The sequence below is a fragment of the Streptomyces mesophilus genome (assembly GCF_040300965.1).
GTDB lineage: Bacteria > Actinomycetota > Actinomycetes > Streptomycetales > Streptomycetaceae > Streptomyces > Streptomyces mesophilus_A.
On the sequence record NZ_JBEPEW010000054.1, the window covers coordinates 1 to 48839 of the forward strand.

Consider the following 48839-nt stretch of genomic DNA (forward strand, 5'->3'; position numbering starts at 1 on the left):
CCGTATCCGATCCGTCGGCCCTCGCGCCACCGGGGCCGCCGCCGGCGCCCGGTGCGGTCGGCGCGGCCCGCTCCCCGCGCCCAGGCAACTGCCCGCCACCGCCCGGCGCCGGGGGCAGGGCCTGCGAAGCCGGTGCCTCGGGCACCGCTCCGGAAGCCGCGCCACCCGCGGCCCGTCCGTCGAACCCACCGCCGACATCCGGCACCGGGTCGTACCCGCACAGGGCCTCCTCGGCCGCGCCCGCCGCGAGCCCGGTGAGCATCACCCGGCCGTCGTCGCAGACGAGGACGGTGCGCACGGTGATGTTGCGGTGCACCCAGCCGTGCGCATGCAGCGCGCGCAGCGCGGTGAGCACATCGGAGGCCACCTCCGCCGCGCGGTACGGACTCATCGGCCGCTCGGCGAGCAGCGCGGCGAGCGGCCGCGCTGCCACGACCTCGCTGACGATCCACAGCGAGCCGCCCTCGGCGAAGACGTCGAAGACCTGGTCGAGCCGGGGGTGGTCGGGTATCCGCGCCGCCGCCTCGGCGGCCTCGATCGCCCGGCGCACCGCGGGGTCGCTGGGTGCCCTGGTCGTACGGGAGTTGCGAGGGTTGCGGGAGGTGCGCCCCGCGGGCCGCCGCTGCGGCTCGGCAGGTCCCGGTTCGTCGAGCACCTCGGCCTCGACGACCTCGGGCAACGGCACCTGCCGTACGAGCACTTCCTGCCCGCTGTACGTGTCGAAGGCACGCGTCTCCGCGAACTCGTAGGCATCCGACGGCGGCAACGGCAGGCGGTAGCGGTCGGCGAGTACCCGTCCCGCATAGTCGTCCACGTCGCCTCCCCGTCAACGCGCGCACCCCGAATCCCGGTCCCGCGCACCGCCACCAACCCGGCAGAAAACCGTCAAGTCCCGTCGAAACCCGGCACATTGCGGCTGCGTACGGTCCGCGGGCTCTCACGATACGTGGCCGAAGCGGCGTACGCGGCAGGTCTCGCCAACCCGTTCACACGAGGCCCCGGCGCACGCTTTCGCGGGTCCCACCGTTGATCGTTTCCGCTTGACACCGGTCACACGGATCACTTCACTGTCTCCCTCCACCTGAACCAGGCCCTGACCAAGCTCAATTCACATGGAGTGGAACAACTTGATAACTCGTCGTGTGACCACCATCGCCGGCACCACGGGGGCGGCGATCGCCATGACCATGCTGCTCAGCGCGCCCGCGCACGCCTACGCCGGCAACTACGGCTGCTCCACCACCGGAGCGCTGGGCAAGCTGACCGCCCACTACGTGGGTCCGATCGGCAATCCGAGTCCCAATCCGATGAAGGTCATCCTCTCGCTCAAGGACACCAAGGGCGACGACCATCACGCCCGGATCCGGTATCTCTCCAAGGACCGCGACGGTGTCGTCACGAAGTGGAAGTGGCGGGCGAACACGGGGGGCAACGGAAACCTCGAGGTGTGGGAGACCACCGCCTCGTACACGAACAACTACTTCACGGCTTCCGGAGTGGAGGTGGCCCGTTTCGAGGGCGGCACCCTCCTGAACTCCTGCACCGACTGGACCGCCGCCTGACGACGGACCGGACCGCCGCGCAACGGCGAAAGGGGTGGCCGGTCCTCCGGCCACCCCGCACCACCGGGTAGCCGGTCCTCCGGCCACCCCGGCGCCCTCAGTCCTTGGGCTTGAAGGTGTCGAACGCGACGTCCCGCAGGTCCGCGCACTCCTTCGCGTCCCAGTCCTTCGCATTGCACGTGATCATGATCGCGTACCCGTGCGAACCGTCCACGACGAAGCCCCGGTTGAGTATCCGCACCGGCACACCGCTCTGCGTCCTGGTGAACTCCCAGTCGGCCACCGTGCGGTAGTCACGCCACTGGACGTCCTTGAGGCCGATGCGCTGGTAGTCGGCGTAGTTCCGCTTCACCAGCCCCTCCAGGTCGTCCCAGGCCTTGAGCGCGCTGGCGCCCGGTGACCTGGTGAAGTCCACCTGGACCCGCGGATACGTGTCCCGGCCCTCGGCATAGATCGCGCCGGCGCCTCCGGCCGACTCACCGATCTGCTTCCAGCCGTCCGGCAGCGCTATCGAGAAGTGGAACTTGCTGCTGGTCACCTCGGTGTAGCCGTCCGGCAGTCCGCCGGGGTCCGCGCCCTCGCCCTTGCCGGGGTCCTGGCCGCCGTCCTGTCCGGAACCGCCCTCCGGCTCCTTGCTCTTGTCGCCCTGGCCTTCCTTGTCCTGGCCCTTGTCCTTGCCGTCACCGTTCTTGGAGTCGTCCTGTCCGGACCCTCCCTCGGTACCGGCGCTCGCGGAGCTCTCGTCGCGCCCGCCGCCGGTGTCGTCCCCGCCGCTGAGCGCGAAGCCGATGGCGGTGCCGAGCACCGCGAGCGCCACGAGGACGGCCACGATCAGCTGCGTACGCTTCGGGACGCGGTCACCGAGCGGGGTCCGCGGCGCGGGTGGGGTGCCGCCGGACGAACCACCGCCGGGCGCCGAGGCGTTGGCGGCCCCCGGCAACTGGGCACCCGCGGCCACCGCCGCGGCGCCACCGGTCCCCGCCGCCGGACGCTCCGGCTCCCCGGGCAGCGGCACGACCTTGGTCTGCTCGGAGGCGGGCGGCTCCGGCTTCTCGGCCACCGGTTCCGGGGCGTGGACCACATCGAGCAGCAGCGCCCGCGCCCCCGCCTCGTCGAGCCGGTTCTCCGGGTCCTTCTCCAGGAGCCCGTACAGCACCTTGTCGAGGCTGCCGGCATGCTGCGGCGTCTCGAGCGGCTCGGTCATCACCGCGGTGAGCGTGGCGATCGCCGAACCCTTGTCGTACGGCGGGGTGCCCTCGACCGCCGCGTACAACAGACCGCCCAGCGACCAGAGATCGGCCGCGGGCCCCGGCTTGTGGCCACGGGCGCGCTCGGGCGAGATGTACGAGGGCGCGCCGACGAGCATGCCGGTCGAGGTGATGGACGGATCGCCCTCGACCTGCGCGATGCCGAAGTCCGTCAGGACCACCCGGCCGTCGTCCGCGATCAGTACGTTGGACGGCTTCACATCGCGGTGCAGGATGCCCTGGCGGTGCGCGGAGCGCAGCACGTTGAGGACCGCGAGACCGACCTCGGCGGCGCGCTTCGGAGTGAGCCGGCCGTCCTCGCGGATGACCTCGGCGAGGGATTTGCCCTCGATCAGCTCCATGACGATCCACGGCCGGTCGTCCTCGTCGACCACGTCGAAGACGGTGACCGCGCCATGGTCGCGGATCCGGGCGATGGCCTTGGCCTCGCGCAGGGTCCGGGTGATGAGTCTGCGCTTCTCGTCCTCGTCGATGCTGGACGGAAAGCGCAGTTCCTTGACCGCGACGGTACGACCGAGCGTCTCGTCGGTCGCCCGCCAGACGGTGCCCATGCCGCCCTTGCCGAGCACATCGCCGAGCCGGTACCGCCCGGCGATCAGCCGCGCCTCCTGCTCGTGGCGGGCTTCCTCGTCCCGGCCGGACTGCTGGTCGCGGCGAGGTGCCTCGTCCCGACGAGCCTGCTCCGGCCGCTCAGCCTCCGACATGCGTCCCCTCTGCAATCAACCCGCCCTGGCAGAGCGTCCATTGTCTCTCATGCCGGCCACCGCGGAAGTCCCGGGTCCGCCCCGCGCCTGGAGGAACGCCCGGCTCCGGGCCACCATGTCAGTACGGGACGGGGGACCGCCATGACCGACGACGACGCGAGCTCAGCAGCCGCGGCCACTGACCCCCGTACGGCACCGGCGGCCCTCGACGCCCGTACGGTACCGGCCGATGCCCCACCACCCCGTGCGAGTACCCGGAGGAGGGGGACGACACCGAGGCCGGCGGTCTTTGCGGCCCTCGGGGCCCTCCTTGCCGCCACCCTCACGGGCTGCGACGCAGCCGACCGGCCGACGGTTCCCTCACCCGCCCCGTCCGTCACATCCGACGGCTCGACGAGCTCCCCCGCGCCCACCGGTGCCCCCGCCCCTTCGTCTCCGCTCGACGGAATGGTCACGCAGAGCCGGGCCACGGGCGCCGCCGTCCTCGTCTCCCGTGACGGCTCCAGCCGGTTCGGCTCGGCCGGCCGCATCGCGCTCGGCAGCACGCGGCCGCCGCTGCGCGTCGATCACTTCCGCGCCGGTGAGATCACCGAGACCTTCATCGCGGTGGTGATCCTGCAGCTGGCGGCCGAAGGCCGGCTCGGACTCGACGACCCCGTGGAGCGCCATCTGCCCGGCCTGATCCGCGGCAACGGCCACGACGGACGCCGGATGACCCTGCTCCATCTCCTCGTCCACACCGCCGGGTTGTTCCCCCACCTCGAGGACCGCGCCGGCCCGCACCACGCCTTCGACCGCCGCTACACCCCCGCGCAGCTGGTCCGCCTCGGCCTCTCCCACCCCTCGGAGCTGCCGCCCGGCAGCTCCTACCGCCACGCCCATGTCCATTACGTCGTCCTCGGCATGGTGATCGAGAAGCTCACCGGCCGCTCGTACGCCACCGAGGTACGCCGCCGCATCCTCGACCCGCTGCAACTGACCGGCACGTCGTTCCCCGGCCTGCGCCGCGGGCTGCCCTCCCCGCACGGCGCCGCCTACTCGGGCCCGGAGGGCAGCCTGGTGGACCGCACCGAGATCGACCCCTCGGGTCTCGGCGCCGGCGGGGAACTGATCAGCACGCTCGACGATCTCAACCGCTTCCTCAAGGCAATCCTGAGCGGCGCCCTCCTGCCCCGGCCCCAACTGGCCCGGATGCTCGACACCTCGGACGGCATGGGCCACGAGGGCGTCGGCCTCTTCCCGTACGAACTGTCCTGCACGACCCTGTGGGGCAGACGCGGCAGGATCGCCGGCTCCCATGTCCTCATGCTCGCGGCCAGGAACGGCAAGCATGCGCTGACCGTGCACGCCAACACCGACGACCCGCTCCCGGACTGGCCCGAGGAGGAACTCCTGGAGACGGAATTCTGCGGACGGTCCGACGCGGACCGCCCGTCCGAATCCTGAACTCCCGCCGAGGGCTCGCTCCTAAAGGGGCGCGATGTCCGGCGCCCCCAACCGCGCCGCGTCCGCCGTCAGATCGTCCGGCTGCAGCTGCGACTCCCGCTCCGCCTCCACCCGCTTCTCGTAGTGCTCGACCTCGCGCTCGATCTGGTCCTTGTCCCAGCCGAGGACCTTGGCCATCAGCTCCGCGCACTCCCGCGCGCTGCGCGTGCCCCGGTCGAAGGTCTCGATCGAGATCCGCGTACGCCGCGTCAGGACGTCGTCGAGATGCCGCGCCCCCTCGTGCGAGGCCGCGTACACCACCTCGGCGCGCAGATAGTCGTCCGCACCCGTGAGCGGCTCGGCCAGCGAGGGATCGCGCGCGATGAGGTCCAGGAGCTCCTCGGTGAGCGCCCCGTACCGGTTCAGCAGGTGCTCCACGCGCACCACATGGAGCCCGGTCCGCTGCGCGATCCGCGCCCGCGCGTTCCACAGCGCCTTGTACCCCTCGGCGCCGAGCAGCGGAATGTCCTCGGTGACGCATTCGGCCACCCGCTGGTCGAGCGCGTGCACCGCCTCGTCCACGGCATCCTTCGCCATCACGCGGTACGTCGTGTACTTGCCGCCCGCGACGACCACGAGGCCCGGCACCGGATGCGCCACGGTGTGCTCGCGCGACAGCTTGCTGGTCGCGTCCGACTCCCCGGCGAGCAGCGGCCGCAGACCCGCGTACACGCCCTGCACGTCATCCCTCGTCAGGGGCACACCGAGCACCGAGTTCACATGCTCGAGCAGATAGTCGATATCCGCGCTGGACGCCGCCGGATGCGCCTTGTCCAGATCCCACTTGGTGTCGGTGGTCCCGACGATCCAGTGCCGCCCCCAGGGGATCACGAACAGCACACTCTTCTCGGTACGCAGGATCAGCCCCGTGGTGGAGTTGATCCGGTCCTTGGGCACGACCAGGTGGATGCCCTTGGACGCCCGCACATGGAACTGCCCGCGCTCTCCGACCATGGCCTGGGTGTCGTCCGTCCACACCCCGGTGGCGTTGACGACCTGCCGCGCCCTGATCTCGTACTCGCCACCGCCCTCGACGTCCTGCACCCGCGCCCCGACGACCCGCTCGCCCTCGCGCAGGAACCCGGTCACCCGCGCGCGGTTGGCGGCCAGCGCGCCGTACGAGGCGGCGGTCCGCACGAGCGTGGCCACATACCGGGCGTCATCCATCTGCGCGTCGTAGTACTGCAACGCGCCCACCAGCGCGTCCTTCTTCAAGCAGGGCGCGACGCGCAGCGCATGACGCCGCGACAGATGCCGGTGCATCGGCAGCCCCCGGCCATGTCCCTTCGCCATCGACATCGCGTCGTACAGCGCCACCCCCGACCCCGCGTACAGCCGCTCCCAGCCCTTGCCCTGGAGCGGATAGAGGAACGGCACCGGCTTCACCAGGTGCGGCGCGAGCCGTTCGAGCAGCAGTCCGCGCTCCTTGAGCGCCTCCCGTACGAGCGCGAAGTCCAGCATCTCCAGATAGCGCAGGCCTCCGTGGATCAGTTTGCTGGAGCGGCTCGACGTGCCCGAGGCCCAGTCGCGCGCCTCCACGAGCCCTGTCGACAGGCCCCGGGTGACGGCGTCGAGCGCCGTCCCCGCGCCGACCACGCCGGCGCCCACCACCAGTACGTCCAGTTCCCGCTCGGCCATCGCCGCGAGGGCCTCGGCCCGCTCGGCCGGTCCCAGTGTCGCTGTCCTCACTGCTGCCTCCCGTCGCCCCCGTGTGGTCGGGCTCACACGGTCGATTCTGTCCGCAGTCCAGGTCTTCAGCCACCACGCGTCGCGCGACTTTCCGGGCGAGCCGCCCTGAGAGCCGACACTCGGGACATAGCCGACCCGCAATGCGTCATATCGGTCATATTTACCCCTAACCTGACATTGCGCTCAGCCGTTTTGTCCACCCGGCTTGCGCGTCCCGCCCGTCCCGGTTAAGACCGACCGGCCATGGGAGGGCGGGAGAAGGAGCGGGGTCTGGTGCGTGCAGCTGCAAGGCGGAGGAGGGAGTGATGGCGGAGCCATCGCGACCGACGACAACGCAGCAGATGTGCGTGCCAGACCCCGCGACGCCGCCCTCCCATGGCCGGTCGGTCTCAAGGGAAGGTTTTCGCCATGCCCGCGGATCTCGCCGTAGTAGGACTCGGCCATCTCGGCCTTCCGCTCGCCCAGGCCGCCGTCTCGGCAGGCATCGAGACCGTCGCCTACGACCCGCGTCACACCACGGAGCTCGCCGCGGGGCGGCTGCCCGCCGACGAGGGCGCCCTGACCACCGCCGATCTGCGCCGGATGCTCTCGGGGGGCTTCCGGACCACCACCAACCCGGTCGAACTCGGCCGGGTCCGCACCGCCGTCATCTGCGCCCCCACCCCGCTGGGCGCCGACCGCACACCCGACCTCACCCAGGTCGCCGAGGCTGCCCAGGCCCTGGCGGCCCGACTGCGCCCGCACACCACGGTGATCCTCGAATCCCCCGCCTACCCGGGCACGACCGAGGAATTCCTGCGCCCCCTCCTGGAGGAGGGCTCGGGCCTGACCGCCGGCCGCGACTTCCACCTCGCGTACTCCCCCGGCCGCTTCGACCCCGGCAACCGCACGCACGGTTACGGCAATACGCCGAAGGTCATCGGCGGCCTGACCCCCGCCTGCACGGAGTCGGCCGCGGCCTTCTACGGCCGCCTCACCGACAAGGTCGTACGAGCACGAGGACCGCGCGAGGCCGAGACGACCCACCTCCTGGAAACCAATTTCCGGCACGTCAACATCGCCCTGATGAACGAAATGGCCGTGCTCTGCCACGACTTGGGCGTGGACCTGTGGGACGTCATCCGCTGCGCCGAGACCAAGCCCTTCGGCTTCCAGGCCTTCCGCCCCGGACCCGGAGTCGGCGGCCACGCGGTCGCCCTCGACCCCGCGTACCTCCCGCACACCGCCCGCACCCCGGGCCACCCGCTCCGCATGACCGGCCTCGCGCAGGAGATCAACAGCCGCATGCCGCAGTACGTCATCCAACGCGCGGCCACGCTCCTCAACGAACACGGCAAGTCGGTCCGCGGCGCCCGCGTCCTGCTCCTCGGCGTGACCTACAAGCCCGACATCGCGGACCAACAGGGCACCCCCGCCGAGGAGATCGCCACCCGCCTCATGCAGATGGGCGCCTCGATCAGCTACCACGACCCGCACATCCCGCACTGGCGCATCCTCGGCCGCCCCGTCCCCCGCGCCGACTCCCTCTACGAGGCCGCCGCCGACGCCGACCTGACCCTTCTGCTCCAGCCCCACCGCACGTACGACCTCCAAGGCCTCGCGGTGAAAGCCCAGTTGCTCCTGGATACGCGTGGTGCGACTCCGGTGGGGGCCGCGCACCGGCTGTGAAGCCTTTGAAACGGGCTGGGTGACTGTCGCCGCGGGCTGCTAGCCTGCGGCGTCATTCATCGCACAAGCGTGCGCCGCTCTCGCATGCGTGTGCGCACCGTTCCCATGGGGGGATCACTCGTATGTCCCAGGCTTTTCCGCCGCCGCAGCAGCCCGCCGGCCAGAACCCCTTCGGCCAGCAGCCCGCCGGTGACGGCGCGTTCGCGCCTCAGCCCGCGCCGGCCCGGAGCGGCAATGTCGCGCTCGGTGTCGCCGTAGGCATCGTGGCCATGATCGCCGGTGCCGCCGCGTACGGCGGTCTGATGCGCGCCTTCGGCAAGGAGGACGGCACCTACACCGAGATCGGCTACATCGCCGTCGGTGTCGGTGCGCTCATCGGCTTCGTCGTCGGCAAGCTCGGCGGCCGCAACCCCGCGCTCCCGATCGTCAGCGCCGTGCTCGGCGTCATCGGTGTCGTGCTCGGCCAGATCTTCGGCATGGCGCTGCTCGCCAGCTGGTGGTTCGAGATCCAGCTCGGCCAGGAGATCTCGGTCATCGACCTCCTCACCGAGAACCCGGGCGACACCTTCAAGGCCTGGCGCGAAGAGGCCGACGTCATGACGTGGCTCTTCCTCGCCATCGGCGGCATCGTAGGCTTCACGTCCGCCAAGAAGGCCGGCAACTGACGCTTCCCGCGCAGTAGTCACGCAGACGAAGAGGGCCCGCACCAACCGGTGCGGGCCCTCTTCGCGTACGTACGAGACGAACCTCAGCGCTGGTGCTGCGCGTTCGCCACCGTGACCTCGACCCGCTGGAACTCCTTGAGCTCGCTGTAGCCGGTCGTGGCCATCGAGCGGCGCAGGGCGCCGAAGAAGTTCATCGAGCCGTCGGGGGTGTGCGAGGGACCCGTGAGGATCTCCTCCGTCGTGCCCACCGTGCCCAGGTCGACCTTCTTGCCGCGCGGCACGTCCTCGTGGACGGCCTCCATGCCCCAGTGGTGCCCCTTGCCGGGCGCGTCCGTGGCGCGGGCCAGCGGGGAGCCGATCATCACGGAGTCGGCGCCGCACGCGATGGCCTTGGGCAGGTCGCCGGACCAGCCCACGCCGCCGTCGGCGATGACGTGCACATAGCGGCCGCCGGACTCGTCCATGTAGTCGCGGCGGGCCGCGGCCACATCGGCGACGGCGGTGGCCATCGGGACCTGGATGCCCAGGACGTTACGGGTGGTGTGCGCCGCGCCGCCGCCGAAGCCGACGAGCACGCCCGCCGCGCCCGTGCGCATCAGGTGCAGGGCCGCGGTGTACGTGGCGCAGCCGCCGACGATCACCGGGACGTCCAGCTCGTAGATGAACTGCTTCAGGTTCAGAGGCTCGGCAGCGCCGGAGACGTGCTCGGCCGAGACCGTCGTACCGCGGATGACGAAGATGTCCACGCCGGCGTCCACGACGGCCTTCGAGAACTGCGCGGTGCGCTGCGGCGAGAGCGCGGCGGCGGTGACGACACCGGAGTCGCGCACCTCCTTGATGCGCTGCCCGATCAGCTCTTCCTTGATCGGAGCGGCGTAGATCTCCTGGAGGCGACGCGTCGCGGCCTCGGAGTCGAGCTCGGCGATCTCGTCGAGCAGCGGCTGCGGGTCCTCGTAACGGGTCCACAGGCCCTCGAGGTTGAGCACCCCGAGGCCGCCCATCTCACCGATGCGGATCGCGGTCTGCGGGGAGACCACGGAGTCCATGGGAGCGGCCAGGAACGGCAGCTCGAAGCGGTAGGCGTCGATCTGCCAGGCGATCGAGACCTCCTTCGGGTCCCGCGTACGACGGCTCGGGACGATGGCGATGTCGTCGAACGCGTACGCGCGGCGGCCGCGCTTGCCGCGCCCGATCTCGATCTCAGTCACTTTGGGAGGTGCCTTTCCCTCTGGGTCCTACTGGGTCCTTCTCGGCCTGCCCGTCCAGTATCCCTGACGCACGGAGCAGGGGCGGCCCCGGGAATCCGGGACCGCCCCTGACCTCGACGTCTGTGCGGAACAGGCGGCTACTTACGGCTGTAGTTCGGCGCCTCGACCGTCATCTGGATGTCGTGCGGGTGGCTCTCCTTGAGGCCCGCGGACGTGATCCGTACGAAGCGGCCCTTGGTCTCCATCTCCTCGATGGTGGCGGCGCCCACGTACCCCATCGTCTGGCGCAGACCGCCGACGAGCTGGTGCAGCACGTTGGCCAGCGGGCCACGGTAGGGCACCTGGCCCTCGATGCCCTCGGGCACGAGCTTGTCGTCCGAGGCGATGTCCGCCTGGAAGTAACGGTCCTTCGAGTACGAGCGGCCCTGGCCGCGCGACTGCATGGCGCCGAGCGAACCCATGCCGCGGTACGACTTGAACTGCTTGCCGTTGATGAAGAGCAGCTCGCCGGGCGACTCCTCACAGCCCGCGAGCAGGCTGCCCAGCATGACCGTGGAGGCACCGGCGGCGAGCGCCTTGCCGATGTCGCCCGAGTACTGCAGACCGCCGTCGCCGATGACCGGCACGCCGGCCGCCTGGGCCGCGAGCGCCGCCTCGTAGATGGCGGTGACCTGCGGGACACCGATGCCGGCGACCACGCGGGTGGTGCAGATGGAGCCGGGGCCGACACCGACCTTGACGCCGTCGACACCGGCGTCGATCAGGGCCTGGGCGCCGTCGCGCGTGGCGACGTTGCCGCCGATCACGTCCACGTTCACCGCGGACTTGATCTTCGACATCCAGCTCAGGGCGTTGCTGTTGTGGCCGTGCGAGGTGTCGACGACCAGGAAGTCCACGCCCGCGGCGGCCAGCGCCTGGGCACGCTCGAGTGCCTCGGGGCTTGCGCCGACGGCGGCACCGACGAGCAGGCGGCCCTCGCCGTCCTTGGCCGCGTTCGGGTACTGCTCGGCCTTCACGAAGTCCTTGACCGTGATGAGGCCCTTGAGCACACCGGAGTCGTCGACGAGCGGCAGCTTCTCGATCTTGTGGCGGCGAAGCAGCTCCATGGCGTCCACGCCGGAGATGCCGACCTTGCCGGTGACCAGCGGCATCGGCGTCATGACCTCGCGCACCTGACGGGTGCGGTCGGTCTCGAAGGCCATGTCACGGTTGGTGACGATGCCCAGCAGCTTGCCGTTGCCGTCCGTCACGGGGACGCCGGAGATACGGAACTTCGCACACAGCGCGTCCGCCTCGGCCAGGGTCGCGTCCGGGTTCACGGTGATGGGGTCCGTCACCATGCCGGACTCGGACCGCTTCACGAGGTCGACCTGGTTGACCTGGTCCTCGACGGACAGGTTGCGGTGCAGCACACCGACACCGCCCTGACGCGCCATGGCGATGGCCATCCGCGACTCGGTGACCTTGTCCATCGCGGCGGAGAGCAGCGGGATGTTCACGCGTACGTTCCGCGAGATGCGGGACGAGGTGTCGACCGCGTTCGGAAGGACCTCCGACGCGCCCGGCAACAGCAGCACGTCGTCGTAGGTCAGCCCGAGTGTCGCGAATTTCTCGGGCACTCCGTCGACGTTTGCAGTCATGACACCTTCCCCAAATGGCCTTGATCGGTGCGGATGTCCATGCTAACGGCCTGGAGAGGTGTCTCATTCCAAGGGCAAGATCATTGACCTTCTTTGTACGTTCGCACGTACGTGACCTTCGTCGTGTGCTAGCGGCCCTCTGGGGGCTGCCGCCCCCATACCCCTGCCCGGATCCGTTGGCCGATGTGGCCGCCGCATGGGCTCTGATCTCGGCGTGCCCGTGGGGGCTGCGCCCCCACACCCCGCCGACTACTGCTCGGCCAGCGCCCTCAGCCGGCTCAAGGCCCGGTGCTGCGCGACGCGCACAGCGCCCGGGGACATCCCCAGCATCTGCCCGGTCTCCTCCGCGGTGAGACCGACGGCGATCCGCAGCAGCAACAGCTCGCGCTGGGTCTGCGGAAGATTGGCGAGCAGCTTCTTGGCCCACTCGGCGTCACTGCTCAGGAGCGCGCGCTCCTCGGGCCCGAGCGAATCGTCGGGCCGCTCGGGCATCTCGTCGCTCGGCACGGCGGTCGATCCGGGATGGCGCATCGCGGCGCGCTGCAGATCGGCGACCTTGTGCCCTGCGATGGCGAAGACGAAGGCCTCGAAGGGCCGGCCGGTGTCCTTGTAGCGCGGCAGCGCGAGCAGCACCGCGACACAGACCTCCTGCGCCAGGTCCTCGACGAAGTGCCGCGCGTCGCCCGGCAGTCGGGACAGCCGCGTACGGCAGTAGCGCAGCGCCAGCGGGTGCACGCGGGCGAGCAGATCGTGCGTGGCCTGCTGATCGCCTTCGACGGCACGCTGAACGAGGGCACCGACAGTGGTGGTCTCGTCCTCGCGCATCGGTCCATGGTGCCTTGGCGTCGTCCGATCCGTGGCACCGCGTCCATAGTTGTGCACCGAAGCGTTATGAGCAGGTGCGCCGGAACTCATCTCCTGCGCCCTCCCCTCCCGCTCGACCGACTCGTCCCCGAGGAACTCCACACCCTCAAGGATGCGGCATCGCGCGGGAAACAAGGAAAACCGCTCCCGAGCGAGTGGATCCGCCCATCCGCCGGCCCGCCCGCAGCGGCGCGGGCGGGACTCATCGGAGGCTCCCCCGAACTCCTGGACCGCTCCCCCGGCCGCCGGCCGGGAGGTGCTCCCGAAGCGGGGAGGTACCCCGGCTCAGCGAACCAGGCCCCAACGGAAACCGAGCGCCACGGCGTGCGCACGGTCGGAGGCGCCGAGCTTCTTGAACAGGCGACGGGCGTGCGTCTTGACGGTGTCCTCCGAGAGGAACAGCTCACGGCCGATCTCCGCATTGGACCGCCCGTGACTCATGCCCTCGAGCACCTGGATCTCACGCGCGGTGAGCGTGGGCGCCGCGCCCATCTCGGCCGAACGCAGCCGGCGCGGGGCCAGCCGCCAGGTCGGGTCGGCGAGCGCCTGCGTGACGGTCGCGCGCAGCTCGGCGCGCGAGGCGTCCTTGTGCAGATAGCCGCGGGCACCGGCGGCGACCGCGAGCGCGACCCCGTCCAGGTCCTCGGCGACCGTGAGCATGATGATCCGGGCGCCCGGATCGGCCGAGAGCAGCCGGCGCACGGTCTCGACGCCGCCGAGACCGGGCATGCGTACGTCCATCAGAATCAGGTCCGAGCGGTCGGCGCCCCAGCGGCGGAGGACTTCCTCGCCGTTGGCCGCCGTCGTCACACGCTCTACACCGGGCACGGTCGCCACCGCACGGCGGAGCGCTTCGCGGGCAAGCGGGGAGTCGTCGCAGACGAGGACGGATGTCATGACTGTCGTCCTCCGCGGCTCCTGCAGCTGATGCGCGTCACCTTGAGCCTCCAGGCTGAATACGAATCGTCACCTGAGCGGTTGACACCCTCGGACACCTGCCCGAGCGCTTCCTATTTCAACCGCCTCCGCACTCTCAACGACGGTCACTCGAAAGAGTTACGGGTCGGTCGGCCGCCTTCGGCACTCTACGTGATGGGCCGTTCACAGGGTTGTGATCGCGGACATCAGGGCACCCGCGGGCCACCGAGGATTCACCGAAAGCTATGCCCCATTTAGCGCCTTTTCTTCCCTTTTGGTGGTGTCTGTGACTAGATTCGCAATCAGTCATATTTACATCTACTCAGACAGTAGATGTACGGCATGGGCGTCCGACCAGCCCTCGTCCGGGCACCTGCTACCGCCCGACCGGGCATCGGATCCGCCTTCGAACGGTTGCAAGGGGACAAGCAATGGCAGATTTCTCCCGCCTTCCCGGGCCGAACGCCGACCTATGGGACTGGCAGCTCCTCGCAGCCTGCCGAGGGGTCGACAGTTCGCTCTTCTTCCACCCGGAGGGCGAGCGGGGCGCCGCACGGAGCGCTCGCGAGAACTCGGCCAAAGAGGTCTGCATGCGCTGCCCCGTCCGCGCCGAGTGCGCGGCCCACGCCCTCGCGGTGCGTGAGCCGTACGGCGTATGGGGCGGTCTGACCGAGGACGAGCGCGAAGAGCTGATGGGCCGGGCGCGCAACCGGCTCGTACCGGCGACCAGCACGATGTCCGCCAACTGAGGAAACGTTTCTTCGCACGGCTTCGTGCCGCTCGGCGGGCGGCTGCTGCGGGCCCGGCTCCTCAGTGGGCCGCGGCCGCGGACAGCCGGTCGGCGGCCGCCGCGAGCTGGTCCAGCGTGGCCGCCACGGTGGGCACGCGGGCGAGGTCGGGCAGCGTGAGCGCGACGATCTCGCGGCGTACGGCCGGCTCCACCGTGACCGTGCGGGCGCCCTTCGGGCCCACCGAATCGATGGCGAGCTCGGGCAGCACCGCGACGCCGAGACCCGCTCCGACCAGGCCGATCACCGCCGGGTAGTCATCGGTCGCGAAGTCGATACGCGGTGCGAAGCCGGCGCTCTCGCAGACGTCGACCAGCTGCCGGCGGCAGCGCGGGCAGCCCGCGATCCAGGACTCGTCGGCGAACTCGGCGATGGAGACCGCCTCGTCGCCGCTCAGCCGGTGATCCGCCGGGATCAGGCCGACAAGACGGTCGGCGAGCAACGGGCGTACGACAAGATCGCTCCATTCATCGTCCGCGTGCGCCCCTTCGTAGCGGAAGGCGAGCGCCACATCGCAGTCGCCCTCGCGGAGCATCTCGACCGAGCGCGGCGGTTCGGCCTCGACGAGCGAGACCCGGGTGCCGGGGTGCGCCGCGCGCAGGGCCGCGAGGGCCGAAGGGACCAGCGCCGAGCTGCCGCTCGGGAACGAGACCAGACGGACGCGGCCCGCACGCAGGCCGGCGATCGCGGCGACCTCCTCCTCGGCGGCGGTGAGCCCGGCGAGGATGCCCGCGGCATGCCTGACCAGGGCCTCTCCCGCCTGGGTCAGACGCATCTCACGGCCCGTGCGGATGAGCAGCGGGGTGCCCGTGGACTGTTCGAGCGCCTTCATCTGCTGGCTGACGGCCGGCTGCGTACAGCCGAGTTCGCGGGCCGCGGCGGAGAAGGAGCCGGTGGCGGCGACGGCGCGGAGCACACGGAGATGACGGGCTTCGATCATGACGCAAGCATAAGTGAGGCTTGGAGCAAGCGGCGAAAAGCGCTCGACGCCTTGGGGAACGATCTCTACCGTGAGCGGCATGAAGCTTCTGAGTCTGAATATCGGCAAGGCCGCTCCCGTCCCGTTCACGGATCATCCGAGCGGGATGTCCGGTATCGACAAGCTGCCGGTGGACGGGCCGGTCCGGGTCGCGGCGCCCGGGGCCAAGGGCAAGGGGCCGAGCGGGGTCGCCGGGGACGACGTATGCGACCAGCGCGTGCACGGCGGGAACGATCAGGCCGTGTACGCCTTCGCGCGGGAGGATCTGGACCGCTGGGAGAAGGAGTTCGGGCGCCCGCTGCGCAACGGGTTCTTCGGCGAGAACCTCACGACGTCCGGTCTCGACGTGTCCGGCGCGCTGATCGGTGAGCGCTGGAGGATCGGGGCCGAGCTCGTCCTCGAGGTGACGTCCGGGCGCATCCCGTGCCGGACGTTCGCCGGGCATCTCGGCGAGCAGCACTGGCAGAAGCGCTTCACGCGCGACGGTGCGCCCGGGGCCTATTTCAGGGTGATCGAGCCGGGTGCGATCGCGGCCGGGGATCCGATCGAGATCGTGCACCGGCCGGACCACGACGTGACGGTCGCGCTGCAGTTCCGGGCCTCGACCCTGGACCGGTCGCTGCTCTCGCGGGTGCTTGCGGCGGGCGAGGCGCTGCACTACGAGACCTTGGCGGGCGCCCGGAAGTACGTGGAGAAGTACGGGGGTTGAGCCCGGGCCCGTAGGGGGCGGCGGACCCCGCCTCCGTAGGGGGCGGGCCGGGGTCGCTTCAGGGCCTTTCCCGATGGGTTGCCGCGCCCGCGGCCACGACCGTTGGGGCATGACGAAAACGAGTGGCGGGCGCGGCGGGCTCAAGCGGGTCCTCATCATCCTCTCCGTGGTCGTGGGCGTCCTGGTGGCGGCGGTCGGCGGGGGCTTCGCGTGGCTGTGGACCGGCGCCGACGTGAACACCGTCGGCAAGGAGCCGTTCACCAACCGGCTCGCCGTACCGCCGCTCGCGGAGTCGACCGTCGAGAAGGACGGCACCCGCGTCTTCGACCTGCGGATGCAGGCGGGCGAGAAGGAGTTCAAGGACGGTCGGCGGACGCCCACTTGGGGCTTCAACGGCGACTACCTCGGGCCCACGCTGCGCGCCGAGCGCGGCGAGAAGGTCGAGGTGCGGATAGCCAACGGCCTGGACGAGGCGTCCACCGTGCACTGGCACGGGATGCATCTGCCGGCGGCGATGGACGGCGGCCCGCACCAGATGGTCGAGCCGGGCGGCAAGTGGGCTCCGCGGTGGACGGTCGACCAGCCCGCGTCGACGCTCTGGTACCACCCGCACCCGCACGGGCAGACCGAGAAGCATGTGCAGCGCGGGCTCGCCGGGATGTTCCTGCTCGACGACGACAAGTCGGCCGCGCTCGAACTGCCCGACGCGTACGGGGTGAACGATGTGCCGGTCATCGTCCAGGACGTGAAGTTCGACGGGGCGGACTTCGACCACGGGCACGGGTTTCTGCAGAACACCGGCTTCCTGGGCGACCGGACGATGGTCAACGGCACGCTGAATCCGTACCAGGAAGTCGGCGACGAGCTCGTACGGCTGCGGCTGCTGAACGCCTCGACCGCCCGCGTCTACGACTTCGGCTTCTCCGACGACCGGGACTTCGCGCTGATCGGCACGGACGGCGGTCTGCTCGGGAAGCCGGCGGCCATGGACCGTGTGCAGCTGTCACCGGGTGAGCGCGCCGAGATCGTCGTACGGATGAAGGCCGGTGAGAAGACCGTGCTGCGCAGCTTCCCGCAGGACAACTACGGGGACGCCTGGCAGACGCGGTTCAGCGGAGGCGACGACTCCTTCGACGTCCTGGAGCTGCGGGCGAAGCAGTCGCTGCGGGACTCCCCCGAACTGCCCGCACGGCTCGGTGAGTTGGAAGTACCGGACGGCTCCGAGTCCGTGAAGGAGCGGTTCTTCGGCCTGGAGATGTCCGGGATCAACGAACGCCCGATGGACATGGACCGGATCGACGAGGTGGTCACGCGCGGTACGACGGAGACCTGGACCGTGCGCAACGACGACGGGATGCCGCACAACTTCCATGTGCACGATGTGCAGTTCAGGGTCCTGGAGGTGAACGGCAAGCAGCCCCCGCCCGAGCTGCGCGGCGCCAAGGACACGGTGTTCGTGCCCGGCGGTACGACGGTGAAGCTGGCGATGCGCTTCGACGGTCCGGCCGACCCGGACACCCCGTACATGTACCACTGCCATCTGCTGTACCACGAGGACGGCGGGATGATGGGGCAGTTCGTGGTCGTGGAGAAGGGGCAGCAGGCCGGGAAGCCCACCGGGTCGGCCGGTGCCCACGATCATCATTAGCCTTGGCCCATGACTACGGCTCTCATCACCGGTGCGACCGCCGGTATCGGCGCCGCCTTCGGGCGGCGCCTCGCGGCGGACGGACACAATCTGGTCCTGGTGGCCCGGGACACCAAACGCTTGCAGGAGCAGGCGACCGAGCTGCACGACCGGCACGGGATCGAGGCCGAGGTACTGACCGCGGACCTGGCCACCGACGGCGGCATCGAGTCGGTCGTCAAGCGCCTGGCCGACCGCCGCAATCCGGTGGATCTGCTGGTCAACAACGCGGGCTTCGGCAACAAGGGCCGCTATCTCGAGGTCTCCATGGCCGACGAGCTGACCATGCTCAAGGTGCACTGCGAGGCGGTGCTCCGGCTGACGTCGGCGGCCGCCGAGTCCATGCGCGAGCGCGGCCGTGGCGGCGTGGTGAACGTGGCCTCGGTGGCGGCGTTCGTGCCGCGCGGCACGTACGGAGCGTCGAAGGCGTGGGTCGTGCAGTTCACGCAGGGCGCCGCCAAGGACCTGGCCGGCTCGGGCGTACGGCTCATGGCCCTGTGCCCCGGCTTCGTCCGTACGGAGTTCCACAAGCGGGCCGGCATGGGCACCGACAACATCCCGAGCTGGATGTGGCTCGACGCGGACAAGGTGGCAGCCTCGGCCCTCGCGGACCTGGCCCGCGGCAAGCAGGTCTCGATCCCGGACGCCCGCTACAAGACGCTGCTCGGCGCGGCGAAGCTCGTACCGCGCAACCTGCTGGGCGGCATCACGTCGAAGACGGGTCGCAAGTACGGGCCGCAGTGATCTCGGTGCGGGTCTGTCGGGGCTTGTGTGGGCGCCTGCGGCGGGCTTTTTCCCCCCGCCCCGCCCCGCCCCTTCCTGAAACTGGGGCTTCGCCCCAGACCCCGTATCCGAACTTCGTTCGGATGTCCTCAATCGCCGGACGGGCTGAATATTCAGCCCGTCCGGCGATTGAGGACTGAGCCCGAAGGGCGAACCGGGGGTCCGGGGGCTTGCCCCCGGTTTCGGGAAGGGGCGGGCAGGGGAAAGTTGCCCACCGCGCACGCGAAGGCCCGGCCCCCCGAGACGGGGAACCGGGCCTCGACGCGTACGCGAGAAGCGTCAGTGGGAGTGGCCGTGACCGTGGCCGTGGCCGGCGTCGGCCTCCTCCTCGGCCGGCTTCTCGACGACCAGGGTCTCGGTCGTGAGGAGCAGGGAGGCGATGGAGGCGGCGTTCTCCAGGGCGGAGCGGGTGACCTTGACCGGGTCGATGACGCCGGCCTTGACCAGGTCGCCGTACTCGCCGGTGGCGGCGTTGAAGCCCTGGCCCTTGTCGAGCTCGGCGACCTTCGCGGTGATGACATAGCCCTCGAGGCCGGCGTTCTCGGCGATCCAGCGCAGCGGCTCGACGGCGGCGCGGCGGACGACGGCGACACCGGTGGCCTCGTCACCCTCCTTGCCGAGGTTGCCCTCGAGGACCTTCACGGCGTGGACGAGCGCGGAGCCACCACCGGAGACGATGCCCTCCTCGACCGCGGCGCGGGTCGCGGAGATGGCGTCCTCCAGACGGTGCTTCTTCTCCTTGAGCTCGACCTCGGTGGCCGCACCGACGCGGATCACGCAGACACCGCCGGCCAGCTTCGCGAGGCGCTCCTGGAGCTTCTCGCGGTCCCAGTCGGAGTCGGTGGCGTCGATCTCGGCCTTGATCTGGGCGACGCGGCCCTGGACCTCGGTGGAGTCGCCACCGCCGTCGACGATCGTGGTGTCGTCCTTGGAGATGGTGACGCGGCGGGCGGAGCCGAGCACGTCGAGACCGGCCTGGTCGAGCTTGAGGCCGACCTCTTCGGCGATGACGGTGGCGCCCGTGAGGACCGCCATGTCCTGCAGCATCGCCTTGCGGCGGTCGCCGAAGCCGGGGGCCTTGACGGCCACGGCGTTGAACGTGCCGCGGATCTTGTTCACGACCAGGGTCGACAGGGCCTCGCCCTCGACGTCCTCGGCGATGATCAGGAGCGGACGCGAGCCGCCGGCCTGGATGACCTTCTCCAGGAGCGGGAGCATGTCCTGGATCGAGGAGATCTTGCCCTGGTTGATCAGGATGTACGGGTCGTCGAGGACGGCCTCCATACGCTCCTGGTCGGTGACGAAGTACGGGGACAGGTAGCCCTTGTCGAAGGCCATGCCCTCGGTGAAGTCGAGCTCCAGACCGAAGGTGTTGGACTCCTCGACGGTGATGACACCGTCCTTGCCGACCTTGTCCATGGCCTCGGCGATCAGCTCGCCGATCTGCTTGTCCTGGGCGGACAGCGCGGCCACGGCGGCGATGTCGGACTTCTCCTCGATCGGACGCGCGGTCGCGAGGAGCTCCTCGGACACGGCCTTGACGGCGGCGTCGATGCCCTTCTTCAGGAGGGCCGGGGAAGCACCGGCGGCGACGTTGCGCAGGCCCTCGCGTACGAGCGCCTGGGCGAGCACGGTGGCGGTGGTCGTACCGTCACCCGCGATGTCGTTGGTCTTGGTCGCCACCTCCTTCACCAGCTGCGCGCCGAGGTTCTCGTACGGGTCCTCGACCTCGACCTCACGGGCGATGGTCACACCGTCGTTGGTGATGGTGGGGGCGCCGAACTTCTTGTCGATGACGACGTTGCGGCCCTTGGGGCCGATCGTCACCTTGACCGTGTCGGCAAGCTTGTTGACGCCACGCTCGAGGGCGCGACGGGCGTCCTCGTCGAACTTCAGGATCTTCGCCATGGAGCTTCTCTGTCCTCTCGAAAAAAATGAACTGCGCCCCTGACCGCCCGGCAATGAATGAATTCAGCGGGGGCCAGGGGCGCAGGTCAAAGCAAAACTGGTGAATTACTTCTCGACGATCGCGAGCACGTCGCGAGCCGAGAGGACGAGGTACTCCTCGCCGTTGTACTTCACCTCGGTGCCGCCGTACTTGCTGTACAGCACGATGTCGCCGGTCTTCACGTCGAGCGGCAGACGCTCGCCGTTCTCGAAGCGGCCCGGGCCCACGGCGAGGACGACGCCCTCCTGGGGCTTCTCCTTCGCGGTGTCCGGGATGACCAGGCCAGAGGCCGTGGTCTGCTCGGCGTCGAGCGGCTGGACCACGATGCGGTCCTCGAGCGGCTTGATGGCAACCTTGGAGCTGGCGGTCGTCACGATCCGACCTCCCCCTTCGGAGATCTCGGGGATGAACTGTCTGAGGTGGCGACCAGGTGGATCCGTCGTCGCGGGTGCCGGACCTGCCCGTCGCTGTGTTGGCACTCTCCAGTGGGGAGTGCCAGGCCCGAGACTATGACCGCGATTAGCACTCGGTCAAGCGGAGTGCCAATGAGGGGGCCGGTTTCGCGCTGAGGTGAATGCCCCCGGCCCGGTCACGGCGTCGTACGGCCGGGTCACGGGCGGGCCGCACACCGGTCTCGATCGGCGAACGCTCCGCCGGAGTCCGAAGTTCCGGGAGACCGTACGGGCATGCCTGCTCAGAACCCCCGCGGTGGCGGCTGCTTCGACGGCCTGTTCGCCCTGCTCATGGCGGTGGCCGACATCGCGGCCCTCGTCGCCGCAGGACTCATGCTCGGGCTGCGCGGGTGGGCGCAGAGCTCGCAGGGCGGCGAACGCGCCTCCGCTGCCCCCTCCGACCCGCCGATGGACTGGACGCCGGCCGTGTGGTTCGGCGTCGTGTTCGCGGTGATGGTGCTGCTGGCGTACGCCTGCTGGACCGGCGGCCTGCGGATCACCGGCGGCGTACAGGCCGCCTTCGCCGTGCTCGCCGGCATCCTGTTGTCCGTGGTTCTCGCCCAGGAGTACGACCGCAGCCACCCCGAGCCCGCGGCACCCGCGCCCTCCTCGACGTACCACGGCAGCTACAGCCAATGCCGCAGCGGCGGCGACTCCCATGAGTGCCTCGGAGGCTGAGGGGAGTCACCGCCGCTTCCGCAGAGCGACCGCGCCGAGCGACTACCAGTGGATGACGACCTTGTCGCCCGTCTTCACCTGGTTGTCGAACAGCCACTTGATGCCCTCGTAGTCGCGGACGTTCACGCAGCCGTACGAGCCGCCGGTGTAGCCGTTCTGCGCGAAGTTCTCGGAGTAGTGGACGGCCTGGCCGCCGTCGAAGAACATCGCGAACGGCATCGCCGAGTCGTAGAGCGTCGAGACGTGGTCGCGGCTCTTCCAGTAGACCGAGAAGACGCCCTCACGGGTCTCGTACCCCTTGGCGCCGAAGCGGACGTCGAGCAGCTTGTGGACCTTGCCGTCGATCACCCAGGCCAGCTTCTTGGAGGTCTTGGAGATGCACAGCACGCGGCCGGTCAGGCAGCGGTCGTCGAGGTCGGCCTGGGAGGCGTCCACCGTGGGAAGTTCGACCGGCGGCTTGAGCTCGTCCGGCGTGGGCGTCTTCGTCTGGGACTTCAGCTTCTCCCAGGTGTCCTCGAAGACGGTCCCGGTGACCTCGAGCCCGGCGGCCTGCTGGTACGCCTTGACGGAGGTCAGCGTGACATCGCCGTAGAACCCGGTCGGCTTGCCCTTGAAGTGCCCCAACTGCTTGAGCCGGGCCTGCAGTTCACGCACCTGGTCGCTGTTGTCGCCGTGGCCGAGCACCTGCTTCTTCGGGAACAGCTCGTCCTGGGTGGGCGTCTTCGTCTGGGACTTCAGCCTCTCCCAGGTCGAGATCCAGACAACGCCGGTGACGTCCAGCTTCTGCGCCGCCTGGTACTCGGCCACTGCGCCCTCGGTCGCCGGACCGTAGTTGCCGTTGGGCACCGCCTTGAGGTGCTCGACCTGGACGAGGCGGGCCTGCAGCTCGCGTACCTGATCCGAGTTGTCGCCGGACTTGAGGAGAACCTTGTCGGTCTTCTCCGGGGGCTTCTCGCTCGGCGAGACCTGTGCGGGGGTCTTGGTGGCCGAGACCTCGTTCGCCGCCTTCTCCGCCTGGTCACCGCCCTGACTGCAGCCGGTCAGAAAGAGCGCCGCCGCGGAGAGCACCGCAACGGCGGACAGGCCTATTCGATTCGAGCGCACGAGTCCCCCTGCATCGGATGAGCACCTACACCCCTTTAGAGACTCCAGAAACACGGAAATGTTGCACGTCACGCGATAACGGAAACATCACAGCTATACGGCGCTTGGAGCGGCCATGAGGAGAAGCATCCGGGAACCCTCACCCCTGCGTGATGCGTCTCACCGACGGCAACCGCGGCTCCCCCCACCACGTCTTCCTCGCGGAGAAACCGGAACAACAGGGTTAAACCGAGTGAAACGGACGGGTGGATGGCGGCGGAGACTCCCTTCATCACGCAGGAACCCGTGGCGGTTTCACCGCCGCGGGCCCGCCTCGGCTCGCTCCTCGCCGCCGGCCACCGCCGCACCGAGGCACTCCTGCTCCTGCTGACCGTCGCCATCACCACGTTCGGCCAGGCACAGGTGGGCCTCGCCGTCCACGGTCAGCTGCCGGGCAACCTGGGGCAGTTCGCGCTCAGCATGGCCCTGCTTTCCTTCGCGGCCCATCTCGCCGTACGCCGGTTCGCGCCGTACGCCGATCCGCTGATCCTGCCGCTCGCGGTCCTGATCACCGGCCTCGGACTCGTCCTGCTGCACCGCCTGGACCCCGCGTACGCCGCGCGATACGGCTCCGATCCGACCGCCGGCGGACAGCTGATGTGGAGCGTGATCGGCGTCGCGGTCTGCATCGGGGCGCTCGTGGCCCTGCGCGACCACCGCCGGCTGCAGCGGTACATCTACGTGATGATGGCCGTCGCGCTCGTCCTCCTGATGGCGCCCGCCTTCTTCCCCGGCGACACCTACGGCGCCAAGCGCTGGATCTATCTCGGCGGCCTCTCCTTCCAGCCGGGCGAGTTCGTGAAGATCATGATCGCGGTGTTCTTCGCCGGCTATCTCACGCTCAACCGCAACGCGCTGGCCCTGACCGGGCGCAAGGTGCTCGGCATGCGGCTGCCGCCCGGCCGGCAGTTCGGACCGATCCTCGCGATCTGGGCGGTCAGCCTGCTCGTGCTGATCTTCGAGCGCGACCTGGGCACCTCGCTGATCTTCTTCGGACTCTTCGTCGTGATGCTGTACGCGGCCACGCAGCGCACCAGTTGGATCGTGACCGGTCTGCTGATGGCGGCGCTCGGCGCCTTCGTCGTCGGCTCGCTCGAACCCCATGTGCACGGCCGCGTCGAGGCCTGGCTCGACCCCTTCGCCGTGTACGCGAAGGACACCGGCGGCTCCGACCAGCTGGCGCAGGCGCTGTTCAGCTTCGGCAGCGGCGGCCTGACCGGCACCGGGCTCGGCCAGGGCCACCCCGAGCTGATCGCGTTCGCCGGGCGCAGCGACTTCATCCTGACCACGGTCGGCGAGGAGCTCGGGCTCGCCGGCCTGACCGCCGTACTGCTCCTGTACGCGCTGCTCGTCCAGCGCGGTCTGCGCACCGCCCTGCTCGCCCGCGACCCCTTCGGCAAACTGCTCGCGGCCGGACTCTCCGCCGCCCTGATGCTCCAGGTGTTCGTGGTCGCGGGCGGTGTCACCGGGCTGATACCGCTGACCGGCAAGGCGCTGCCGTTCCTCGCCAAGGGCGGCTCGTCACTCGTGGCGAACTGGGTGATGATCGCGATCCTGCTGAGGATCAGCGACAGCGCGGGCCGCCACCGGGCCGCGGCGGCCGAGAGCGACCCCGAAGCGCCCGACTCCGAAGCCGGGGCCGCCGCGCAGTGACGGTCCGAGCCGGCCCTCGGCGATCAGAGATAGTCCTCGAGCCGCGCCACCGTGAACCCCTGCTCCTGGATCCGGCGCAGCATCCGCGTGGTCATCTCGGTCAGGGAGGCGCCGTGCAGCTCGTCCGGTCCGCGGAAGTGCGCGAGCACGATGTCACCGGCCCGTAGCTTCGTCCCCTGCGCGTACCGCAGATCGTTGATCTGCATCGACGCCCGCCACAGCACCACCGCCGAGAGCCCGCAGTCCGCCGCGGCCCGCAGCGTGTCGGCGTTGTACTCGCCGTACGGCGGACGGAACAGCCGCGGCCGCTGGCCGAAGCGCTCCTTGAGCTTGTCCTGCTGGCCGCAGATCTCCCAGCGCTGCCCCTCGTAGGGAAGTCCCGGCAGATAGGGGTGGTCGAGGGTGTGGTTCTGGACGGTGGCGCCCACCGAGGCCAGTTCGCCGAAGTGCGCGTAGCCGGGACCGGCCACGCTGTCGGTGAGGAACATGCTGACCGGCAGCCGCAGTTCCTTGACCATCCGTACGAACCGCGGGTCGCGCTCGGCCCCGTCGTCGAAGGTCAGGAAGACGACCTTGTCCTTGGTCGGCACCCGGTCGAGCACCGGCGGAAGGCCGGGTCCCGCACCCTTCGGCAGCGAACGGGGCGGCGGTTTCGGGGCGGGCGCGAGCGGCTTGTCCAGGCCCCAGCGGCGGGCGGTGGCCTGGCTGACCCGGCGCTCCTCGACCTTCTGCGCGGCCTTGCGGCCGAGCCGCTCGATGGGGTCGACGGACTGGGCACAGCCGGTGAGGCCCCCGGACAGAGCGAGCGCACCGGCCGCCAGCACGCCGGCCAGCAGCCGGTGCGCGGGCCTCACAGGTAGTCCTCCAGGCGGGCCACCGCGTACCCCTTGTCGGTGACCGTCTTCATGAACTTGCGGATCATGTCGGGCATCGAGCCCTTCCAGTCCTCCTTGCCGCGGAAGTGCGTGAGGATGATGTCGCCGGGGTGGATGTCGCGGTCCCATTCCCGGTAGTCCATGCGGTCCACGAAGACCTCGGCGTTCCACAGCGGCACGGACTTGATGCCGCAGGCCTTGGCGGCCTTGAGGGTGTCGCGGTTGTAGTTGCCGTACGGCGGGCGGAAGAGCTCGGGCCGCTTGCCGTAGCGCTTCTCGATGACGTCCTGCATCCCGCAGATCTCACGCTTCTGCTGGTCGTACGTGAGCCCGGGCATGTAGCGGTGGTTGAGCGTGTGGTTGTTCAAGGCGACGCCGCGGTTCTGCATCTTCTTGAAGTAGCCGTAGTCCTCCTTGACCAGGTAGTCACTGAGGAAGGCCGTGTACGGGATCTTCAGATCGCTCATCATCTTGAGGAACTGAGGATCCTTCTCGGCCCCGTCGTCGATCGTCAGGAAGACGACCTTGTCCTTGGTCGGGATCGTGGTGAAGACCTGCGGCAGACCCTTCTGCCCGGACACCTCGAAGCCCTTACGGGTGGTCGGCTTCGTCTTCTTCAGGGGCGCCTCGGGCGCGGTGAGCGGCATCTTGGCCAGACCCCAGCGCTTGACCGCGGCCACCTTGGCGGCGTGCGCGGCGGCGCGCTGCTTGGCGAGGGCGGCGGCCTGCTGGCCGGGGGCGGGCTTGACCGGCTCGCTGCCGCCGCCGCTGGAACAGGCGGTGGCGACGACGGCGGTGGTGGCGATCAGGGCCACCCCGGACAAGGCCACACGCAACCGATTTTTGTCGTTTTGTCGTACTAGTTGCATGGAGCCGGATCCTGTCAGCGCGGGCCCTCTCGGTCTGGCTGACGTCGCCGCCTGGGCAGCCACCATCCACCATGTGGCCGACACCCGGGCCTTTGACGGCGCTCCCGCCCCGGTCGCCGACAATGGAGAGGTGAACGCCTCCGCCGACCTCGCCGCCTGCGCCGCCTTCCGCGCTCTGCTCACCGACGAGGGTGCGGCCCTCCTCGCGGAGCTCCGCGACTACGACCCCGCCCAGGAGCTCGCCCTCGCGACCCGTCTGCGCCGCACATACGCCTCCGAGCTGGTCTCCGCGGCGCTGGCCCAGGCACGGCTGAGGCAGCGCGCCGCGGCGAAGTTCGGCAAGGACGCCGAGCGGATGTTCTTCACCCCGAACGGAGTTGAGCAGTCCACACGCACGAGCGTCGCCACGTACCGGGCGGAGTGCTTCCAGGCGGCGGGGATCCGGTCCGTCGCGGACCTGTGCTGCGGCATCGGCGGTGACGCCATCGCCTTCGCCCGGGCCGGGATCCGCGTGCTCGCCGTCGACCGGGATCCGCTGACCTGTGCGGTGGCCCGCGCCAATGCGGTCGCACTCGGTCTGGACGAGCTGATCGAGGTGCGCGAGGCGGATGTCACGGAGGTCGACACATCCCCGTACGACGCCGTGTTCGTGGATCCGGCGCGGCGCTCAGGGGCGCGCGGCCGGATCTTCGACCCGGAGGCCTACTCCCCTCCCCTTTCCTGGGCCGTCGCCGCTGCACGCAAAGCACCGTTCGCGGAACTGAAGATCGCGCCCGGGATTCCCCACGACATGATCCCCGCCGATGCGGAAGCCGAGTGGATCTCGGATGGGGGCGACGTCAAGGAGGCGGTCCTGGGCTTCCGGCCGAACGCCACGCCCGGGGCACGCAGAGCGGTTCTGCTCCCCTCGGGGGCCGGGGTCTGGGCCTCACCGGCCACCATGCTCCCTGATCCCGAAGTCCGCCCGGTGGGGCGTTACCTGTACGAGCCCGACGGCGCCGTGATCCGCGCGCATCTGGTCGCCGAGGTGGCCGATGACCTGGGCGGCGGGCTGATCGATCCGACGATCGCCTACATCACCGCAGATGAGCTGCACAGCACCCCGTACGCGACCTCGTACGAGATCACCGACCGACTCCCCTTCAACGTCAAGAAGTTGAAGGCCCTGCTGCGCGAGCGCGAGGTCGGGATCCTGACGGTCAAGAAGCGCGGCTCCGCGGTCGAGCCGGAGGAGCTGCGCAAGAAGATGAAGCTGCAGGGGCGGAACTCCGCGACCGTGTTCCTCACTCGGGTGGCGGGGGCGCCGACGATGCTCGTCGGCCACCCCGCACCCGCCGGGTGACGCGGAGAGGGCTCAGCCCTCGACGATCTCGCGCAGCTCGCAGGTGATCGTCCACTGCTCCTCGTGGACCTTGAGGAAGCGCTTGGTCCACTCCAGGGCCTCGGCCTCGTCCTTGGTCTGAAGGACCGCGTACCCGCCGATGACCTCCTTGGTCTCGGTGAACGGGCCGTCGGTGACGGACAGTTCGCCGCCGCTGTAGAGCACGCGCTTGCCCTCGGAGGTCGGATGCAGACCGGAGGTGTCCAGGAGGACGCCGGCCTTGGTCATCTCCTCCATGAGCTTGCCCATGCGCTCCATGAGCTCCTCGCTCGGACCACCGGGGTTGTTGTTCTCGTCGATACGGATCAGCGACATGTAGCGCGGCATGGTGACTCCTCGGTTGCGGTGACGGGGGCTTCTCCCCTGCCTCTCACCCCTGTGTCGAACGGCGACGGCCGGGATCGACACATGCCGCGGATTATTTCGAGAAACTTTTCTCCGGTTGCCGCGAACGCTCCGCGGGCCCCCGCCGAGGCCGCCAGAACACCCCCGCGAACAGCCACAGCGCGAGGAAGACCACTCCCTCGATCTGCATCAGGACCACGTTCTCGCCCAGCGCGCCGGGCCGGCCCAGCGCGCCGGGCCGGCCCGCCAGCGCGACACCGAAGCCGAGCAGCACCAGGGAACCCAGGACCGAAAGCGCCCCGAGGATCATGCGGGTGCGGACATGGCGCCCCGGCACGCTGCCGCCCTTCTCGTCATGCCGGCGGGCCGCCTCGCGCGCCCCGTGCCGCCGTTCCAGAAAACCCCAGGTGATCCACGACAGCAGGCCGATGATCGCCAGGATCCCGGCGATGTTCAGAATGACGTCGATCCAGCCGACTTCGGTGTAGTCCACGAACTTGCCCGCGGCCAGCGGCACTTCACGCACGGATGGTTCCGGAGAAGTCGTCATACGACACGAGTGGCCGGGCGGTCCGGAACCACTCCTGCCACTTGGCGCCGGGCAGCGAGCCGCAGCTCAGGAGTACAGGTTGTCCTTGGCCACCTCGTGCACGTGATCGTGCGAGTGCCCGTGGCCGTGGGAGTGACCCGGCACATGAGGCTCCGTGACCGGGAGCGAGGAGTCCGCCGAGAGGTCCCAGTCCGAGGCGGAACGGCCCCGGGCGACCATCTCGGCGCCGAGCGCGGCGACCATCGCGCCGTTGTCCGTGCACAGCTTCGGGCGCGGCACGCGCAGCTGGATGCCGGCCTTGTCGCAGCGCTCCTGGGCCAGGGCGCGAAGGCGGGAGTTGGCCGCGACACCGCCGCCGATCATCAGGTGCTCGACGCCCTCGTCCTTGCAGGCCCGCACGGCCTTGCGGGTGAGCACATCGACGACCGCCTCCTGGAAGGACGCCGACACATCCCGTACGGGAACGTCCTCGCCCGCATTGCGCTTCGCCTCGATCCAGCGCGCGACCGCGGTCTTCAGACCGGAGAAGGAGAAGTCGTACGCGGGGTCGCGCGGGCCCGTGAGACCGCGCGGGAACGCGATCGCGTCCGGGTCGCCCTCCTTCGCGTACCGGTCGATGACCGGGCCGCCGGGGAAGCCGAGGTTCAGCACGCGCGCGATCTTGTCGAAGGCCTCACCGGCCGCGTCGTCGATCGTCGCGCCCAGCGGCCGCACGTCGGAGGTGATGTCCGAGGACAGCAGCAGCGAGGAGTGGCCGCCGGAGACGAGCAGCGCCATCGTCGGCTCGGGCAGCGGACCGTGTTCCAGCTGGTCGACGCAGATGTGCGAGGCGAGGTGGTTGACGCCGTACAGCGGCTTGCCGAGCGCGTACGCGTACGCCTTCGCGGCCGAGACGCCGACGAGCAGCGCACCCGCGAGACCGGGCCCGGCCGTCACGGAGATGCCGTCGAGGTCGCGAGCCGACACACCGGCGTCCTTCAGGGCGCGCTCGATGGTCGGCACCATCGCCTCGAGGTGGGCGCGCGAGGCGACCTCGGGCACGACACCGCCGAAGCGGGCGTGCTCGTCCACGCTGGAGGCGACGGCGTCGGCGAGCAGGGTGGTGCCGCGCACGATGCCGACGCCGGTCTCGTCGCAGCTGGTCTCGATGCCCAGTACGAGCGGTTCGTCAGCCATGGGTCTCGGTTCCTTGCACTGATTCTTCCCCGAAAGGGGCTGCGGTGGCGGTCGAAGGATCGGTCAGGCGCATCACGAGGGCGTCGACATTGCCCGGCTGGTAGTAGCCGCGCCTGAAGCCGATCGGTTCGAAGCCGAAGCGTTCGTAGAGCTTCTGGGCGCGCGCGTTGTCCACGCGCACTTCGAGCAGCACCTCGGTGCATTCGAAGGCGGTGGCGTGCCGCAGCAGATCGGTGAGCAGCGCCGAGCCGAGGCCGGTGCCCTGATGGTCACGGGCCACGGCGATGGTCTGCACGTCGCCGAGCCCGCCGACAGCCGCGAGGCCCGCGTACCCGACGATCCGCTCACCTTCCGCCGAGGACTCGACGGCGGTCACATAGCGGCGGGAAGCGCCGGTGCCGCGCGCGTGGGCGAGCTCGGACCAGAACATCCCCCGCGACCAGGCGTCGTCGGGGAACAGCTCCTTCTCGAGCTCGAGCACCGGTTCGATGTCCCACCAGCGCATCTCGCGCAGTACCGGGGTCACTTGGGGGTGACCACCTTGTAGTTCTTCGGGACCTGGGCGTCCGGCCGGCGCAGATACAGCGGCCGCGGCTCGGTCAGCTGCTCGCCGGCGGCGATCTTCTCGGCGGCGAGCGCGGCCAGCGCACCGGCGCTGACGTGCTCGGGCGTACGCGCGTCCGGGAACGTGTCCGGGTAGAGCCCCGCACCCGCACCGACCGCGGGCAGGCCCGCGAGCTGCTCGGCGATGTCGGCGGGGCGGTCGACGGCCGGGTCGGTCACCCTCGTACGACTGCCGTTGTAGCGCGCCCAGTAGACCTCTTTGCGGCGCGCGTCCGTCGCGACCACGAACTCGCCTTCGAGGCCCGAGGCGTACGCGAGTCCGTCGAGCGTGCACAGTCCGTGCACGGGGATGCCGAGCGCCGACCCGAAGGTCATGGCCGTCATCAGGCCGACGCGCAGTCCGGTGTACGGGCCGGGGCCCGTGCCCACCACGATCTCGGTGACGGCGTCGAGTTTCACACCCGCCTCGGCGAGCACCCGGTCGACGGCCGGCAGCAGCAGCTCACCGTGTCTGCGGGCATCGACGCCGCCCGACTCGGCGAGGACGGTGCGGCCGTCGTGCAGGGCGGCCGTGACGGCGGGGGTGGCGGTATCCAGAGCGAGCAAGAGCACGCGAACAGCCTACGGCGTGGGGCCTGTGTCGGATGACCCGTCGTCCGCGCGAAGCGTGGGAGCGGCGGCGTTCGGTGCGTGCTCTCGGCGTGCGGTGTCACAGGTCATGTGGCGGAGCCACCTGTCCTGGGGCACCGTGCGGCGAGAGTGCGTGCCGGGCGTCGCAGCTCAGGCGGGTCATCCGACACAGGCCCCAGAGGGCCCTGCACGGCGCCCCGGCCTAGGGGGGGGCCGGCTGCTAACGTCGCTCCCTGTACGTATATGACGTACCCAGTCGTATGTACGAAGGGTGTGGAGGTAGCTCGTGGCACGCAGCAGCTCGGGATTCGTGGCCGGGCTGACCGCGGCGGCGCTCGCGGCGGTCGGCTTCCTCGCGTACCAGGCGTCCGCCTCCGCCCCGGAGACCCTCGGCAAGCCCAAGACCCCGGCCTCCTCCAGCGCCTCCAAGAAGCCCGGGGGCAAGACGAAGCCCGACGGGCTGCCGGCGCTGTCCGGCCAGGGTGAGCGGGTCGTGTACTCGCTGGGCTCCGACCGCGTCTGGCTCGTGGGTGAGGGCGACAAGGTCGAGCACACCTTCAAGGTCACGCCGAGCACGGTCGATCCGCTGCCGGGTGAGTACGCGGTGACGACGCGGTCCGGTTCGATCACCGGCTCGGACGGGATTCCGATCGAGCACGTGGTGCGCTTCGCGACGAACGACGGCGTGACGATCGGGTTCAGCGCGGCCAAGGACGGCTCGACGCCGGAGCCCGACCCGTCGAGGAAGACCGGCGGCATCCGGGAGTCGCGCGAGGACGGGCTCGCGATGTGGGAGTTCGCCACCGTGGGGACCAGCGTGATCGTGGTCCAGTAGGGCCACGCAGCGGTACGGAGTGTCAGGCGGCGTCGCGATGCGGCGCCGCTTGTGTCCGTTCCGCCTCGACCTGGACGCGCTCGGGGAACACCGGCGGCGTGGAGACCGCGGTGGCCGCGGCGCAGGACGCGAGCAGCTCGCTCATCGACGGCTGCACCTTGGGTGTCTCACGTTCCGGGGCCGACATGGTGCCTCCCGAGTGCAGGGCGCGGTTAGGTATCCCTAACCAAGTCTCGGTCTCCATGTGAACACGGGGCGTGCCCGGTACGCAATATCTTCCCGACGGCTTGTCGGAAACTGTCGCCACGCGCGTGCGCTCAGGACGCGAGCGCCTCCAGGTCCACCCCGGCCCAGCGCTCCCCGAGCCCGGTCAGCGTCACGGTCCGTACGTCCGAGACCGCTTCCCCAAGCTCTCGGCTCCGCTCGAGCAGGGGAGACCCCGATCCCTCCTCGCGGTGGATCACCACGTGCAGCCGGTCGTCCGTGAGCTCCTCGACCTTGCCCTCGCCCCACTCCACGACGATCACGGACTCGGGCAGCGAGACATCGAGGTCGAGGTCCTCCATCTCGTCGAGCCCGCCGCCGAGGCGGTACGCGTCCACGTGGACCAGCGGCGGACCGTCGCCCAGCGAGGGGTGGACGCGGGCGATCACGAAGGTCGGCGAGGTGACCGCGCCGCGCACGCCGAGGCCCGCGCCGAGGCCGCGGGTGAGGGTGGTCTTGCCGGCGCCGAGCTCACCGTTGAGCATCACGAGGTCGCCGGCACGCAGGATCTTGGCGAGGCGCTGGCCCAACTCACCCATCTGCTCAGGGGAGTTGATGATGATACGGACACTATTTGCCGGGTTGTGCGGTGCTTCCATGAGCAACCACGTTAGCGGCCGGAGCGGCCACCCCCGCACGCGCCAGGAGATCGGCGAGACGGTCCGTCACCAGCTCCGGGTGCTCGAGCATCACCAGATGCCCGGCGTCCGGCACGATCACCAGCTCGGCATCGGGGAGTTCGTCGGCGATCGACTCGCTGTGCTCGCTGGGTGTGACCAGGTCCTTGTCGCCCGCGAGCACCAGGACGGGCCGGTCCGCGAAGTGCCGTAGGGCGTCCTGCTTGTCGTGATCGCCGAAAGCCGGGTAGAACTCCGCGACCACGTCGATGGGTGTCGACTCGATGAGACGTTCGGCAAAGCGCGCGACCGCCGGGTCCACCTCGCGGGAAGCGAACGAGTAGCGCTTGATGATGCCCGCGAACAGGTCCGCGGTGGCACCGCGGGCACGCTCGACCAGCTCTACGCGCGAGCCGAGCGCCTTGAGGACTCCCGGCAGGACCCGGCGTACGGCGTTCATGCCGGCGACCGGCAGACCGTAGTTGACCTCGCCGAGCCGCCCGGAGGACGTGCCGACGAACGCGGCGCCCACGACCCGGTCGCGGATCAGCTCGGGGAACTGGTCGGCGAGCGCCATCACGGTCATGCCGCCCATGGAGTGGCCGACCAGGACGAGCGGGCCCTCGGGCGCGGCCTCGTCGATGACGGCCTTGAGGTCGCGGCCCAACTGGTCGATGGTGACCGGCTCTTCGTGCTCGGTCTGTGCCTTGCCGCGCTCGGAGCGGCCGTGGCTGCGCTGGTCCCAGTAGACGGTGCGCACGACGCCGCGCAGGGCCGCGCGCTGGAAGTGCCAGGAGTCCTGGCTGAGGCAGTAGCCGTGCGAGAAGACGACGGTGACGGGCGCGGGGGCCTTGCGGCCGAAGAGGCGGCGGCCGCGGCGGCCCTTCGCACTGTCCGGCTCGACCTCGTCGACCTCGTAGTAGAGGACCGTGCCGTCCTCGGCCTGCGCCTTGCCGGGCAGTCCGCGCAGCGAGCCGTAGGGACCGGCGGAGTCGAGGGCGAGGCGGGCCTTCTTGCGCATGCCGCGCCCGACGGTGAGCCGCTCGACCGCGACACCGGCGGCCGCGCCCGCGGCGATCACGCCTATCGCGGCGCCCGCGATGCCCGCCCTGCGCCAGCCGCCGCCTGCCGCCTCCTCGGCGGCCCGGGCGATCTGGGTGCCTGTGTCACTCACGTGCCGCTCCTGCCTCCTGCGTTACGACGTTCACGAGCCCTGCGAGTACACCGGATCGTCACTCGTTCACATACCCGGTCGGTCACTCGTTCACATAGACGCGGGGAACGCGTGTTCCGATGCGCGTGACGATCTCGTACCCGATGGTGCCCGCCGCCTGCGCCCAGTCCTCGGCCGTCGGCTCGCCCCGGTCGCCCGGTCCGAACAGCACCGCCGCATCGCCCACCGAGGGCTGGTCCCCGTGCAGATCGACCACGAACTGGTCCATGGCGATCCGCCCGGCGGCCGTCCGCACCTTGCCGCCGACGAGGACCGGGCCGGCCCCGGAGGCGTGCCGGGGCAGCCCGTCGCCGTAACCGACGGGGACCAGGCCGAGCGTGGTGGGCTCGGGTGTGACGTAGTGATGCCCGTAACTGACGCCGAGACCCGCGGGGGCGCGCTTCACGAGGGCGAGCTGTGCGCTGAGGGTCATCACCGGACGCAGACCGAAGTCCGCGGACGTGCCGACCTCGGGGCTCGGCGAGAGCCCGTACATCGCGATGCCGGGACGTACGAGGTCGTAGTGCGACTCGGGCAGGGTCAGCGTGCCCGGGGAGTTGGCGAGGTGGCGGACCTCGGGGGTCACGCCAGCCTGCTCGGCGAAGCGCACCGCGTCGGCGAACTCGGCGGACTGCAGGGCGATCGAGGGGTGCCCCGGCTCGTCCGCGCACGCGTAGTGCGACCAGATGCCCGTGACCTTGACCGTGCCTTCGGCCTCGGCCTTCAGACAGGCCTCGACCAGCTCGGGCCAGTCGGCGGGCATACAGCCGTTGCGCCCGAGCCCGGTGTCGATCTTCAGCTGCACCCGTGCCGTACGCCCCGCCTGGCGGGCCGCGGCGGTCAGTTCGCGCAGCGCCCACATACCGCTCACACCGAGGTCGATCTCCGCCTCGATCGCCGCGCGCCAGGGGCCGCCGGGCGTCCACAGCCAGCACATGACGCGGGCGTCGTCGACGCCGATGCCCGCCGCGCGCAGTGCGAGCGCCTCCTCGGGGGTGGCCGTGCCCAGCCAGGTGGCACCGCCCTGCAGCGCGGCCTTGGCGCAGGGCACCATCCCGTGCCCGTACGCGTCCGCCTTCACCACGGCCATGAACGCGGCGCGGGGTGCGCGGGCACGCAGGGCCCGCACATTGGCCCGCAGAGCGGCCAGATCGATCTCGGCGCGGACGCGCACAGGTGTCTCAGTCATCGCGCCCCAGTGTCTCAGAGCCGTGGGTCACGGCCTGCGGCCCCAGATGTACACCCGGTCTCCCTTGTACAGCTTGTTCCACAGCCGCTTGGCGTCCCGGTAGCTCAGGTTCACGCAGCCCGGGGAGCCCGACGTGCTGTAGACACTGCTGTAGACGGCGTGAAAGGCCTGCCCGCCGCTGAAGAACTGGCTGTACGGCATGGGGGTCCGGAACAGCGTCGAGTAGTGGTTCTTGTGCTTCCAGAACACCTTGTGCCAGCCGGTGCGCGTCGGCGTCGACCTCTTGCCGCTGCGCACGGCCACGGGTCCGAAGGTCACCTTCCCGCCCTTCTGCACCCACATCAGCTGCCGCGCGAGGTCCACACAGGCGATGCGGTACGCACGCGCCGGGCACTTCTTCAGCGCCTTCGGATCCCGTACGGCACTCAGCCAGCGCATCCGGGCCCAGGTCACCGGGCCGGCGAAGCCGATGTCGGGCCGGATCCCCTGCGCCCGCTGGAACTTTCGGATCGCAGCACAGTCCTTGGCCGACTGCTTGCCGTCCACCTCGAGCTTCAGCCACGCCTCGACCCGGCGCTGATGCGGCCCGGTCCGCTTGCTGCAGAACGGCGCCGCGGCACCGCGGACGACCTCGCTCGGCGGCACGTACTCGATCAGCGCGTCGAGCTCGACGGGCGGCTCCATCGGTTCGACGGAGTCCTCGGCGGCACTCGGCTGGTAGACGAACGGCGCCATGCCCTGATCGGGAGTGTCCAACTGCCACAGGTGGTACGGAGTGAGCGGCACCCCGGGAACCAGCTCCTGCTGGGGCGCGGGCACGGGCGGGGGGCCCGGGTCGGCCGCGACGGCGGGGGTGGCGAGGGCCGCGAGGGCGAGTACCGCGGCGAGGGTGAGGCGGGTGGTACGGCGTGCGGTGCGGTGAATCATTCCTTCAGGAAACGGTCATATAAGGGCGAACTGGTGCAGGCGCGCGGGAATTTCAGCCTGCGCGGCAATCCCAGCCCCTGCGGCAATCCAAGCCCCTGCGGCGATTGAGCAGATCCGAATCGCCGGGGTCCGGGGGCGGAGCCCCCGGTGGGGGCGAGGGGCGGAGCCCCAGAGGGGGGTGCAGGGGGCGAAGCCCCCGCGGGTTACCCACCCATGGGGTGCCTTGTGATGGGGGTCCGGGGGCGAGCCCCCGGTTTCGGGAAGGGGCGGGTAGGGGAAATCCGCCCGCCGCAGGCGCCCACCCACCCGCACCCGACGCACACCCCCTCAGCCCCGAACATCCCGCCAAACCGAAGGAATCGCCGCCGCCACATCCTGCGCCGACGCCGGCGCACCGGACGCCGCAGCCCGCCCCGCGAGCCCATGCAGATACGCCCCCACCGAAGCCGCGTCCACCCCGGAGAGCCCCGCCGACAGCAGCGCCCCGGACAGCCCCGACAGCACATCCCCGCTACCGGCCGTGGCCAGCCAGGCCGTCCCCGTCGGATTGACCCGGACCGGCCCACCGCCCGCCGGCGCGACCAGTGTGGTCGACCCCTTGAGCAGCACGGTCGCGGAGAACTCCGAGGCAAGGCGCCGTACGGACGAGAGCCGCGCCGCCTCCACCGACTCCCGCGAGACCCCGAGGAGCGCCGCCGCCTCCCCCGCATGCGGGGTCAGCACGGTGGGCGCCGCCCGCGCCCGCAGCACCGCGGGATCCGCGAGCCGCAGACCGTCCGCGTCGACGAGCACGGGCACGTCCTGGGCCAGCACATCCGCCACCCGCGCCGCGTCGTCCCCGATCCCGGGCCCGACCACCCACGCCTGCACCCGCCCCGCCGCGGACGGCGGCCCGGCGTGCACCAGCGTCTCGGGGAAGCGGGCGAGCACCGCGTCGGCGGCAGGGCCCACATAGCGCACGGCTCCCGCCCCGCCCCGCAGCGCGCCCGCGACGGCCAGCACCGCCGCGCCCGGATACGTGGCCGAGCCGGCCGCGATCCCGACCACACCCCGCCCGTACTTGTCGCTGGACGCCGTCGGCGAAGGCAGCAGCGCCGCCACATCCGCGTACTGCAGCGCCTCGAGCTCGGGCCCCGAGGGTGCCGAGGGTACCGAGGGTGCCGAGGGTGCCGAGGGTGCCGAGGGTGCCGAGGGTGCCGAAGGCAGCGAGAGCCCGATGTCGACGAGCCGCACCGCCCCCGCGTACGACCGCGCCGGGTCGATCAGGAGCCCCGGCTTGTACGTCCCGAACGTGACCGTCACATCCGCCCGCACCGCGTCCCCGGCCACCTCCCCGCTGTCGGCCCCGACCCCGCTCGGCAGGTCCACGGCGACGACCACGGCGCCTGATTCCCGTACGAGAGAGGCGAGTTGAGCCGCATCCGGCCGCAGGCCGCCCTTGCCGCCGATGCCCACGATGCCGTCCATGACGAGATCGGCCCGGGCGATCACCGGCCCCGCGTCACCTGCGGTGACGACGCGCGCCCCGGCGGACCGCAGCGCCGCGAGCCCGCCCGCATGCGTACGTTCCGGCGCGAGCAGCACCGCGGTGACCCCGGCGCCGCGCCGTGCGAGGCGGGCGCCGGCGTACAGCGCATCGCCCCCGTTGTCGCCGCTGCCGACGAGGAGCACGACCCGGGAGCCGTAAACGCGCCCGAGCAGATCCGCGCAGGCGGCCGCGAGGCCCGCGGCGGCCCGCTGCATCAGCGCGCCCTCGGGCAGCTGTGCCATCAGCGCGCGCTCGGCGGCGCGCACGGTCTCGACGCTGTGAGCAGTACGCACGGGAAGATCACCCTTCCGCGATCACCACGGCGGACGCGATGCCCGCGTCGTGGCTCAGGGACACATGCCAGCCGCGCACCCCGAGCTCGGCCGCCCGGCGCTCCACGGTGCCGGTGACGCGAAGGCGCGGCTGCCCGCTCTCCTCGACGTACACCTCGGCATCGGTCCAGTGCAGCCCCGCCGGCGCCCCGAGCGCCTTGGCCAGCGCCTCCTTGGCCGCGAAACGGGCGGCGAGGGAGGCGAAGCCGCGCTGCTCCCCGCTCGGCAGATACAACTCGCTCTCCAGGAAGAGGCGCTGCGCGAGCGAGGGAGTGCGCTCGAGGGAGGCACGGAAGCGGTCGACCTCGGCCACATCGATCCCGACTCCGATGATCATCCGACCCGTCCCGGCTGTGGTGCGCGCATGGCGGCAGCCTACGGGTCAGATCCCTGACGCACAGGTCTGGACCGTTGCTCCGCAGGCGGTTACGTTCCTCGAAACCGTGCCCGAGCCGGGCACCGGGTTCTGTGCTGGGGGGCATGGTGCCGATACGCAGACGTCTTTTCGCCCGCAGGCGATCCACCACGCGCACGGCCACCGACTTCACCGGACAGGTCCACAGCGAGCTCGCCCTCGACGCCCTGCCCGACGAGGACCTGGGCGAGGACCTCGACGACGCCCTCGACCTGTACGAGATGGGCACCATGCCCGGCTGCGAAGAGGCCGAGTACCTGAGCCTGGTCGAGGAGGCACGGGACCGGATCGCCGGAGGCGAGTGACGACGGGGCGCGCACCCGCGTGACGCACCCCACGCCACACGCCGTTCATGGAGCCGCAACAATGACTCTGTGATCACCTCGCCGCCGCCGGGCACTCACCGCCGCTCGGAGCCCACCCCGTACGTGGACCTGACCAGGTCGGAGTGGAGCGCGCTGCGCGACAAGACGCCGCTCCCGCTGACCGCCGCGGAGGTCGAGAAGCTGCGCGGACTCGGCGATGTGATCGACCTGGACGAGGTGCGCGACGTCTATCTGCCGCTGTCCCGGCTGCTCAATCTGTACGTCGGCGCCACCGACACCCTGCGCGGCGCGCTCAACACCTTCCTCGACACGGGTGACGGGCACGGCACCCAGCACGGCACGCCCTTCGTCATAGGAGTGGCGGGCTCGGTCGCCGTCGGCAAGTCCACGGTCGCGCGACTGCTCCAGGCCCTGCTCGCCCGCTGGCCCGAGCACCCGCGGGTCGAACTCGTCACCACCGACGGCTTCCTGTGGCCCATGAAGGAGATGGAGGCCCGCGGTCTGATGGCGAGGAAGGGCTTCCCCGAGTCGTACGACCGCAGGGCGCTCACCCGTTTCGTCGCGGACATCAAGGCCGGCAAGGACGAGGTCACCGCGCCCGTCTACTCGCATCTGAAGTACGACATCGTCCCCGGCGAGCGCCTGACGGTCCGGCGCCCCGACATCCTGATCGTCGAGGGCCTGAACGTCCTGCAGCCCGCCCTGCCCGGCAAGGACGGCCGCACCCGGGTCGGTCTCGCCGACTACTTCGACTTCAGCGTGTACGTGGACGCCAAGCCCGAGGACATCGAGAGCTGGTACCTCAGCCGCTTCCGCAAGCTGCGCGAGACGGCCTTCCAGAACCCGGACTCGTACTTCCACCGCCACACCCTGGCCCCGGAGGACGAGGCGATGGCCTACGCCCGCCGCATGTGGCAGACCATCAACCTCCCCAACCTCACCCAGAACGTGGCCCCCACCCGGGCCCGCGCCACCCTGGTGCTGCGCAAGGGCCCGGACCACAAGGTGCAGCGCCTGCGGCTGCGCAAGCTCTGAGCCGTCGCTATTCAGCGGGCGGCGGGACCAGGGACTTCCCGTTCATGAAGGCCAGCGCGCCGACCGGCAGCGCGACCACGGCCTCGAAGGGCTCGTCGTGCGGATTGCCCAGACCGAACTCGACACCGGCGGGCACGATGATCGCGTCCCCGACGGTCACCGGGTGCTCCACTCCGTCGAGCACGGCGACCGCCGCGCCGGCGATCACGACCAGGACCTCCTCATGGTCGAAGGAGTGCAGCCCGGGCTCGGCGCCCGGGTGCACACGGGTCTTCCAGACGCAGGTCTCCTTGGCGCCCCGGCTCGGTGCGGCCAGGCCTGTGAAGGTGGCGTTGGGGAGGTCGAAGGTCGGGGCGGAAGATGCTTGGATGATCGGCAAGAAGATTTCCTCTCCAGTAGTTGTACAACTGAAGTTGTACAAGCTTGCTTGAAGGTCGTCAACCCCTGGGGACGACCCCCTGGAAAGACCCCCTGGAAAGATGAAGAGCCATGGACCGCGACGACGCCCCCCTCGGCCTCCTGCTCGGGCTCGCCTACCAGCAGGTGGTCACCGAGCTCCACGACCACCTGGCGGCAGCAGGCTTCACCGCCCTGCGGCCCGCCTTCGGCTACGCGTTCAAGCTGATCGCCGCCGAACCCCTGACCATCCGCGAGCTGGCCACCAGGCTGGAGATCACCCACCAAGGCGCGGCGAAGCTGGTGGACGACATGGTCGAGGCCGGATACGTGGAACGCGTACCCGATCCCGCCGACGGCAGGGTCAAGCGGCTTGTCCGCACCGAGCGCTGCCGTGCGCTCATGGAGAGCGGGGTCGCGTTCCAGAAGGAGTTCGAGAAACAGCTGTCGGCCGAGCTCGGCGGCGAGGCCACCGCCGCCGTCCGTCTCGCCCTGGCCCGGATCATCGACCGCAGCGACAAACCGGACGGCCTCGCCCGGTCGTTGCGCTCCATGCCCTGACCGCTCGCTGCACCCCGCGCCGGTCCGGCGCTAAGGTGCCGACATGCTGCACGTACGCCTGATCACACCGTCCGACCGTACGGACGAAGTGGTCCAGCTGATCGAGAAAACAGTGGGCACCACGCATCTCGCGGTGCTCAGCGGTGCGGCCCGCAACCCCCGGGGCGACGTCGTGCTGTGCGACGTGGCACGCGAAGCCGGCGATGAACTGCTCGGCGGGCTGAGGGAGTTGGGGATCGACGAGTGCGGTTCGATCGCCGTCGACAACATCGACCTGTCCCTGTCCAAGCGCGCCGACAAGGCCGAGCGCGAGGCACCGGGCGAGGGCTCGGACGCGGTGCTCTGGGAGCAACTGTCCGAGGCGACCCACGAGGAGTCCACGCTCTCGGTCACCTATCTCGCCTTCATCACCCTGGCCACGATGATCGCGGCCTGCGGTGTGGTGCTCGACAACGCGATCCTGATCGTGGGCGCGATGGCGGTGGGTCCGGAGTTCGGGCCGCTCGCCGGGTTCTGCACGGCCCTGGTGCAGAAGGCGCCGAGGCTCGCGCTCCGTTCCCTGATCGCCCTGCTCGCGGGCTTCGCCTTCGCGATGGTGGTGACCTTCGGCTTCAGCCTCTTCATGGACGCCGTGGATCTGTTCTCGATCGAACAGCTCGACGCGAAACGGCCGAACACCAGCTTCATCTACGCGCCCGACTGGTTCTCCTTCATCGTGGCGGTCCTCGCGGGCGCCGCCGGCACGCTCTCGCTGACCTCGGCGAAATCGGGCGCCCTGGTGGGCGTGGCGATCTCGGTCACCACCGTTCCGGCTGCCGCGAACGCCGCGGTGGCCTTCAGCTTCACGGAGTACGGGCAAGCCTGGGCCTCCACCGAGCAGTTGCTGCTCAACCTGCTCGGCATCATCGTGGCCGGCACGCTCACGCTCCTGGCCCAGAAGTACTTCTGGGCGCGGCACCGGACCCGTACCCCCATAAAGGACTCCGCCCCATAAGCCTGTGGGCCGGCCGCCCCGAAGGACGGCCGGCCCACAGCCCGTACAACGCAACTCGTCTAGCCGAGCGCGGACTTCACCACATCGGCGAGCCGCCCGGCCACCGACCGCGCCTGGTCGATATCGGCGGCCTCGACCATCACGCGCACCAGCGGCTCGGTACCCGAGGAACGCAGCAGCACCCGGCCGGTGGCGCCCAGTTCACGCTCGGCGTCCGTCACCGCGGCGGCCAGTTCGGCCGAGGTGGAGACGCGGGACTTGTCGACGTCCGGCACGTTGATCAGGATCTGCGGCAGTCGCTCCATGACACCCGCGAGCTCCTTGAGGGAGCGGCCCGTCTGGGCGACGCGCGCGGCGAGCAGCAGACCGGTCAGCGTGCCGTCGCCGGTCGTGGCGTGGTCGAGGACGATGACATGGCCGGACTGCTCGCCACCGAGCGCGTATCCGTGCTCCTTCATCGACTCGAGGACGTAGCGGTCGCCGACCCCGGTCTGGACGAACCCGACGCCTTCGCGCTCCATGGCGAGCTTGAAGCCGAGGTTGGACATCACGGTCGCGACCACGGTGTTCTCGCGCAGCTGCCCGCGCTCGCGCAGGGCCAGCGCGAGGACTGCGAGGATCTGGTCCCCGTCGATCTCGGTGCCCTCGTGGTCGACCGCGAGACAGCGGTCCGCGTCACCGTCGTGCGCGATGCCGAGGTCCGCGCCGTGCTCGACGACCGCGGCCTTGAGCAGGTCGAGGTGGGTCGAGCCGCAGCCCTCGTTGATGTTGAGCCCGTTCGGCTCGGCACCGATCGTGACGATCTCGGCGCCGGCCCGCGCGAAGGCCTCGGGCGAGACCCGGGCGGCCGCGCCGTGCGCCTCGTCGAGGACGATCTTCAGACCGTCGAGCCGGTTCGGCAGCACACCGATGAGGTGCGCGACGTACTGGTCGAAGCCTTCGTCGTACGACTTGATGCGGCCCACTCCGGCGCCGGTCGGGCGCTCCCAGGGTTCACCGGTGCGGTGCTGCTCGTAGACGGTCTCGATCCGGTCCTCGAGCTCGTCGGCGAGCTTGTGGCCGCCGCGCGCGAAGAACTTGATGCCGTTGTCCGGCATCGCGTTGTGGCTGGCGGAAAGCATGACGCCGAGATCGGCGCCAAGGGCGCCGGTGAGATACGCGACCGCGGGGGTCGGCAGCACACCCACGCGCAGTACGTCCACGCCCGCGCTCGCCAGACCCGCGACGACGGCCGCCTCGAGGAATTCACCGGAAGCGCGCGGATCCCGCCCCACGACCGCCACCGCGCGATGCCCCTCGAACGAGCCCGCCTCCCCCAGGACATGGGCCGCAGCGACGGAGAGTCCGAGCGCGAGCTCGGCCGTCAGATCCGCGTTGGCCTCACCGCGCACGCCATCGGTGCCGAAGAGTCGTCCCACTAGATGTCCTCCGAACTACCTGAACTTCTCGAGTGCCCGGTTCTGCTCTGTAGAGCACCGAGCCTGCAAGCCAATGAAACTCAATGAATACAGCTGAGCGCTTTATGTCGTTATACGCCCATGCCCGTTAATAAAACGAACGCCCCGGCAGCACTCAGCGTGCCGCCGGGGCGAACGTGTGGCAGATGCTCTGCCGAGCAGTGCAGCCAGCGATTAACGCTTGCTGTACTGCGGAGCCTTACGGGCCTTCTTGAGACCGGCCTTCTTGCGCTCGACCGCACGGTCGTCGCGACGGAGGTAGCCGGCCTTCTTCAGCGCGCCGCGGTTGTTGTCCACGTCGGCCTCGTTCAGGGCACGGGCCACGCCGAGGCGCAGGGCGCCGGCCTGACCCGAGACGCCGCCACCCGAGATGCGGGCGATGACGTCGTAACGGCCTTCCAGCTCGAGCACCTTGAAGGGCTCGTTGACTTCCTGCTGGTGGACCTTGTTCGGGAAGTAGTCCTCGAGCGTACGCCCGTTGACCTTCCACTTGCCGGTGCCCGGAACGATCCGGACGCGGGCGATGGCGTTCTTGCGACGACCCAGGCCGGCGGCCGGCTGCGGGTCGCCGAAGCGCGCGGCGTTCGACTCGGAGGTGTACTCGCCCTCGACGGGCGCCTCGGACTCGGTCGTGTACTGCTCGGGCGCCTCAGCCTCGATGTCTTCGATCGGCTGCTCTGCGGTGGTCTCGGCCACGATGCTCCTCAGATTTCTTTACGTCTTAGGGGGTGGCCGGAACTACTGCGCGACCTGGGTGATCTCGAACGGCACCGGCTGCTGGGCAGCGTGGGGGTGCTGGTCGCCCGAGTAGACCTTCAGCTTCGAGAGCATCTGACGGCCCAGGGTGTTCTTGGGGAGCATGCCCTTGACGGCCTTCTCGATGGCCTTCTCGGGGTTCTTGTCCAGAAGCTCGTCGTAGCGGACGGAGCGCAGACCACCCGGGTAGCCGGAGTGGCGGTACGCCATCTTCTGGGTCTTCTTGTTGCCGGACAGGTGCACCTTGTCGGCGTTGATGATGATGACGAAGTCACCGGTGTCAACGTGCGGCGCGTAGATCGGCTTGTGCTTGCCGCGCAGGATGCTGGCGGCGGTGCTCGCGAGACGGCCGAGGACGATGTCCTGGGCGTCGATCACGTGCCACTGGCGAGTGATATCGCCGGGCTTAGGGCTGTACGTACGCACTTCGTAGCCTTCGCTTCTTCAGTGGATGGGTTCCAGACACACGAATCCTCTGAAGCGATCATGCAGCTGGGGCTCACAGTCGCCGGGCGATGCCCGTATGCGAGCCACTGGTAACTGCTCCAGGGAACTTACGTATGGGCCCATCGCGTGAGAACGACCAAGCCAATACGCATAACGAACTGGCAGAATACCCGCGCTTACCCGTTCGGGTCAAAACGCGCGGTCGCCCGCAGGCTCTGCCGACTCCAGGGTACGGGCTCGCCTGGTGTGCGGGAGGACCACGGAGCCCCGCCGTACGCAGCACAGCCCCACCGTCACCGCAAGCACACACAGTGTGAACGCATCCTTGAAAGCCCGCCGCACACCGGCCGGAGCCTCGAGGAACGGCCACCCGAATCCGGGCACCTGCGGCACCATCGCCACCCAGAACCCGGCCGTCCGCACCGGCGCACCCTCCTGTCCGGCCCCGGCGAGCAGCAGCGGTACGACGACGAGGAGGTAGTGGTCGTACGAGGGCCGCGAGACCAGGAACGCGGCGAGCATCACCATCACGGCGCTCTCCCCGAGCCGCGCGGGACTCGTCACGTCCCCGCGCCCCCAGCGCCGCCAGGCACACCACACCCCGGCCGCCGCGCAGGTCAGCGCGAACAGGGAGGCCGCCCCCTGCGGCACCCCGACACGCGGCAGCACGGCCGCGGGCGAGGCCTCGTAGAGCCGTACGAAGCTGTCGTCGCCCTTGAAGAGGAAGGGCAGGGTCCGCGTGAAGAATCCGGCCGGGTCGGGCATCGCCAGGGCCGCGAGCCCGGATGCCGCGGCCGGCACGAGCGCCGCGACGGTCAGCGCTCGCCACCGCCGGGCGAAGAGAAAGAGAAGGAGCACGGGCACGAGCAGCGGCTTGAACGCGATGGCCGCACCGATCACGGCCCCCGCCGCCGTCCAGCGACCCCGGTGCGCGAGCAGCAGTGCGGCCGGCAGCACGGCGGCCGCGACGACCGTCCAGTTGGCGAGCACGATCAGATGCCCGAACGGGGCGAAGCCGAGCGCCAGGGCGAGCAGACCGCCCGCCGCGTACCGGCTGCGCAGCCCGACCCCGTAAAGCCGCAGCGCACAGACCCACCCGGCAAGGAGCGCGCCGGTGACGAACGCGGGCGCGGCGAAGCGCAGCAGCCAGGCGGGAAGGAGCACCTCGGGCACGGCCGCGAGGACGGCGCTCGGCAGATACAGGAAGTGCGGGTCGTCATACGGGGATCCGCCGTCGAGCCAGGTCCGGGCGGCCTTGATGACGATCGCGTTGTCCATCCCGCCGTCGGACGACTGCAGCCCGACCCTTACGACACCGGCGGCGAGCACCACGGCCAGCGCGCACCACATGGCGCGGGAGGCGGGCCGCTCCAGCCAGCAAAGAACCTCAAATCGCCCTGAATCTACGCGTTTCATGGCAATCAACCTAGGCCGACGACCCTGCATCACCCCCGCATAACGCGCTGCCCACCCCCGGATAACGCCCGCACCCGGTGTCACCGTTTCGGCCTAAGATGCGCCCCATGAGCTTTGGGCAGGGGGGACCCCCGTGGGGTTCCGGTGGTCAGCAGCCGCAGCAGCCGCAGTCGCACTGGGTCACGCAGCCGGGCATGCCGCCCGCGGGTGCGCCCGGGCAGCCGGGCGCGCAGACGCCCGACTGGGCCGCACTCGCCGAGGCATCGGAGTCCCGCGCCAAGCGCCGCAGGCTCCTGATGGTCGGCGGCGGTGCGCTCGCCACGGTGGCCGTGGCGGCCGTCGTCGCGGTCGCCGTGGTCTCCGCCAACGGCTCGGACGACAACAAGTCCGCCGGCGGCACGCCGTCCGCCTCGGTCCCGGGCTCCACGGCCTCGCAGCAGCCGACCTTCGCCGAGACCAAGCCTCCCCCGCCGCCGGACCCGAAGGACTACATCTCCAGCGCGGACAAGGACAAGGCGCCGCTGAGCGCGGCCGGCCTGTTCCCTGGCTCCAAGTTCACCAAGGGCGGCGCGGTCTACAAGAAGGGCGCCACCGCCGAGACCAAGGCGTGCGACTCGGTCACCAACGGCCCGCTCGGCGCCCTGCTCAAGTCCAACGGCTGCACCAAGGTGCTGCGCGCCACGTACGAGAAGGACGGCGTGGCCATCACGGTCGGCGTCGCGGTCTTCGACACGGAGAAGCAGGCCACCAAGGTCAAGGACGCCTACAAGAAGGGGACGGTCAAGTCCCTCTCGGGCAAGGGCGTCCCGGCCTTCTGCAACACCACGATCTGCCGCTCGACCACCAACTCGTACGGCCGCTACGCCTATTTCACGGTCGGCGGCTTCACCAGCGGCAAGGACGTCACGACGAAGGACAAGAAGGTCTTCACGGCGGGCGACGACATCGCGGGCCTGGCCTTCCAGCAGATCCACCGCCGCGGCGAGGCCCAGGCTTCGGCGGCCGTGCAGAACCCCTGACCTTCCGGCCGCACGAAGTCCTGAACTCCCCCGCCCCGCACTCGATTTCACGTTCGGTTTCAGGCTGACCTGTGACGAATGGGGCGGTAGTCTCCTCTTGTTACGGCCATGCTCATGCCGGGCACTGCGGCCGCGGTGACACCGCGCGCGCCGCCGGGATCGGGGGATCCCGCGCCGCATGACGATCGACGGTCGTCCGAGGACAAGCCCTGGGGGGTCCAGGGGCAGTGGAGGGGTTCTGTGAACAGAGGTAGTTCCGTGCTGCGCAGAGGCGCGAGCAGCGTCGTCGTCGCCGCGCTGGCCGTCGCGGGTCTCGCCGTGAGCGGTGCGGCCCCGGCCGCCGCGCTTCCGGCGCCCGAGTGCATGCCGACCGCCGGATACAACGAGTGCCGGATCTTCGAATCGACCGGCGCCAAGGAGGACTTCGTGGTCCCCGCCGGGATCACCAAGCTCGAAGTGCGGGCCTGGGGTCAGGGCGGTGGCGGCACCGCGATGACCAGCGGCGGCAGCGGGGCGTTCGTCTCCGGGAAGGTGCGGGTCACCCCCGGCGAGAAACTGGACGTACGGGTCGCGGGCTCGAAGGACGGCCTCATCGGCTTCGGTGATGCGCTCGGCGGCAAGGGCAACGGGGGTGGTTACAACGGCGGCGCCAGCTCCTCGCTCCGTACGGCCGACGGCGATCCGCTGGTGATCGCGGCAGGCGGCGGCGGTGGCAGTGATCAAGGCCTCGACATCAAGGGCGGCACCGCCGGCGACGGCGGGGCCGAGAACGGCAAGGACGCCGACGAGGGCGAGCTCGGCGGCAAGGGGGCCAAGGGCGGCAAGGGCGGCGCCGGAGGAACGGGCGACGGCGGAAACGGCAGCGCGGGCGCCGACGCCCAGGACGGTGGCGCGGGTGGCGATGCCGCCCCGAACTCCGGTGGCGGCGGCGGTGGCGCCGGCTGGGCCGGCGGAGGCGGCGGAGGCGGTAAGGACCGCTTCCACCAGGGCAGCGGCGGAGGCGGGTCCAGCTACGCCGACAGCGCCACGGTCTCCGATGTGGAGATGGTGGTGAGCGACGGCGCCGGTGCACCGCGCAAGGACGACCCCTTCTGGGACGGCGCCCCCTACAACTCCCCCGTCGAGTCCGGCGTCGCCGCAGGTGGCGGCGGCCACTCCCCCGGCGGTCGCGGCCGTGTGGTCCTGCAGTGGCACGACGCGAACAAGGCCGTGGTCGACGCCCTCGTCAAGGAGTCCGGCGACAACGAGACCGTGGGCATCTACGACCGGGGCGAGCCACTGGTCGTCGTCGCCCAGGCCAAGGGCGGTCGGCCGGTACCGGGCGAGAGCGTGACGTTCAGCATCGTGAACCACCCCAGCCCCGGCTGGTTCGAGGACCACTCGACCAACAAGGTGGTCGTGAAGACGGACGCACAGGGCCGAGCCAAGATCGAGGACCTGACGGGCAACCGCGAGGGCACCATCACGGTCCGCGCCGAGACCAACAACGGCACGTCCGTCGAGTTCACGCGCCACGTCAAGAAGGACCCGACCGACGGCGTCGAGGTCAAGGCCGTCTCCGGCGGCGGCCAGCAGGCCGAGGCCGGCAAGGAGTTCGCCGAACCGCTCGTCGCCATGGTGACGGAGAACGGTGGTCGGGTGAACGAGGACAAGGTCGAGTTCCGCGTCGAGAGCCAGGACGAGGACGCACCCGTCTTCGAGGGCGGCAAGCGCATCGTCGAGGTGACCTCCGACATGGGCACCGCCACCTCGCCGAAGCTGATCGCCGGCAAGGGCACGGGTGAGTACACCGTCGTGGCGCACTACAAGAACGTGACGGCCGGCTTCAAGGTCGAGGTGCTCGCCGAGAACGGGCAGCCCTCGCCGTCGCCGAGCCCGTCCGAAGGCGCCGGTTCCGGTGGCGATGACGGCCCCGGTTCCGACAACTCCGGTACGGGCGGCTCGGGTTCGGACGACGACGGCGGCCTGGCCCTGACCGGCGCCACCGGCATCGGTCTGCTCGCCGGTATCGGCGTGCTGCTCGCCGCGGCCGGCTTCGCGGCCGTACGCCTGGCACCGCGACTGCGGTCACGCCTGCGCGACTGACGCCACCAGCACAGCGCTGTGGCCCGGGCGGGGGAAGTGATAAGCCCGGGGCACACCCCGTGGGCCGCGCCCGTCACGGGGTAAAACTAACCGCCCAGCAGCACCCCGCCGCCGGGAACGAGACCAAGGTCATGGCCACGAGGCTC

General features: G+C 70.3%; 48 protein-coding genes. 18 read left to right on the plus strand and 30 right to left on the minus strand.

From position 1 onward, the window contains the following. The coding region (locus ABT367_RS20020) for a protein kinase domain-containing protein (protein WP_352254424.1) at window positions 1–814 on the minus strand (814 nt) is incomplete at its 3' end. Between the two features lie 328 nt (window positions 815–1142). Between ABT367_RS20020 and ABT367_RS20025 the strand changes: the two genes are divergently transcribed. Next, window positions 1143–1562 (plus strand): hypothetical protein, encoded by a 420-nt coding sequence (locus ABT367_RS20025; protein WP_352254425.1) that lies wholly within the window; start codon window positions 1143–1145, stop codon window positions 1560–1562. Between the two features lie 97 nt (window positions 1563–1659). On the opposite strand, the gene ABT367_RS20030 is transcribed toward ABT367_RS20025, so the two are convergent. Continuing rightward, window positions 1660–3534, minus strand: coding sequence for a serine/threonine-protein kinase (locus ABT367_RS20030; RefSeq protein WP_352254426.1), 1875 nt, complete (start codon window positions 3532–3534; stop codon window positions 1660–1662). Window positions 3535–3981: 447 nt separating this feature from the next. On the opposite strand from ABT367_RS20030, the gene ABT367_RS20035 reads away from it, so the two are divergent. After that, window positions 3982–4980, plus strand: coding sequence for a serine hydrolase domain-containing protein (locus tag ABT367_RS20035; RefSeq protein ID WP_352254427.1), 999 nt, complete (start codon window positions 3982–3984; stop codon window positions 4978–4980). 21 nt (window positions 4981–5001) lie between these two features. Here ABT367_RS20035 and ABT367_RS20040 read toward each other — a convergent pair whose 3' ends face one another. Next, entirely contained in the window at window positions 5002–6708 is a 1707-nt protein-coding gene (locus tag ABT367_RS20040) for a glycerol-3-phosphate dehydrogenase/oxidase (protein WP_352254428.1), read from the minus strand. 408 nt (window positions 6709–7116) lie between these two features. On the opposite strand from ABT367_RS20040, the gene ABT367_RS20045 reads away from it, so the two are divergent. Both ABT367_RS20045 and ABT367_RS20050 read left to right on the plus strand, forming a co-directional pair. Continuing rightward, window positions 7117–8376, plus strand: coding sequence for a nucleotide sugar dehydrogenase (locus tag ABT367_RS20045; protein WP_352254429.1), 1260 nt, complete (start codon window positions 7117–7119; stop codon window positions 8374–8376). A gap of 122 nt (window positions 8377–8498) precedes the next feature. Continuing rightward, window positions 8499–9041 (plus strand): hypothetical protein, encoded by a 543-nt coding sequence (locus tag ABT367_RS20050; protein WP_352254430.1) that lies wholly within the window; start codon window positions 8499–8501, stop codon window positions 9039–9041. A gap of 83 nt (window positions 9042–9124) precedes the next feature. Here the strand turns inward: ABT367_RS20050 and ABT367_RS20055 are convergent, their stop codons facing one another. The 4 genes from ABT367_RS20055 to ABT367_RS20070 form a co-directional block, all read right to left on the minus strand. Then, a complete protein-coding gene (locus ABT367_RS20055; RefSeq protein ID WP_352254431.1) occupies window positions 9125–10249 on the minus strand; it encodes a GuaB3 family IMP dehydrogenase-related protein in 1125 nt (374 codons plus the stop codon). Window positions 10250–10386: 137 nt separating this feature from the next. Next, window positions 10387–11889: an IMP dehydrogenase gene (guaB, locus tag ABT367_RS20060; RefSeq protein WP_352254432.1), complete on the minus strand. Its 1503-nt coding sequence runs from the start codon at window positions 11887–11889 to the stop codon at window positions 10387–10389. A 249-nt stretch (window positions 11890–12138) separates the two neighbouring features. Further along, the gene (locus ABT367_RS20065) at window positions 12139–12714 is read right to left on the minus strand and encodes a sigma-70 family RNA polymerase sigma factor (protein ID WP_352254433.1); all 576 of its coding nucleotides are present in this window, start codon (window positions 12712–12714) and stop codon (window positions 12139–12141) included. A gap of 324 nt (window positions 12715–13038) precedes the next feature. After that, on the minus strand, window positions 13039–13650 hold the full coding sequence (locus ABT367_RS20070; protein WP_003948568.1) for a response regulator transcription factor: 612 nt from the start codon (window positions 13648–13650) through the stop codon (window positions 13039–13041). A 452-nt stretch (window positions 13651–14102) separates the two neighbouring features. Here ABT367_RS20070 and ABT367_RS20075 point away from each other — a divergent pair, with 452 nt between their 5' ends. Then, window positions 14103–14420 carry a WhiB family transcriptional regulator gene (locus ABT367_RS20075; protein WP_165331338.1) on the plus strand — a complete coding sequence of 106 codons (318 nt, stop codon included), beginning with the start codon at window positions 14103–14105 and terminating at the stop codon, window positions 14418–14420. A 61-nt stretch (window positions 14421–14481) separates the two neighbouring features. On the opposite strand, the gene ABT367_RS20080 is transcribed toward ABT367_RS20075, so the two are convergent. After that, window positions 14482–15399, minus strand: a complete 918-nt coding sequence (locus ABT367_RS20080) for a LysR family transcriptional regulator (RefSeq protein ID WP_165331337.1) — start codon at window positions 15397–15399, stop codon at window positions 14482–14484. Between the two features lie 79 nt (window positions 15400–15478). Here ABT367_RS20080 and ABT367_RS20085 point away from each other — a divergent pair, with 79 nt between their 5' ends. From ABT367_RS20085 to ABT367_RS20095, 3 genes are all read left to right on the plus strand, one after another. Beyond that, window positions 15479–16147, plus strand: a complete 669-nt coding sequence (locus ABT367_RS20085; RefSeq protein WP_352254434.1) for an MOSC domain-containing protein — start codon at window positions 15479–15481, stop codon at window positions 16145–16147. Between the two features lie 109 nt (window positions 16148–16256). Beyond that, window positions 16257–17795, plus strand: a complete 1539-nt coding sequence (locus tag ABT367_RS20090; protein ID WP_352254435.1) for a multicopper oxidase family protein — start codon at window positions 16257–16259, stop codon at window positions 17793–17795. 9 nt (window positions 17796–17804) lie between these two features. After that, a complete protein-coding gene (locus ABT367_RS20095) occupies window positions 17805–18578 on the plus strand; it encodes an SDR family NAD(P)-dependent oxidoreductase (RefSeq protein WP_352254436.1) in 774 nt (257 codons plus the stop codon). 318 nt (window positions 18579–18896) lie between these two features. Here ABT367_RS20095 and groL read toward each other — a convergent pair whose 3' ends face one another. Then, on the minus strand, window positions 18897–20525 hold the full coding sequence (gene groL, locus ABT367_RS20100; RefSeq protein ID WP_352254437.1) for a chaperonin GroEL: 1629 nt from the start codon (window positions 20523–20525) through the stop codon (window positions 18897–18899). Window positions 20526–20630: 105 nt separating this feature from the next. Beyond that, window positions 20631–20939: a co-chaperone GroES gene (groES, locus tag ABT367_RS20105; protein WP_016434667.1), complete on the minus strand. Its 309-nt coding sequence runs from the start codon at window positions 20937–20939 to the stop codon at window positions 20631–20633. 312 nt (window positions 20940–21251) lie between these two features. On the opposite strand from groES, the gene ABT367_RS20110 reads away from it, so the two are divergent. After that, window positions 21252–21695, plus strand: coding sequence for a DUF6234 family protein (locus ABT367_RS20110; protein ID WP_352254438.1), 444 nt, complete (start codon window positions 21252–21254; stop codon window positions 21693–21695). A 42-nt stretch (window positions 21696–21737) separates the two neighbouring features. Here the strand turns inward: ABT367_RS20110 and ABT367_RS20115 are convergent, their stop codons facing one another. After that, window positions 21738–22799 (minus strand): L,D-transpeptidase family protein, encoded by a 1062-nt coding sequence (locus ABT367_RS20115; RefSeq protein ID WP_352254439.1) that lies wholly within the window; start codon window positions 22797–22799, stop codon window positions 21738–21740. 249 nt (window positions 22800–23048) lie between these two features. Here ABT367_RS20115 and ABT367_RS20120 point away from each other — a divergent pair, with 249 nt between their 5' ends. Next, window positions 23049–24491 carry an FtsW/RodA/SpoVE family cell cycle protein gene (locus ABT367_RS20120; RefSeq protein ID WP_352254440.1) on the plus strand — a complete coding sequence of 481 codons (1443 nt, stop codon included), beginning with the start codon at window positions 23049–23051 and terminating at the stop codon, window positions 24489–24491. 23 nt (window positions 24492–24514) lie between these two features. Here ABT367_RS20120 and ABT367_RS20125 read toward each other — a convergent pair whose 3' ends face one another. Both ABT367_RS20125 and ABT367_RS20130 read right to left on the minus strand, forming a co-directional pair. Continuing rightward, entirely contained in the window at window positions 24515–25345 is an 831-nt protein-coding gene (locus ABT367_RS20125) for a polysaccharide deacetylase family protein (protein ID WP_434975501.1), read from the minus strand. Continuing rightward, on the minus strand, window positions 25342–26235 hold the full coding sequence (locus tag ABT367_RS20130) for a polysaccharide deacetylase family protein (RefSeq protein ID WP_352254441.1): 894 nt from the start codon (window positions 26233–26235) through the stop codon (window positions 25342–25344). The genes ABT367_RS20125 and ABT367_RS20130 overlap by 4 nt, the downstream gene beginning before the upstream one ends. Here ABT367_RS20130 and ABT367_RS20135 point away from each other — a divergent pair. Continuing rightward, complete coding sequence (locus ABT367_RS20135) at window positions 26234–27577, plus strand: class I SAM-dependent methyltransferase (RefSeq protein ID WP_352254442.1); 1344 nt, start codon at window positions 26234–26236, stop codon at window positions 27575–27577. The genes ABT367_RS20130 and ABT367_RS20135 overlap by 2 nt on opposite strands. Before the next feature lie 12 nt (window positions 27578–27589). Here the strand turns inward: ABT367_RS20135 and ABT367_RS20140 are convergent, their stop codons facing one another. The 5 genes from ABT367_RS20140 to tsaB all read right to left on the minus strand — a co-directional run bounded on the left by ABT367_RS20140 (window position 27590) and on the right by tsaB (window position 30863). Then, complete coding sequence (locus tag ABT367_RS20140) at window positions 27590–27943, minus strand: YciI family protein (protein WP_352254443.1); 354 nt, start codon at window positions 27941–27943, stop codon at window positions 27590–27592. Between the two features lie 91 nt (window positions 27944–28034). Then, window positions 28035–28487, minus strand: a complete 453-nt coding sequence (locus ABT367_RS20145; protein WP_352254444.1) for a hypothetical protein — start codon at window positions 28485–28487, stop codon at window positions 28035–28037. Window positions 28488–28577: 90 nt separating this feature from the next. Further along, window positions 28578–29687 (minus strand): tRNA (adenosine(37)-N6)-threonylcarbamoyltransferase complex transferase subunit TsaD, encoded by a 1110-nt coding sequence (tsaD, locus tag ABT367_RS20150; RefSeq protein WP_352254445.1) that lies wholly within the window; start codon window positions 29685–29687, stop codon window positions 28578–28580. After that, window positions 29680–30192, minus strand: a complete 513-nt coding sequence (gene rimI / locus ABT367_RS20155) for a ribosomal protein S18-alanine N-acetyltransferase (RefSeq protein ID WP_352254463.1) — start codon at window positions 30190–30192, stop codon at window positions 29680–29682. Before rimI ends, tsaD begins: the two co-directional genes overlap by 8 nt. A gap of 17 nt (window positions 30193–30209) precedes the next feature. Then, complete coding sequence (tsaB, locus tag ABT367_RS20160; protein WP_352254446.1) at window positions 30210–30863, minus strand: tRNA (adenosine(37)-N6)-threonylcarbamoyltransferase complex dimerization subunit type 1 TsaB; 654 nt, start codon at window positions 30861–30863, stop codon at window positions 30210–30212. A 304-nt stretch (window positions 30864–31167) separates the two neighbouring features. Here tsaB and ABT367_RS20165 point away from each other — a divergent pair, with 304 nt between their 5' ends. After that, window positions 31168–31716, plus strand: a complete 549-nt coding sequence (locus ABT367_RS20165; protein ID WP_352254447.1) for a hypothetical protein — start codon at window positions 31168–31170, stop codon at window positions 31714–31716. A gap of 22 nt (window positions 31717–31738) precedes the next feature. On the opposite strand, the gene ABT367_RS20170 is transcribed toward ABT367_RS20165, so the two are convergent. The 7 genes from ABT367_RS20170 to ABT367_RS20200 form a co-directional block, all read right to left on the minus strand. Then, window positions 31739–31903: a hypothetical protein gene (locus ABT367_RS20170; RefSeq protein ID WP_199547378.1), complete on the minus strand. Its 165-nt coding sequence runs from the start codon at window positions 31901–31903 to the stop codon at window positions 31739–31741. A gap of 130 nt (window positions 31904–32033) precedes the next feature. After that, the gene (gene tsaE, locus ABT367_RS20175; RefSeq protein WP_352254448.1) at window positions 32034–32579 is read right to left on the minus strand and encodes a tRNA (adenosine(37)-N6)-threonylcarbamoyltransferase complex ATPase subunit type 1 TsaE; all 546 of its coding nucleotides are present in this window, start codon (window positions 32577–32579) and stop codon (window positions 32034–32036) included. Beyond that, window positions 32551–33771: an alpha/beta fold hydrolase gene (locus ABT367_RS20180; protein ID WP_352254449.1), complete on the minus strand. Its 1221-nt coding sequence runs from the start codon at window positions 33769–33771 to the stop codon at window positions 32551–32553. Before ABT367_RS20180 ends, tsaE begins: the two co-directional genes overlap by 29 nt. An 82-nt stretch (window positions 33772–33853) precedes the next feature. Continuing rightward, window positions 33854–34999: an alanine racemase gene (gene alr, locus ABT367_RS20185; protein WP_352254450.1), complete on the minus strand. Its 1146-nt coding sequence runs from the start codon at window positions 34997–34999 to the stop codon at window positions 33854–33856. A gap of 27 nt (window positions 35000–35026) precedes the next feature. Beyond that, complete coding sequence (locus tag ABT367_RS20190) at window positions 35027–35926, minus strand: L,D-transpeptidase family protein (RefSeq protein WP_352254451.1); 900 nt, start codon at window positions 35924–35926, stop codon at window positions 35027–35029. 327 nt (window positions 35927–36253) lie between these two features. Continuing rightward, window positions 36254–37747 (minus strand): NAD(P)H-hydrate dehydratase, encoded by a 1494-nt coding sequence (locus ABT367_RS20195; protein WP_352254452.1) that lies wholly within the window; start codon window positions 37745–37747, stop codon window positions 36254–36256. A 7-nt stretch (window positions 37748–37754) separates the two neighbouring features. Beyond that, on the minus strand, window positions 37755–38123 hold the full coding sequence (locus ABT367_RS20200; RefSeq protein WP_165332384.1) for a holo-ACP synthase: 369 nt from the start codon (window positions 38121–38123) through the stop codon (window positions 37755–37757). Between the two features lie 143 nt (window positions 38124–38266). On the opposite strand from ABT367_RS20200, the gene ABT367_RS20205 reads away from it, so the two are divergent. After that, window positions 38267–38506: a hypothetical protein gene (locus ABT367_RS20205; RefSeq protein ID WP_352254453.1), complete on the plus strand. Its 240-nt coding sequence runs from the start codon at window positions 38267–38269 to the stop codon at window positions 38504–38506. Window positions 38507–38575: 69 nt separating this feature from the next. Next, window positions 38576–39562, plus strand: coding sequence for a type I pantothenate kinase (coaA, locus tag ABT367_RS20210; RefSeq protein ID WP_352254454.1), 987 nt, complete (start codon window positions 38576–38578; stop codon window positions 39560–39562). A 7-nt stretch (window positions 39563–39569) separates the two neighbouring features. Here the strand turns inward: coaA and ABT367_RS20215 are convergent, their stop codons facing one another. Beyond that, on the minus strand, window positions 39570–39941 hold the full coding sequence (locus ABT367_RS20215; protein WP_352254455.1) for a cupin domain-containing protein: 372 nt from the start codon (window positions 39939–39941) through the stop codon (window positions 39570–39572). 110 nt (window positions 39942–40051) lie between these two features. Between ABT367_RS20215 and ABT367_RS20220 the strand changes: the two genes are divergently transcribed. Together ABT367_RS20220 and ABT367_RS20225 are read left to right on the plus strand one after the other, a co-directional pair. Beyond that, window positions 40052–40519 carry a MarR family winged helix-turn-helix transcriptional regulator gene (locus ABT367_RS20220; RefSeq protein WP_352254456.1) on the plus strand — a complete coding sequence of 156 codons (468 nt, stop codon included), beginning with the start codon at window positions 40052–40054 and terminating at the stop codon, window positions 40517–40519. A gap of 43 nt (window positions 40520–40562) precedes the next feature. Then, complete coding sequence (locus tag ABT367_RS20225) at window positions 40563–41513, plus strand: DUF389 domain-containing protein (protein ID WP_352254457.1); 951 nt, start codon at window positions 40563–40565, stop codon at window positions 41511–41513. A gap of 59 nt (window positions 41514–41572) precedes the next feature. Here the strand turns inward: ABT367_RS20225 and glmM are convergent, their stop codons facing one another. From glmM to ABT367_RS20245, 4 genes are all read right to left on the minus strand, one after another. Beyond that, window positions 41573–42931: a phosphoglucosamine mutase gene (gene glmM, locus ABT367_RS20230; RefSeq protein ID WP_352254458.1), complete on the minus strand. Its 1359-nt coding sequence runs from the start codon at window positions 42929–42931 to the stop codon at window positions 41573–41575. Between the two features lie 213 nt (window positions 42932–43144). Further along, window positions 43145–43666: a 30S ribosomal protein S9 gene (gene rpsI, locus ABT367_RS20235; RefSeq protein WP_165332377.1), complete on the minus strand. Its 522-nt coding sequence runs from the start codon at window positions 43664–43666 to the stop codon at window positions 43145–43147. Between the two features lie 42 nt (window positions 43667–43708). Next, window positions 43709–44152, minus strand: a complete 444-nt coding sequence (gene rplM, locus ABT367_RS20240) for a 50S ribosomal protein L13 (protein ID WP_165332376.1) — start codon at window positions 44150–44152, stop codon at window positions 43709–43711. Window positions 44153–44362: 210 nt separating this feature from the next. Next, window positions 44363–45589 (minus strand): glycosyltransferase 87 family protein, encoded by a 1227-nt coding sequence (locus tag ABT367_RS20245; protein ID WP_352254459.1) that lies wholly within the window; start codon window positions 45587–45589, stop codon window positions 44363–44365. Between the two features lie 107 nt (window positions 45590–45696). Between ABT367_RS20245 and ABT367_RS20250 the strand changes: the two genes are divergently transcribed. Both ABT367_RS20250 and ABT367_RS20255 read left to right on the plus strand, forming a co-directional pair. Continuing rightward, window positions 45697–46608, plus strand: a complete 912-nt coding sequence (locus ABT367_RS20250) for a hypothetical protein (protein WP_352254460.1) — start codon at window positions 45697–45699, stop codon at window positions 46606–46608. 240 nt (window positions 46609–46848) lie between these two features. Then, window positions 46849–48693, plus strand: a complete 1845-nt coding sequence (locus ABT367_RS20255; protein WP_352254461.1) for a hypothetical protein — start codon at window positions 46849–46851, stop codon at window positions 48691–48693. The last annotated feature ends 146 nt before the right edge of the window (window positions 48694–48839 follow it).

Bases quoted from the DNA above. Each gene is read 5' to 3' on its own strand.
- ABT367_RS20075 (WP_165331338.1), top strand. From the start codon at position 14,103: ATGGCAGATTTCTCCCGCCTTCCCGGGCCGAACGCCGACCTATGGGAC.
- tsaE (WP_352254448.1), bottom strand. From the start codon at position 32,579: ATGGAAGCACCGCACAACCCGGCAAATAGTGTCCGTATCATCATCAAC.
- ABT367_RS20050 (WP_352254430.1), top strand. From the start codon at position 8,499: ATGTCCCAGGCTTTTCCGCCGCCGCAGCAGCCCGCCGGCCAGAACCCC.
- tsaD (WP_352254445.1), bottom strand. From the start codon at position 29,687: ATGGCTGACGAACCGCTCGTACTGGGCATCGAGACCAGCTGCGACGAG.
- groL (WP_352254437.1), bottom strand. From the start codon at position 20,525: ATGGCGAAGATCCTGAAGTTCGACGAGGACGCCCGTCGCGCCCTCGAG.
- ABT367_RS20140 (WP_352254443.1), bottom strand. From the start codon at position 27,943: ATGCCGCGCTACATGTCGCTGATCCGTATCGACGAGAACAACAACCCC.
- ABT367_RS20030 (WP_352254426.1), bottom strand. From the start codon at position 3,534: ATGTCGGAGGCTGAGCGGCCGGAGCAGGCTCGTCGGGACGAGGCACCT.
- ABT367_RS20035 (WP_352254427.1), top strand. From the start codon at position 3,982: ATGGTCACGCAGAGCCGGGCCACGGGCGCCGCCGTCCTCGTCTCCCGT.
- ABT367_RS20080 (WP_165331337.1), bottom strand. From the start codon at position 15,399: ATGATCGAAGCCCGTCATCTCCGTGTGCTCCGCGCCGTCGCCGCCACC.
- ABT367_RS20170 (WP_199547378.1), bottom strand. From the start codon at position 31,903: ATGTCGGCCCCGGAACGTGAGACACCCAAGGTGCAGCCGTCGATGAGC.
- ABT367_RS20220 (WP_352254456.1), top strand. From the start codon at position 40,052: ATGGACCGCGACGACGCCCCCCTCGGCCTCCTGCTCGGGCTCGCCTAC.
- ABT367_RS20205 (WP_352254453.1), top strand. From the start codon at position 38,267: ATGGTGCCGATACGCAGACGTCTTTTCGCCCGCAGGCGATCCACCACG.
- ABT367_RS20135 (WP_352254442.1), top strand. From the start codon at position 26,234: ATGGAGCCGGATCCTGTCAGCGCGGGCCCTCTCGGTCTGGCTGACGTC.
- ABT367_RS20250 (WP_352254460.1), top strand. From the start codon at position 45,697: ATGAGCTTTGGGCAGGGGGGACCCCCGTGGGGTTCCGGTGGTCAGCAG.
- ABT367_RS20065 (WP_352254433.1), bottom strand. From the start codon at position 12,714: ATGCGCGAGGACGAGACCACCACTGTCGGTGCCCTCGTTCAGCGTGCC.
- guaB (WP_352254432.1), bottom strand. From the start codon at position 11,889: ATGACTGCAAACGTCGACGGAGTGCCCGAGAAATTCGCGACACTCGGG.
- ABT367_RS20070 (WP_003948568.1), bottom strand. From the start codon at position 13,650: ATGACATCCGTCCTCGTCTGCGACGACTCCCCGCTTGCCCGCGAAGCG.
- ABT367_RS20190 (WP_352254451.1), bottom strand. From the start codon at position 35,926: ATGATTCACCGCACCGCACGCCGTACCACCCGCCTCACCCTCGCCGCG.
- alr (WP_352254450.1), bottom strand. From the start codon at position 34,999: ATGACTGAGACACCTGTGCGCGTCCGCGCCGAGATCGATCTGGCCGCT.
- ABT367_RS20095 (WP_352254436.1), top strand. From the start codon at position 17,805: ATGACTACGGCTCTCATCACCGGTGCGACCGCCGGTATCGGCGCCGCC.
- ABT367_RS20090 (WP_352254435.1), top strand. From the start codon at position 16,257: ATGACGAAAACGAGTGGCGGGCGCGGCGGGCTCAAGCGGGTCCTCATC.
- ABT367_RS20110 (WP_352254438.1), top strand. From the start codon at position 21,252: ATGCCTGCTCAGAACCCCCGCGGTGGCGGCTGCTTCGACGGCCTGTTC.
- ABT367_RS20045 (WP_352254429.1), top strand. From the start codon at position 7,117: ATGCCCGCGGATCTCGCCGTAGTAGGACTCGGCCATCTCGGCCTTCCG.
- ABT367_RS20130 (WP_352254441.1), bottom strand. From the start codon at position 26,235: ATGCAACTAGTACGACAAAACGACAAAAATCGGTTGCGTGTGGCCTTG.
- ABT367_RS20245 (WP_352254459.1), bottom strand. From the start codon at position 45,589: ATGAAACGCGTAGATTCAGGGCGATTTGAGGTTCTTTGCTGGCTGGAG.
- ABT367_RS20085 (WP_352254434.1), top strand. From the start codon at position 15,479: ATGAAGCTTCTGAGTCTGAATATCGGCAAGGCCGCTCCCGTCCCGTTC.
- ABT367_RS20120 (WP_352254440.1), top strand. From the start codon at position 23,049: ATGGCGGCGGAGACTCCCTTCATCACGCAGGAACCCGTGGCGGTTTCA.
- ABT367_RS20225 (WP_352254457.1), top strand. From the start codon at position 40,563: ATGCTGCACGTACGCCTGATCACACCGTCCGACCGTACGGACGAAGTG.
- rimI (WP_352254463.1), bottom strand. From the start codon at position 30,192: ATGCGCTGGTGGGACATCGAACCGGTGCTCGAGCTCGAGAAGGAGCTG.
- ABT367_RS20200 (WP_165332384.1), bottom strand. From the start codon at position 38,123: ATGATCATCGGAGTCGGGATCGATGTGGCCGAGGTCGACCGCTTCCGT.